This window comes from Pseudomonas sp. VI4.1 (assembly GCF_002029345.1).
Lineage (GTDB): Bacteria > Pseudomonadota > Gammaproteobacteria > Pseudomonadales > Pseudomonadaceae > Aquipseudomonas.
On record NZ_MULM01000134.1, the window covers coordinates 1 to 47,524 of the forward strand.

The following is a 47,524-nucleotide window of genomic DNA, read 5'->3' on the forward strand; positions in this document are numbered from 1 at the left end:
GGAGCATCAGTCACCATTGATGTTGAATGTGATGGCCTCTTCGCTGGCACGCCAGCTCCTACAGGGGGGGGCGTTATTGGCGGACCAGGCGGTGGTTCGGCAGTTGCACTTCTTCGGTACTGCGATACGGATTGATATCCAGCCCGCCACGGCGCACATACCGTGCATACACCGTCAGTTTCTGCGGCTTCAGCAGCCGCTGCAGGTCGAGGAAGATCCGCTCCACACACTGCTCATGGAAGTCCGAATGCTGGCGGAAGCTGACGATGTACTCGAGCAAACTGGCGTGGTCCAGCGCCGCGCCACGGTACTCCACCGCCACGCTGCCCCAGTCCGGCTGGCTGGTGACCGGGCAGTTGGATTTGAGCAAGTGGCTGTGCACGCTCTCCTCGACGATGCGCGACTCGTCGCAACGCAGCAGCTCTGGACGCGGGTGCTCATAGTTGCTGACGCTGATGTCCAGATCATCGATGCACACGCCCGGCAATGCCACGACGCCTTCGGCTTCAACTTCTTGCAGGCGGCGAATGCGCACGCCGACCGGTTTGCCGGCCGCGGCCGACAGGTCCTTCACCAGCGTGGCTTGCAGGCTGGCGTTATCGGCAAACGGCGTCTGGTTCAGGGAGTTCAGGTACAGCTTGAACGACTTGGATTCGATGATGTTCGGTGAATCCGCCGGAATGCTGAACTCGCCGATCGCCACCACCGGTTTGCCCGACGGCAACAGCCACGACAGCTCGAAGCAGTTCCAGAAGTCCACGCCCTTGTAGGGCAAGGTCTCCGCCGTCAGGCCCAGCTCGGCCCATTTCGCGGTGCGCGGGATCGGGAACAGCAAGGACGGCGTGTAGGTGGCGATGTATTCACTGGATTTGCCCAGCGGCGAGTGTTCGGCTGCGGGATGCATGGCGGAAACCTGACTGAAGAATCAGTGGATTCTACCAGTGTTTGCGCTTGCTGTAGGAGCAAGCTTGCTCGCGATGGTCGTTAACGATAACGCGTGTTGACTGGTTGAACGCGGCGCCCTTGGGTCCATCGCGAGCAAGCTCGCTCCTACAAATTCAAAGTGCCGGGGGTGCCCTTGAAAGATCGCAGCCTCGTTTCACTCGACAGGTCCTACAGGTCCCACGAGGCCTACGGATCTACGGATCTACCGTCAACTGGCCGACCATGCCCGCCTGATAATGCCCGGGGATGTTGCAGGCGAATTCCAGGCGGGTGGCCTTGGTGAAGATCCAGGTCAGTTCGGCGGTTTTGCCCGGCTCAACCAGCACGCTGTTGGGGTCGTCGTGCTTCATAGCATGATCCATACCGGGCATTGAGCCGTGGTCCATTTCCTTCATGCCTGTAGGCGTAAGCATGCCGCTTTGCTGCATCTTCAGCATTTCCTGCTGGTGCCTGGCGTGCATCGCCGCGTCGCCAAGGTTGAATTCGTGCAGCAACTTGCCTTTATTTACCAGCACGAAGCGCACCGTCTCACCGGCCTTGATCTCGATCGCTTTGGGCGTGAACGACATGTCGCCCATCACCACTTCAACGCTGCGGGTCGCCTTGGCGGCCGGCGCCGGTTGGCCGAAGTCGAAGGTAAGCGCCGGCGATGCCCACACCGGTGAGCCCAGCGTCAGCAAACACGCGGCCAGCATCAGAGATTTGCGCAAAAACATGGTCGTACTCCAACAAGATAAGGTTCAGCCTGTGGAAAACTCTAAACTGCTACCGCTGCCGACAACCTGACACCCAGATTACAACTTTGTCAGGTTGGCCTGTACCGATGCTGCCCACGGTATAAAGCGTTCGTTCCATCTGCCCCGAGTCGCCCATGAAACTGCTGATCGTCGACGACCAACCGAAAACCGGCCACTACTTGCGCCAGGGCCTGACCGAGGCCGGGTTCAACACCGAACTGGTGGCCGACGGCAGCACCGGCCAGCAACTGGCACTGAGCGGCGATTACGCGCTGTTGATTCTCGATGTGATGCTGCCCGGCCGCGATGGCTGGCAGATTCTGCAGGCGGTGCGCGGCGCCGGCCTCGACACCCCGGTACTTTTTCTGACCGCCCGTGACGCGGTGGAGGACAGGGTCCACGGCCTGGAGCTGGGGGCCGACGATTACCTGGTCAAACCCTTCGCCTTCTCCGAACTGCTGGCCCGGGTCCGCAGCCTGTTGCGTCGCGGCAGCGCCACCCCCCAGGAAACCAGCCTGCACCTGGCCGACTTGCGCCTGGACCTGATCCGCCGCCGGGTCGAACGCAGCGGTCAGCGCATCGACCTGACCGCCAAGGAATTTGCCCTGCTGGAAATGCTCCTGCGGCGCCAGGGCGAAGTCCTGCCCAAGTCACTGATCGCCTCCCAGGTCTGGGACATGAATTTCGACAGCGACACCAACGTCATCGAGGTGGCGATCCGCCGTCTGCGCCTGAAAATCGACGATGAATTCCCGAACAAGCTGATCCACACCGTGCGCGGCATGGGTTACGTGCTTGAAGAGCGCCAGGCCTGATGCGTCGACTGTCCCTGAGCAGTCGCCTGGCGCTGTTGTTTGCCGCCTGCACCGCCGTGGTTTCACTGTTCGCCGGGGTGCTGTTCAGTCGCGCCAGCGAGGCGCACTTCGTCGAGCTGGATCAGCAATTGCTCGACGGCAAGCTGATCGGCCTGCGCCGTGCGCTTCAGGATCTGCAATCGAGCGAGAGCGACGTCAGACTGGCGGATGAGTTGAGCCGGCAAGCGGATTTGTCACTGCGGATTACCGGCAGCGATGGCCGGCGCTGGTATGACAGTTCGCCGCGCCTGCCGGACAAGCTGCCCCAGCAACCGGGCCTGTCGACCCTCAACGACGCCGGCACCGACTATCGCGTGTTGAAGGCGCCGTTGTTCCCCGACCGACCCGACTCGCCGCAGCTGACCTTGTTGTTGGACATCACCCATCACCAACACTTTCTGCAACGCATGCAAGAACCTGATCTGGCTGACCGTGGGCCTGTCGGCCCTGGCCACCGCCCTGCTCGGTGCCTGGGCGGCGCGCAGCGGGTTGCGCCCGTTGCGGCGCATGAGCGCGGTGGCCCACGGCGTGTCGGCGCAATCGCTCAATGCGCGCCTGCCCGAGACTGACATGCCGCCGGAACTCGCGGAAATGGCCCACCACTTCAACGCCATGCTCGGGCGCCTCGACGACTCTTTCCAGCGGCTCTCGGCGTTCTCCGCCGACATCGCCCACGAACTGCGCACGCCGCTGTCGAACCTGCTGACCCACACCCAGGTCACCCTCACCCGCCCGCGGCCGATCGAGGATTATCGCGAAGCGCTGCACAGCAACCTCGAAGAACTGCAATGGATGGCGCAACTGGTCAACGACATGCTGTACCTGGCCAAGGCGGACCATGGCTTGTTGATGCCCAGGCGCGAGCCGCTGGAACTGGCGGAGGAAGTGGATCTGTTGCTGGAGTTTTTTGCGCCGTTGGCGGAGGACGCGCAGGTCAGGTTGAGCCGTGAAGGCAGCGCGCGGATGGAGGGCGATCGCAGCATGTTGCGGCGGGCGCTGTCCAATCTGCTGGATAATGCGTTGCGGTTTACCCCGGCTGAGGGTGAGGTCCGGGTGCGGCTTGTTGAACAGCCTGAGGGGTTGCGCCTGACTGTCGAGAACAGCGGCGCAGGCATTGACGGGGCGTTGCTGCCGCGCTTGTTTGACCGGTTTTATCGGGCTGATCCGGCACGGCATGAAGGCAGCAGTGAGCATGCGGGGTTGGGGTTGGCGATTACCCGGTCGATCATTCGGGCCCATGGGGGGCAGATTCGGTGTGAGTCAGAAAAGGAGTGGACCAGGTTTGTGATCGAATTACCGAGGGGGAATTGATCTGATCCCTTGTAGGAGCTGGCTTGCCAGCGAAGAGGCCCTCGAAATCGATACAAGATTCAAGGCCGCCTTCGCTGCGGTGCGGCGATCCGACAAGCCAGCTCCTACAGGGTCCCGCGGTGTAACGGCTTACGAATAACGCAGCGCGGTAGCCGGCTCAGTCTTCGCCGCACGCCAGGCCGGATAAACCGTGGCCAGGAAACTCAGGATGAACCCTGCCGAGCAGATCAACAACACATCCGCCCCCTGCAATTCCGAAGGCAGGTTACTGACAAAATACACATCGGAACTGAAGATGTGCTGCCCGCTCACCCGCTCCACCCAGCCCACCAGCTCACTGACATTCAGCGCCGCAATCACCCCCAGCACACCGCCGATCAAGGTACCGACGACCCCGATCACCGTGCCCTGGACCATGAAGATCGCCATGATCTGCCGAGGAGTGGCACCGATGGTGCGCAGGATCGCAATGTCCGCGCCCTTGTCGTTCACCACCATGATCAGGGTCGCGATGATGTTGAACGCGGCCACGGCGACGATCATCAGCAACAGCAGGCCGATCATGGTTTTTTCCATCTTCATCGCGCTGAACAGGCTGCCCTGGGTGTGGGTCCAGTCGTCAGCCCGGTAGGCACTGCCGAGACCCGCCGCCACCTCGCTGGAGACCTGGGGCGCCGCATACAGATCCTTCACCGCCAGGCGCACGCTTTGCACCTGATTCGGCTCCCAGCGCTGCATCTGCGCGGCATCGGCCAGGTGGATCAGCGCCATCGAGCCATCCAGCTCGGCACCGACCTTGAACACGCCGACCACGTTCAGCCGCTGCATGCGCGGGGTGATCCCGCCCGGTGCGGTGCTGACTTCCGGCACGATCAAGGTGATCTTGTCGCCGACGTTCAAGCGGAAACGCCGCGCCGTGATCTCGCCGATCACCACGCCGAACTCGCCCGGTTTCAAGGCATCGAGACGCCCCTGGACGATATGCTGGGCGACGATCGAGACCTTGCCTTCCAGCGCCGGATCGACCCCGCTGACCTGGATCGGCTGCATCGTGCCCTTGTAGGACAGCATGCCTTCCATCTCGGTGAACGGCACGGCCGCGGTCACTTCGGGATTTTTCATCGCGGCGGCGGCCACCGGCTGCCAATCATCGATCGGATTGACGCCGACGATGGTCGCATGGGGCACCATGCCGAGGATGCGCGAGCTCATTTCGCGCTGGAAGCCGTTCATCACCGACAGCACCACGATCATCGCCAGCACGCCCAGGGCGAGGCCGATCATCGAGGTCATCGAGATGAAGGAAACAAAGCGATTGCGGCGCTTGGCGCGGGTATAGCGCGCGCCGATGAAGATCGATAACGGTCTGAACATTCGCAGGGGCACCGTATAAATATAAAAGACCCGACGCACCCTTCAGTGACGTCGGGTTGCGGCCAGTCAGATGGGCGTCAGGCAACCTTCCTGCAAGTGCAGGACGCGATCCATCTGGCGAGCCAGGTTCATGTCGTGGGTCACCACCAGGAACGCGGTGCGCATCGACACGCTGAGTTCCAGCATCAAATCCTGAATGCCCTGGGCGGTGTGGGAGTCGAGGTTGCCGGTCGGCTCGTCGAGCATCACCAGGCCTGGCTGGTTCACCAGGGCACGGGCGATGGCCACGCGCTGGCGTTCGCCACCGGACAGTTCAGACGGCTTGTGTTCCAGGCGATGGCCCAGCCCTACCCGCTCCAGCAGCGCCGTCGCCCGTTTACGCGCCTCTGGAATAGCCGTCTTGCCGATCAGCAGCGGCATGCAGACGTTTTCCAGCGCGGTGAACTCCGGCAGCAAATGGTGGAACTGGTAGACGAACCCCAGCGACCGGTTGCGTAGCAGGCCGCGATTCTTCTCGCTCAAGGCCGACAGCTCTTCGCCATCCAGCCAGACGCTGCCCTTGGTCGGCGTGTCGAGGCCGCCCAACAGGTTGAGCAAAGTACTTTTGCCCGAACCCGAGGTGCCGACAATCGCCACCCGCTCACCCGGATGCAACTCCAGTTGCAGGTTGGCCAGGACCTCGACCGACTCCGGGCCTTCCTCGTAGGATTTGCCCAGGTTGCGGCAGCTCAAGATTGCTTTATCACTCATGCTCGACTCACTCATAACGTAACGCCTCCGCAGGCTGGGTGCGCGCGGCACGCCAGGCTGGATACAGGGTGGCGAGAAAACTCAGGACCAGCGCGGCGGCGCAGACCATCAACACATCGTCGCTCTGCACTTGCGACGGCAGGTAATCGATGAAGTACACGTCGGCGTTGAGAAATTTATGCCCGATCAGGCCTTCGAGGGCCGAGATCGCGGCGCTGACGTTCAGCGCGGCGAAGATCCCGACCACGGCGCCGATCAGCGTCCCGACCACACCGATCACCGTGCCCTGCACCATGAAGATCGCCATGATCGAACCCGGCGTGGCGCCCAGGGTCCGCAGGATCGCGATGTCGCCCTTCTTGTCGTTCACCACCATCACCAGCGTGGAAATGATGTTGAACGCCGCCACCGCGACGATCAGCAGCAACAGCAGGCCGATCATGGCTTTTTCCATGCGGATCGCCTGATACAGATTGCCGTGGGTGCGGGTCCAGTCCCGGGCGTAGTAATGATCTTCGCCGAGTTGCTGGGCGATGTTCCACGCGGTGCGCGGCGCCTGGAACAGGTCGTCGAACTTCAGGCGGATGCCCTGCACCTGCTCCGGCTTCCAGCGATGCAGCCGGGCCAGGTCCTGCAGGTTGGTCACGCCCAGGTAGCCGTCGATCTCACCGGCGCCGACATGGAAGATGCCGACCACGGTAAAGCGTTTCATGCGCGGGAACATCCCGGCCGGGGTCACGGTGACTTCCGGCGCGACGAACGTCAGCTTGTCGCCGATGGCCGCACCGAGCTTGGCCGCCGCCTTGTCGCCGATGACGATGCCAAAGCTGCCCGGCGCCAGGGCGTCGAGCTGGCCCTGCAGCATGAACTTGTCGATGATCGACACCTGCCGCTCCAGCGCCGGATCGATGCCATTGAGCAACACCTTGGAGACCTTGCCCTTGTTGGTCAGCAACCCCTGCATCTGGGTGAACGGCGCCACGGCCGTCACCTGCGGGTTCTGCTTGACCTGGGCGGCCAGGCTCGGCCAGTCGTTGATCGGTTCACCGGACTCGATGGTCGCGTGGGGCACCATGCCCAGCACGCGGGTGCGCATCTCATGATCGAAGCCGTTCATGACCGACAGCACCACGATCATCACGACCACGCCGAGGGCGAGTCCAATGATCGAGGTCAGGGAAATGAAGGAGACAAAATGGTTGCGACGCTTTGCACGGGTATAACGCGTGCCAATAAATACGAAGAGAGGTCTGAACATGTCGGGGCTTGTTCGGAGGGAAAAGGAACGTCCTTGTGGCGGGGGTCGATAACCAGCTTTACACTCAGACCACCGCCGCTACCATGGGTTCGCCATGTCGACATTAGATGATGAAGATCACCGCGAATACTACCGTATCGAGGACATGATCGCACTGGAAATTCGGCCTCTGTCCGCGCCCGAAGCCTTGGGCCAGGAAGTGTTGCAGGATGCTTCTCAGCTGTTCAACCTGCTCAGCGAACTGCACCTCAGCGAATACGAGTCGCAACACCTGCTGCGCCAGATCAGCGAGCGCGACCGGCCCCTTGCGGCGTTCCTCAAATCCCAGAACAAACGCATCGATCTGCTCAGCCAGGTGATCGCCATCACCGTGCTCGGGCAGATCGGCGAACCGCAGCCGGTGACCATTTCCGAAGGCGGCATCGACTTCCAGTACCCGACACCGCTTGCCGCGGGCGCACGGCTGTCGGTGAAACTGGTGTTGATGCCCCAAGCCCTCGGCCTGCTGCTGCGCGCGCGCGTGATCCATTGCGACCGCCAGGGCGACGGCTACGTCATCGGCACCGCGTTCGAACACGCAACCGATGCCCAGCGGCAATTGCTGGCCCGCTACATCTTGCACAAGCAGGCCCAGGAACGACGCCTGGCCCGCGAACAAACCGAATCAGGCATTTAACTTAAGGAAGAACCGTGACCCTCATCTACGGCCATCGCGGCGCCAAGGGCGAAGCACCGGAAAACACCCTGACCAGTTTTCAGGAATGTCTCAAGCACGGCGTGCGCCGCTGCGAACTGGACCTGCACCTGTCCATGGATGGCGAGTTGATGGTCATCCACGACCCGACCCTCAAGCGCACCACCGACCGGCGCGGCAAGGTGGTCGAGCACACCGCGGCGGAACTGGTGACCTACGACGCGCGCAAGGGCGGCCCGGGCTGGATCAAGCCGTGCCCGATCCCGACCCTGGAAACGCTGTTCGAGCAATGCGATTTCGAGCATTGGCAACTGGAGGTCAAAAGCGCTTCACGCACCCGCGCCGCCTCCACCGTGCTGGCGATTCGGGAAATGGCCCAGCGCCATGGCCTGCTGGACAAGGTGACGATCACCTCGAGCTCGCGGGAAGTGCTCAAAGCCGCGCTGGACCTGGTGCCGGACGTGTCCCGCGGGCTGGTGGCCGAATACGCCTGGCTCGACCCGCTGAAGGTCGCGCAAAGCTATGGCTGTGAGATCCTGGCGCTGAACTGGACCCTGTGTACGCCGGAACGCCTGCAGAGGGCGCAGCGTCAGGGGCTGCATGTGTCGGTGTGGACAGTCAACGAGCCCGCGCTGATGCGCAGGCTCGCCGACTTCGGCGTTGACAGCCTGATTACAGACTTTCCCGGTTTGGCCAGCGCCACGCTCGAGAATTGCTGAAATCGGTCTCCCCGGCCGGCTCAGGCCACCGGCCGGAGCCGCTCAAAAAAGCCGGTTGAGGCCATCGTAGGCGGCGACCCGATAGGCTTCGGCCATGGTCGGGTAGTTGAACGTGGTGTTGACGAAATACTTCAGGGTATTGAGGTCGCCCGGCTGGTTCATGATCGCCTGGCCGATGTGCACGATCTCCGACGCCTGGTAACCGAAGCAATGCACGCCCAGCACTTCCAGGGTCTCGCGGTGGAACAGGATCTTCAGCATGCCCTGGGGCTCGCCGGCGATCTGTGCCCGCGCCATGCCCTTGAAGAACGCCTTGCCCACTTCGTACGGCACCTTGGCCTGGGTCAGCTCCTGCTCGTTCTTGCCGATCGAGCTGATCTCCGGAATCGTATAGATGCCGGTCGGCACGTCGTTGACGAAGCGCCAGCTGTGGTTGTCGACGATGCTGCCGGCGGCCGAACGACCCTGGTCGTGCGCGGCACTGGCCAGGCTCGGCCAAACGATCACGTCACCGGCGCCGTAGATGTTCGGCTTGCAGGTGCGGTAGGCCTCGTCGACTTCGATCTGGCCGCGGCCGTTGACCTTCACGCCAACGTTTTCCAGACCCAGCTGATCGGTGTTGCCGGTACGGCCGTTGCACCAGAGCAAGGCGTCGGCCTTGATCTTCTTGCCGGACTTGAGGTGCAGGATCACGCCGCTGTCCACGCCTTCGACGCGGTCGTATTCTTCGTTGTGGCGAACCGTGATGTTGTTGTTGCTGAAGTGGTAGCTCAGGGCCTGGGAAATTTCCGAGTCGAGGAAGCTCAGCAACTGGCCGCGGTTATCCACCAGCTCGACCAGCACCCCCAGAGCCGCTGAAGATCGAGGCGTATTCGCAACCGATCACGCCGGCGCCGTAAACAATGAGTTTGCGCGGGGTGTGGCCGAGGCTGAGGATGGTGTCGCTATCGTAGATGCGCGGGTGGTGGAAATCGATGTCCGCCGGACGATACGGACGCGAGCCGGTGGCGATGATGATGTGCTTGGCCACCAGTTTCTCGACCACGCCGTTGCCGCAGACCACTTCGATGGTTTGCTCGTCGGCGAAGCTGCCGGTGCCGAAGAACACGTCGACGCGGTTGCGGGCGTAGTAGCCGGTGCGCGAAGAGACTTGTTTGGAAATGACTTTCTCGGCGCTTTTCAGCACGTCCGGGAACGAGAACCAGCGCGGCTCACCAATGGCCCGGAACATCGGGTTGGTGTTGAACTGCATGATCTGCCGGACCGAGTGACGCAGTGCCTTGGACGGGATGGTACCCAGGTGGGTGCAGTTGCCGCCGACCTGGCGACGGCTATCGACCATCGCCACCTTGCGCCCTGCCTTGGCGGCGTTCATTGCCGCGCCTTCTCCCGCCGGGCCGGAACCCAGTACCACCACGTCGTAGTTGTAGACAGCCATGCGTACTCCTCAGAACAGGCCGCGGCGCCCTCGGCACCTGCGGCTAAATCACGCCGATCTGCGGCGTGAAGGAACAATTTTGGGGCCAGTGCAGAACCCGGGACACAGTCTATAGAAGCGTCAACGCCGGGCACATTAACCCTTGGTCGTGTCGTAGGCTACTTTTGCCTGCACTACAACGCCAGTTTTCAATGCGGGGATCGCCGTGATCACTCGGTCTCGGCCCCGCTCAGGCGCTCAAACGCCTGATTGGTGCGTATGACGAAACCGCGATCGGCACGAATCACAAAGAAGGCGCCGATGTCGTGTTTTTCGGCGTAGTCCCAACCGCGCACCGGGCCGAGAATCAGCAACAGGGTGGACAAGCCATCGGCCATCAACGCTGAAGGATGAATCACCGTGACTGACGCCAGGGCGTGTGACACCGGTGCACCGGTGCGGGCGTCGAAGGTGTGGGAATAGCGCTTGCCGCCCTGCTCGAAATAATTTCGGTAATCACCGGAGGTGGAAACGCTGTAGCCGTCGACCGCCAGGATGCGTTGCGCGACCTGGCGATCATCCCGCGGCTCCTCGAGGGCGATGCGCCAGGGTGAGCCATCGAGTTTCTTGCCGGCCGCCTTGAGTTCGCCGGTGGCTTCGGCGAGGTAATTGTGGATGCCCAACGCCTCGAGCCTGGCGGCAATAGTGTCGACGGCGTAGCCGGCGGCGATGCTGTTGAAGTCGACTTCGACCGCGGCGTCCTTGCACAGCTGATCGCCTTCGATGCGTAAATGCTGGTAGCCGACTCGTTGTTGCACCTCGGCCAGCGCCTGGGCGGAAGGGACTGTTTCCGCACGGCCTTGCGGGCCGAACCCCCAGAGATTGAGCAAGGGTTCCACCGTCAAGTCGTAGGAGCCTGCGCTTTGTTCCGACAGCTGCTCGGCGACACGGACCAGCTTGAGGATCGGCGCGGGCATTGGCTGGCAGCGGTTGGCGGGCAGCGCGTTGAAGCGCTCGATATCGGAGTCGCTGCGGTAGGTCGACATCTGCCGATCGACTTGCGCGAGGATCTTCTCGACCTCGCCCCGGACTTGCGCCGGCGCCGGAAGACCGGCCTGGCGCAGGTAGGTGACCGAGTAAGTGCTGCCCATGGTCGGGCCGCCGAAGCTTTCCATGGAGTCGCCGTTGCCGCAGCCGGACAATACGCCGGCCAGCACCACCATTCCAATCAGCCGCCCCTTCAACAACACCTGCATCTCCTGAAGCCCCCCCGACACACCGCCAAGGCCAGCCATTATGCGATAGAACTGTAGGAGCTGGCTTGCCAGCGAAAGCGGTGTGCCAGGCAACATTGATAGCAACTGACAGACCTTCGCTGGCAAGCCAGCTCCTACAGGATATTTGGCGTGACCACTATCGTGTAAACACCACAAAACCTTGTAGGAGCTGGCTTGCCAGCGAAAGCGGTGTGCCAGGCAACATTGATAGCAACTGACAAACCCCACAAACAAAAACGCCCCGACCAAAGCCGGGGCGTTTTCATTTGCAGCTAATGCTTAGCGCGGAAACGCTGGCGGGTTTACCCCGGCCATGTCTTCCATCACACGCACTACCTGGCAGCTGTAACCGAACTCGTTGTCGTACCACACGTACAGCACAACGCGGTTGTCCTGGACGATGGTCGCTTCAGCGTCCACCACGCCTGCGTGGCGCGAGCCGACGAAGTCGGTGGACACCACTTCCTGCGAATTGACGTAGTCGATTTGCTTATGCAGATCGGAGTGCAGCGCCATGTAGCGCAGGTACTCGTTCATCTCTTCACGGGTAGCGCCTTTCTCAAGGTTCAGGTTGAGAATGGCCATCGACACGTTCGGCGTCGGAACACGGATCGCGTTACCGGTCAGCTTGCCGGCCAGCTCAGGCAGGGCCTTGGCAGCAGCGGTGGCGGCACCGGTCTCGGTGATCACCATGTTCAGCGCGGCGCTACGGCCACGGCGATCGCCTTTGTGGAAGTTGTCGATCAGGTTCTGGTCGTTGGTGTACGAGTGAACCGTTTCGACGTGACCGTTGATGATGCCGAACTTGTCATTCACAGCCTTCAGCACCGGCACGATGGCGTTGGTGGTGCAGGAAGCGGCGGACACGATCTTGTCGTCAGCGGTGATTTCACCGTGGTTGATGCCGTGAACGATGTTCTTCAGCTTGCCTTTGCCAGGCGCGGTCAACACTACGCGGTCGATACCCGGGCAAGTCAGGTGCTGGCCCAGGCCCTCGGCGTCACGCCATACACCGGTGTTGTCCACCAGCAGCGCGTCTTTGATGCCGTACTGGGTGTAATCCACCTCAGTCGGGTTTTTCGCGTAGATAACCTGGATCAGGTTGCCGTTGGCGGTGATGGTGTTGTTGGCTTCATCAATGGTGATGGTGCCATCGAACGGACCATGCACCGAGTCGCGGCGCAGCAGGCTGGCACGCTTGACCAGATCGTTCTCGGCGCCCTTGCGGACCACGATGGCGCGCAGACGCAGGCCGTCGCCACCACCGGTTTTCTCGATCAGGATACGCGCCAGCAGACGGCCGATACGACCGAAGCCGTACAGGACAACGTCGGTACCGGTACGGCCGGAACCGTTTTGCTTGCCAACCACATCGGCCAGCTCGTCACGGACGAAGTCTTCGGCGCTGCGGCCATTGCCTTCGGCCTTGAACTTGACTGCAAGCTTGCCCAGGTCGACCGAAGCGGCGCCCAGCTTGAGCTCGCTCATCGCCTTGAGCAGCGGGAATGTTTCGTGGACGGACAATTCGCTGTCATCGGACTGGCGATGACGGGCAAAGCGGTGAGCTTTGAGAATCGCGATGACTGAACGATTGATCAGGCTGCGGCCATAGATCGAGCTCACCACGTTGTTATTGCGGTAGAGCTGACCGATAAGCGGAATCATCGCTTCTGCGAGTGCTTCACGGTCGATCCATTCACCAAGACACTGGTCGGGCTTCTGAGTCACGGGAACCTTCCACATGTAGGGGCAGAAAAAAGGGGCTACATTATGCCGCCGAGTGGCTCCCGTAGCAATGCGCGCCTGTCGCGCAACCAGTAACAACTTTTCCTGAAAAAAAATCACGCACCGCTCCAGCCCAGTAATAACGTGGCCTGCAGCCGAGTCAAATTTTTGGAGACAGCGCTGCCTTGTCCGTAACCATCCGTAACACAGGTTGCGTTTGCCACTACATAATCCGTGATTTTTCCTGAAAAACCGGCCGATTTTGTCATTACCACTACATTTGTCCCATTGCGTAATAGACACAGTCTGCAACTGACAGGCGGCACCCGGGACCGTTACAATTACCGACTTTGTCGCAACGCTTGGAGCTCAACCTTCCGTGCCCGTTCTGCGTCTACCGCTTCTCCCTGCCGCGGCAGGTAAACAGCACTGGGGCAACCTGCCCGGTGCCGCCCTGAGCCTGGCCATCGCCGAGGCTGCCAGCGCAGCCAAGCGCTTTACCCTGCTCGTGACCGCCGACAGCCAAAGTGCCGAACGGCTGGAACAGGAGCTGAGTTTCTTCGCCCCGGATTTGCCCGTGCTGCATTTCCCGGACTGGGAAACCCTGCCCTACGACCTGTTCTCGCCGCACCAGGACATCATTTCCCAGCGCATCGCCGCCCTGTACCGGCTGCCGGAGCTGAGTCATGGCGTGCTGGTGGTGCCGATCACCACGGCCCTGCATCGCCTGGCGCCGACCCGATTCCTGCTCGGCAGCAGCCTGGTGCTGGACGTCGGCCAGAAACTCGACGTCGAGCAGATGCGCACCCGGCTCGAGGCCACAGGCTATCGCTACGTCGACACGGTGTACGAGCACGGCGAATTCACCGTGCGCGGCTCGCTGATCGACCTGTTCCCGATGGGCAGCAAACTGCCCTACCGCATCGACCTGTTCGATGACGAAATCGAGAGCCTGCGTACCTTCGATCCGGAAAACCAGCGGTCCATCGACAAGGTGGACACCGTTCGCCTGCTGCCGGCGCGAGAGTTTCCGCTGCAAAAGGATGCGGTCACGCGCTTCAAGGCGCGGTTTCGCGAGCGCTTCGACGTCGACTTCCGGCGCTGCCCGATCTTCCAGGACCTGAGCAGCCGCATCACTCCGGCCGGTATCGAGTACTACCTGCCGCTGTTCTTCGACGAAACCTCGACCCTGTTCGATTACCTGCCCCAGGACACCCAGGTGTTTTCCCTGCCGGGCATCGAACAGGCCGCGGAAAACTTCTGGAACGACGTGCGCAACCGTTATGAAGAGCGCCGCGTCGATCCGGCGCGGCCTTTATTGCCGCCCGCCGAGCTGTTCCTGCCGGTGGAAGACTGCTTCGCCCGCCTGAAGAACTGGCCGCGGGTGGTCGCCAGTCAACAGGATGTGGAAACCGGCGTCGGCCGCGAGCGCTTCCCCGCTCGCGAACTGCCGAACCTGGCCATCGAAGCCAAGGCCAGCCAACCGCTGGCGGCGCTGGCCAGCTTCCTCGACGAGTTCCCCGGGCGCGTGCTGTTCACCGCCGAGTCCGCCGGCCGTCGCGAAGTCCTGCTGGAATTGCTCGAGCGCCTGAAGCTGCGCCCGAAAACCGTCGACAGCTGGCCGGACTTTGTCGCCAGCAAAGAGCGCCTGGCGATCACCATTGCGCCGCTCGACGAAGGCCTGGTGCTCGACGACCCGGCCCTGGCCCTGGTCGCCGAAAGCCCGCTGTTCGGCCAGCGCGCGATGCAGCGCCGGCGCCGCGAAAAGCGCGCCGACGCCAACAACGATGCGGTGATCAAGAACCTCACCGAGCTGCGCGAAGGCGCGCCGGTGGTGCACATCGACCACGGTGTCGGGCGTTATCTGGGCCTGACCATTCTTGAGATCGACAGCCAGGCCGCCGAATTCCTGACCCTCGAATACGCCGAAAACGCCAAGCTGTACGTGCCGGTGGCCAACCTGCACCTGATCGCACGCTACACCGGCAGCGACGATGCCCTGGCCCCGCTGCACCGCCTCGGCTCCGAGACCTGGCAGAAAGCCAAGCGCAAAGCCGCCGAACAGGTGCGCGACGTCGCCGCCGAACTGCTCGACATCTATGCCCGCCGCGCCGCTCGCGAAGGGTATGCCTTCGAAGACCCGAAAGCCGATTACGCGACCTTCAGCGCCGGCTTCCCCTTCGAAGAAACCCCGGACCAGCAAACCACCATCGACGCGGTGCGCAGCGACATGCTCGCGCCCAAGCCGATGGATCGCCTGGTCTGCGGCGACGTCGGATTCGGCAAGACCGAAGTGGCGATGCGCGCGGCGTTCATCGCGGTGCACGGCGGCCGGCAGGTGGCGATCCTGGTGCCGACCACCCTGCTCGCCCAGCAACACTACAACAGCTTCCGCGACCGCTTTGCCGACTGGCCGGTGACCGTGGAAGTGATGAGCCGCTTCAAGTCGACCAAGGAAGTCAACGCCGCGGTCGCGGACCTGGCCGAAGGCAAGATCGACATCGTCATCGGCACGCACAAGCTGCTGCAGGACGACGTCAAGATCAAAAACCTCGGGTTGGTGATCATCGACGAAGAACACCGCTTCGGTGTCCGGCAAAAGGAACAGCTCAAGGCCCTGCGCAGTGAAGTCGACATCCTGACCCTGACCGCGACGCCGATCCCGCGCACGCTGAACATGGCGGTGTCGGGCATGCGCGACCTGTCGATCATCGCCACGCCGCCGGCCCGTCGCCTGTCGGTGCGCACCTTCGTCATGGAGCAGAACAAGAGCACGGTCAAGGAGGCCCTGTTGCGTGAGCTGTTGCGTGGCGGCCAGGTCTATTACCTGCACAACGACGTGAAGACCATCGAGAAATGCGCCGCCGACCTCGCCGAACTGGTCCCGGAAGCGCGGATCGGCATCGGCCACGGGCAGATGCGCGAACGCGATCTCGAACAAGTGATGAGCGACTTCTATCACAAGCGCTTCAACGTGCTGATCGCCTCGACCATCATCGAGACCGGCATCGACGTGCCGAGCGCCAACACCATCATCATCGAGCGGGCCGACAAGTTCGGCCTGGCACAGTTGCACCAGCTGCGCGGCCGGGTCGGTCGCAGCCACCACCAGGCGTATGCTTACCTGCTGACGCCGCCGCGCCAGCAGATCACCCCGGACGCGGAAAAGCGCCTGGAAGCGATCGCCAATACCCAGGACCTCGGCGCGGGCTTCGTGCTCGCCACCAACGACCTGGAAATCCGTGGCGCCGGCGAACTGCTCGGCGACGGGCAGAGCGGGCAGATCCAGGCCGTCGGTTTCACCCTGTACATGGAAATGCTCGAGCGCGCGGTGAAATCGATCCGCAAGGGCGAACAACCGAACCTCGATCAGCCGTTGGGCGGCGGTCCGGAAGTCAACCTGCGGGTACCGGCGTTGATTCCCGAAGACTACCTGCCGGACGTGCATGCGCGCCTGATCCTGTACAAGCGCATTGCCTCGGCCGCCGATGAGGAAGGCCTCAAGGACCTGCAAGTGGAGATGATCGACCGTTTCGGCCTGTTGCCGGAGCCGACCAAGAACCTGATGCGCATCACCGCGCTGAAGTTGCAGGCCGAGTTGCTGGGCATCAAGAAAGTCGACGGCGGCCCGCAAGGCGGCCGGATCGAGTTCGCCACGCAAACGCCGGTCGACCCGCTGACGCTGATCAAACTGATCCAGAGTCAGCCCAAACGCTACAAATTCGAAGGCGCGACGATGTTTAAATTCCAGGTGCCAATGGAACGCCCGGAAGAGCGCTTTAATACTGTAGAGGCGCTGTTCGAGCGCCTCATTCCGAAAACTGCTTGAAGGACGCCGCATGCGCCTGTTCCGCACACTGACCTTGTTGATGGCTTTGGTCGTCCCTACGTTGATGACTCTGGTCATCCCGACGGCATTTGCCGATGATCTGTATCAGGTCGAAATGATCCTGGTGCGGCAAAACGCCGTGCCTGCCATTGTCAGCAAAGCCGCGCCGGAAGACTGGGCGGCCGGCGCCCAGCGCATCGACCCCGACAGCTTCCGCACGCCGAGCCTCAATCCCGAAGTGGAGAAGCTCACCGCCAGCAACGACTACACGGTATTGCTGCACAAGGCGTGGCAGCAGAACCTCGGTGAAGAGGCCAGCAAAGTCGCGATCAGCGACGGCGCGGAACAATTCGGCCAGTTCCCGATCGAGGGCACGCTGAGCCTGAAACTGGGGCGCTTTACCGACGTCGACGCGGATTTCTGGGTCAACCAGATCGACGCCAACGGCATGGTCACTGCCAGCGAACGCATGAAACAGGAAAGCCACACCAAGAACGGCCAGCTGAACTTCCTCGACAACGGCCACCTCGGCCTGCTGATCAAGATCACTTCGCTGACCGCCCCTGCGCCTCGGCCAGTCCCCGATGAAATTCCGGACTGATTGAAGTCCTTATGTCCCCGACCCTGAGCAAACCCCTGGCACCTTCCTGGGTCAGCCGATTCAAGGAACAGAGCCTGGAGCGTGGCCGCCGCTACGCCCTGGAAAATCGCGTCAGGATCGTCGAGGCCGGCGACGCCACCATCATCGCCGCCTGCGAAGGCTCTGGCGCTAACGTTTACCGTCAGACGATTCGCCTGCGCGAGTCGGCCAAAGGCACGTTGCTGATGATCGACGCCCACTGCACGTGCCCGGTCCACAGCAACTGCAAACATTGCGCGGCGGTGTTGCTGCAAGTGCAGGAAACCCTCAACTACCCCGCCGCGGCCAAAGACGCCGAGCTGCTGGAAAAACTCCAGGCGGTGCTGGACAACCGCAACCCGAAAGCGCCCCAAGTGCTGGTGGACAACGTGCAACCGGTGCCGCGCCTGTGGCTGGCGAGCGTCGAGTTCAGCGCCTTCGAACCGCGCAACGGCAAGATGCAGCGCTACATCCAGCATCGCGCCGCCCTGTCGTTCAGCTACCTGGATGAATACGTCAGCGGGCAGAAGAACGCCGACGTGCTGATTCGCCAGGAAACCCAGACACTGCGGATAAAACGTCATCCGGAAATCGAACAATCCTACAGGGAACAGTTGCGAATCCTCGGCTTCAAGGTCGCCACCCGGCAAAGCAAAGCCCTGCCGGAAAGCGCCGGCGAGCTGTTCGAGATGGTCAACGACAGCGCCTGGCTGACCTTCACCCTCAATGAACTGCCGAAGCTGCGCACCCAGGGCTGGGAGTTGCAGATCGACGAGGACTTCGGTTTCGACCTGACGGCGGTGGACGACTGGTACGCCACGGTCGAACAGGCCCCTGAACGTGACTGGTTCGACCTGGAACTGGGGATCATCGTCAACGGTGAGCGCCTGAGCCTGCTGCCGATCCTGTTGAACCTGATGCGCTCCCACACCGAGATCCTCAACCCGGAGCGCCTGGCCCGGCGGCGCGACGACGAGCTGATCCTGGTGAACATCCCCCACCGTCCCAATTCCGAACACGGGCCCTTGCAAGTCGCCCTGCCCTTCGGCCGCTTGAAACCGGTACTGGCGACCCTCGGCGAGTTCTATCTGCAAGAGCCCGGCGAGACCACCCTGCGCCTGAGCAAGGCCGACGCCACGCGCCTGAATCCGCTGGAAGACCTGCCGCTGCTGTGGGAAGGCGGCGAACAGATCCGCACCTTTGCCCAGCGCCTGCGGGACATCAAGGATCACACCGCCACCGCCCCCGAAGGCCTGAACGCCACCTTGCGTCCGTATCAGCTGGAAGGCCTGAGCTGGATGCAGTCGTTGCGCCAACTGGAAGTCGGCGGGATTCTCGCGGACGACATGGGGCTGGGTAAAACCCTGCAGACCCTGGCGCACATTCTCAGCGAGAAAAACGCCGGGCGCCTCGATCGGCCGTGCATGGTGGTGATGCCCACCAGCCTGATCCCCAACTGGCTCGATGAAGCGGCGCACTTCACCCCGCAACTCAAGGTGCTGGCGCTGTACGGCGCCAGTCGCAAAAAGCATTTCGACCAGTTGGCCGATTACGACCTGATCCTCACCACCTATGCGCTGCTGCCCAAGGACGTCGAACGGCTGGCGGCGCAGCCGTTGCACGTACTGGTGCTGGATGAGGCGCAGTACATCAAGAACCCCAACAGCAAGGCGGCCCAGGCCGCGCGCGAGCTGAATGCGCGCCAGCGCCTGTGCCTGAGTGGCACGCCACTGGAGAATCACCTGGGCGAGCTGTGGTCACTGTTTCACTTCCTGTTGCCCGGCTGGCTTGGCGATATAAAAAGCTTCAACCGCGATTACCGCGTGCCGATTGAAAAGCGCGGCAGTGAAGTACGCCTGCAACACCTCAACGGTCGGATCAAACCCTTCCTGTTGCGCAGGACCAAGGAGCAGGTGGCCACCGAGTTGCCGCCGAAAACCGAGATCATCCACTGGGTCGAACTCAACGAAGCCCAGCGCGACGTGTACGAAACCATGCGCCTGGCGATGGACAAGAAAGTCCGCGACGAAATCACCCGCAAGGGCGTGGCGCGCAGCCAGATCATCATTCTCGAGGCGCTGCTCAAGCTGCGCCAGGTGTGCTGCGATTTGCGCCTGGTCAACGAAGCCACCCTGCCCGCGCGCGGCAGCACCTCGGGCAAGCTCGACAGCCTGATGGAAATGCTCGAGGAGTTGTTCGAGGAAGGACGGAGGGTGTTGCTGTTTTCGCAGTTCACCTCAATGCTGGCGCTGATCGAGGCCGAGCTGACCAAACGCGGTGTCGCCTATGCCCTGCTGACCGGCCAGACCCGCGACCGGCGTACGCCGGTGAAGGACTTCCAGAGCGGCAAGCGGCAGATCTTTCTGATCAGCCTGAAGGCCGGCGGCGTTGGCTTGAACCTGACCGAAGCGGACACCGTGATCCACTACGACCCATGGTGGAACCCGGCGACCGAAAACCAGGCGACCGACCGCGCGTATCGCATTGGCCAGGAGAAACCGGTATTCGTCTACAAGCTGATTGCCCGGGGCACGGTGGAAGAGAAGATCCAGCACCTGCAGAAAGAAAAATCCGACCTCGCCGCCGGCGTGCTGGACGGGCGCAAGGCCGGGGACTGGAAGTTGCAGAGTGATGATATCGAAGCGTTGTTTGCGCCGTTGCCGGAGAAGCTGGAGAAGCGCTGAGATCGGCGGCGCCTGGTAGGCCGCCATCGCGAGCAAGCTCGCGATGGGGCCATTACTGAAGAAAAACGCTATCAGGACTTGAGATTGGGCAGCGGTGCAAACAATGCCTCGATATCACTCTGCTCAAGCTTCAACCCACCCGTCGCCCCACCTTCAAGCACCGCTTCGGCCAGAACGGCTTTCTCCTGCTGCAACGCCTGTATCTTTTCTTCCACCGTACCCCTGGCAATCAGCTTGTAGACGAACACGGGGTTGTTTTGCCCGATCCTGTAGGCGCGGTCGGTCGCCTGGTTCTCGACCGCCGGGTTCCACCACGGATCGAAATGGATCACCGTGTCCGCCGCCGTGAGGTTCAGCCCGGTGCCACCGGCCTTCAGACTGATGAGAAACAACGGCACTTTACCGCTCTGGAAATCCTTGACCGGTGTACGTCGATCCGTCGTTTCACCGGTCAGCAACGAGTAACCCAGGCCACGCTGCTGCAACTCTTCCTCAATCAAAGCCAGCATCGACGTGAACTGCGAAAACAGCAAAATCTTGCGGCCTTCGCTGAGCAGCTCTTCCAGCATCTCCATCAGGCTGACCAGTTTGCCGCTGCCCGAACGCAGGGATTTGGCGGTGACCGGCGTCTTGATCAACCGTAGATCGCAGCACACCTGGCGCAGCTTGAGCAGCGCATCGAGGATGATGATCTGACTGCGCCCAACGCCACTGCGGGCAATTTCGTCGCGGACCTTCTTGTCCATCGCAACCCGCACGGTTTCATACACATCCCGCTGCCCGTCGCTGAGATCAACCCAATGCACAATCTCGGTTTTCGGCGGCAGTTCGGTCGCCACCTGGTCTTTCTTGCGACGTAGCAAGAAGGGTTTTATCCGAGCGCTCAGGTGGCGCATCCGCTCGGTGTCGCCATGCTTTTCGATCGGCGTGCGGTAGTCGCGGTTGAAGGTTTTGCTGTCGCCCAGCCACCCGGGCAACAGAAAGTGGAATTGCGACCACAACTCGCCGAGGTGGTTTTCCAGCGGGGTGCCGGACAGACACAATCGCTGGCGAGCCTGTAGATCACGGGCGGCCTGAGCTGCTTTGCTGAGCGGATTCTTGATGTTCTGCGCTTCGTCGAGAATCAGCACGCTCCAGACTTGCGGCTGCAAAATCTCCAGGTCCCGAGGCAGCAACGCGTAGGTGGTCAGCACCAGGTCGTATTCAGCAAGGCTGGCAAAGTCTTTTTGCCGTGCAGCGCCATGCAGCGCCAGCACCTTGAGCTGCGGAGTAAAGCGCAGGGATTCGTCGAGCCAGTTGGGGATCAGGCTGGTAGGCATCACGGCCAGTGCCGGATGATCGAGCCGGCCGGCCTGTTTTTCCGTCAGCAGGTGAGCCAGGGTTTGCAGGGTTTTACCCAGGCCCATGTCGTCGCCGAGGATGCCGCCCACTTCCAGTTCGCGAAGGGTTTGCATCCAGTTCAGCCCTTCCAGCTGATACGGTCGCAGGGTCGCTTTCAACCCTTCGGGCGCCGGGACGTGAGCATGGTTCGACTCACGCAGGCGCTTGGCAAAACCGCGCAGGCGCTCACCGCCCTGCCACACCAGTGGTACGCCTTCCAGCGCGCTCAGGCGCGCGGCATCCGGCAAACTCAGACGCAAGGAGTCACCCACATGGTCACCCAGGTACAACGCGCCCAAGGTGGCCATCAGCGGTTTGATCCGACCATAGGGCAGCGCGACTTTGCCCTGGGGCTTGGCACCGAAACGCCCGTCGCCAAGTCCGATCAGCAACAGTTCATCATCGTTGCGTTGGGCCAAGCTTGCGGGGTCCATCAACTGTGGCTGGCTGCGCAACAAATGCAGGAGGATGGGTAACAGACTGTGACGCTCGCCGTTGACGACGATACCCAGTTGCAGATCGAACCACTGGTGCCCCGACTCTTCCTCCACCTCTGCATACCACTCCTCTACAGGCTGCACGCTGAAGTGAAAGTTTTCGCTGATATCGATCAGCCAGTTTTGCTGCCGCAGCGCCGGGACCCCGTCCTGCGCAAAGGCCAGCCAGGTCGCATCATCCGCCAGGGTGAACATTTCGCCGGGGCGGTCCAGACTGCTTTTGCGCGTAGCCTTTTTGAAACCGTGTTTTTGCAGGGCCTGGCGCAGGGCTTTTTCGGCGACCGGGTTGCGCTGGATACGCTGGGTTTCAGTCCCTGAAAGGATCAACACCTCCGGGCTCCTGTCCGACACTGGATGGCCGTTGTAGGTGAACGCCAACGCGGCGCGGTGCTCGGGTTCATGCTGCCAGCGGACGTAACGCGTGCCGCTGGCGAGCACCAGATGAGCCTGAGGGAAAACGCCCTCGATGACCCGTTCCGTCAACGTATGCGGCGGCGGCGCAACTTGAGTCGCCGCTCTCATCCGATGGCTGAACTGCATGGCCTGGCGAGCCGGGATCTCCGGGGCCAACGACAGGTGACACGCCAGTTTTTCATCCATCTCGCTGAACAGTGGCCCGATTTGCAGCCGCTCGCGATCCAGATAGTACAAGGGCTCCAAGGCCAGGATCGTTTCCACTGGCGCTTCGTCGCTGCCCCATTGCGGGCGGAAACTGCCGTTGGCTTGTTCGGCCCAGACAAATTGACCTGCTCTGCGCATACCAGGCGTCAAGGGTTGCGACTGTTGGAGATCGAGGAAAAGACGCGAGGTCCGCAACAGCATCTCAATAAGCTCGGCGCCGCTGCTGCCTTCCAATGGATAGCCGGCGTAATACGCGTGATGGGAGTGAACGGCGACTAACAGCCTGGCGATTCGAAGGTCGAGTTCCGTCAGGTAACCGGGTTGACGTATCAGCGTGTCCGACAGCGAGTACATCGACTTGATGTCTTGCAACACGCCACTCTTGAGTTGGCGGGCCTTGAAGATTTCAAGCGTCCATCTACCGGCAGTGGGTGTAGCCCTGAGTGTGTAAAACAGGCGCGTACTTGTCCCCTGTGCCGGCTCATCGGCGGGATTGCTTGTAGAAGGAATACCGTCGATCCAGCGCTCCAGCTCACGATTCAAGTGAACAGAAGCAGGACTGTCAGTCGCCGCGACAGGAAGGTCCTGCAAGTGATAGATAACGGTTGCGCAGTGTTTGCAATCGACCACTACAGGGCATGAGCAGAAGCAATCCAGCTCAAAATCGCCATTGGCGTCTTCGACCAGTTCGATCTGCTGTTCGTAGACGTTACCTTGGGAACCCCTGCAGGTTGCACGAACCAACACATCATCAAGTTCGAGAATTTTTACCCGACGTTCATGGGCATATCTGCGCGCCTTATCCAGAGCGCGATGACTGAATGCTTCCGCCCATGGCAGCTGTTGAATTTGCTCAATAATTGCAGACATACACTCGATGCTTTTGAAGATGAATTAGCGACGGTGGCGCACAACTTAGCCTTTCAGCACCCGCGCCAGCGTCGAATTGACCTTCCCCATCCCATCCCGCAACGCCTGTTCGATCCCGGCCGCGGTAATCACCGCCGTCGACTTGCCCGCCGCCAGGTTCACCACCAGCGCCAGGCAGGCGTAATCCATCTCCAGCTCACGGGCCAAGGCCGCTTCCGGCATGCCGGTCATGCCGACGATGTCGCAGCCGTCGCGCTCCAGTCTCTCGATCTCCGCGGCGGTTTCCAGCCGTGGCCCCTGGGTGCAGGCGTACACGCCCTGACTGGCAAACCCGACGTTCTCCGCCACCAGTGCCGCGATCAGCTGCTGGCGCAGGTCTTCGCTATAGGGAGCGCTGAAATCGATATGGGTGACCTGTTCAAGATTATCGGCGAAATAGGTGTGTTCGCGACCGCTGGTGTAGTCGATCAACTGATGCGGTACGCACAAAAACCCGGGGGTCATCATGGGGTGAATCCCGCCCACGGCATTGACCGCGAGAATCGCCTCGGCGCCGGCCTGCTTCAGCGCCCAGAGGTTGGCGCGGTAGTTCACCCGATGCGGCGGCAAACGGTGCGGATGACCGTGGCGCGCGAGGAACAGCACGTCCTTGCCGGCGTACTCACCGATCTGCACCTCGGCCGACGGCGCGCCGTAAGGCGTGTCCACTGCCAGTGACTGGCGAATGTCCAAGCCATCGAGCCGGGTCAGGCCACTGCCACCGATAATCGCGTAAACCGTCATGGGGAACGTCCTCAATCAATCAGTTGAGCTTCTTTGAGCGCGCCGACAGCGGCCAGCCAGCGCGGGTCCTGACGATATTCAGTGTTGGCCCAGGCCTGGCCGCGCATCCGCGCAATGCGTGGCGACGGTTTGACTTTCAAGCGCTGGGCGGCGCTCAGCGCGAGTTCGGCGGCGGCGCGGTCGTTGCACACCAGGCCCATGTCGCAACCGGCCGTCAGCGCCGCTTCGATACGACTGGCGGCATCGCCGACCACATGGGCACCCGCCATCGACAGGTCGTCGCTGAAGATCACCCCGTCGAATTGCAACTCGCCACGCAGGATGTCCTGCAACCAGCGGCGGGAGAAACCGGCGGGCTGGGCATCGACCTGTGGATAAATGACGTGGGCCGGCATGACGGCGGCCAGTTGCTTGCTCAAGCGGGCGAACGGCACCAGGTCATTGGCGCGGATCTCATCGAGGCTGCGCTGATCGGTGGGGATGGCCACATGGGAATCGGCCTCGGCCCAGCCGTGACCGGGGAAGTGCTTGCCGGTGGCCGCCATGCCGGCGCTGTTCATGCCGCGGATGAAGGCACCGGCCAGCAAGGCCGCGCGCTCCGGGTCGCCTTCGAACGAACGCGTGCCGACCACGGCGCTGCGCTGGTGATCCAGATCCAGCACCGGGGCGAAGCTCAGGTCGAGGCCGACCGCCAGCACTTCGGTGGCCATGATCCAGCCGCACTGCTCGGCCAGGAACTCGGCATTCGGGTTGTCGGCAACGGCCCGCATGGCCGGCAGCCGGATGAAGCCCTGGCGCAGGCGTTGCACCCGCCCACCCTCCTGGTCCACCGGCCAGCAGCAGTCGGGACGAACGGCGCGGATCGCCGCACTCAATTCACGCACCTGGCGCGGGTGTTCGATGTTGCGCGCAAAAATGATCAGGCCACCCACTTCGGGTTGACGCAACAATTGGCGATCTTCGGCCGTCAGCCAGGTACCGGCGACGTCCACCATCAACGAGCCTTGCAGGCCAGCAGTCATAGAGATTCCTTGATAACGATAAACCCGGCTCGCACGCATTGGTCACCCCGGGTGATAGCCCGGTTGGCGCAAACAATGGGGTGCAGGTTCGAAACGAGAGTCGGCATGGGCGCCCAGCTTAGCGGATGTCCGCTGCCGCGCCCACCCGTGCGGGGTCAAACCTTGGCGGCAAAGGGTGTCGATTTGCTACGCGGACGCAGCTGCGCGGTGGCCATGGCCGTGTCGGTCACGCCGGTTTCGGCACGCATGCCGGCCGCCAGGAACGGCACCATCAGCCGCATGACCTGCTCGATGGAGGTGTTGACGCCGAAGTCGGTCTCGGCAATGGCGCGCAAGGCCTTGATCCCCGACATGCTGAACGCCGCGGCACCGAGCATGAAGTGCACGCGCCAGAACAGTTCGATCGGTGGAATCCGCGGGGCGGCCTCGTTGACCAGCGTCATGTAGCGGCGGAACACCTTGCCGTACATGTCTTCCAGGTAACGCCGCAAATGGCCCTGGCTCTGACTGAAGGCCAGGCCCAGCAAGCGCATGAAGATCGACAGGTCGTTGCCGCTGCGTGGCTGCACCACCAGGGCTTGTTCGACGAGGATTTCCAGCAGTTCTTCGAGGGTCGGCTTGTTTTCAGGCTTGGCCTGGCGCCGCTCCAGCTCTTTGTCGAGGCTGATGCAGAACGGGCCGAGAAAGCGCGAGAAGACCGCCTGGATCAGCGCCTTCTTCGAGCCGAAGTGATAATTCACCGCCGCCAGATTGACCCCGGCCTTGCTGGTGATCAGACGCAACGAGGTTTCGGCGAAACCTTTTTCCGCGAACAATTGCTCGGCAGCATCGAGAATGCGTTCAACGGTTTCCGACTGGGCCATGGCTACTCCGCCTGACAAACACTTGTTTGAAACATACGTTTCAGTCCCAGCCTTGTCAAGTCTGGCGGTTCGTTTCGGGAACGGTCGGTCAGCTATTTAACCATACATCGGCAACGCTTTAATCAGCGGCTTGATCGACCGTCTGGCGGCGGGCAAAAAAACGGGCATTGCCAAGACCGTTCCACTGTATATAATCCCAGTCACTGTATAAAAAGACAGAGCGATCAATATGCTAAAGCTGACGCCACGCCAAGCAGAGATTCTGGCCTTCATCAAACGCTGCCTAGATGACAACGGCTACCCGCCGACCCGCGCGGAAATCGCTCAGGAACTGGGTTTCAAGTCGCCCAACGCGGCGGAAGAACACCTCAAGGCACTGGCCCGCAAGGGCGCCATCGAGATGACCCCGGGGGCCTCCCGCGGCATTCGCATCCCCGGTTTCGAAGCCAAGGCCGACGAATCCACCCTGCCGATCATCGGCCGCGTGGCGGCCGGTGCGCCGATCCTCGCCCAGCAGCACATCGAAGAATCCTGCAACATCAACCCGACCTTCTTCCATCCTCGCGCCGACTATCTGCTGCGGGTCCATGGCATGAGCATGAAGGACGTGGGCATTTTCGACGGCGACCTGCTGGCCGTCCATACCACCCGTGAAGCCCGCAACGGCCAGATCGTGGTCGCGCGGATCGGCGACGAGGTGACCGTCAAGCGCTTCAAGCGCGATGGCAGCAAAGTCTGGCTGCTGGCCGAAAACCCTGAATTCGCCCCAATCGAAGTGAACCTGAAAGATCAGGAACTGGTGATCGAAGGCTTGAGTGTCGGCGTCATTCGCCGCTAAAAGGAGGCTTTATGCAGTTCCCACATACACCACAGCAAGCCCAGTTGCCGTTGTTCGAGGCGTTCATGGTGCAGCCGTTGGCGCCGACCCTGAAAGAGGTGGTCGAGTCGCCCTGGAGTGCCGAACCGGACGTGTTCAGCGAGCTGTCGCTACGTGGTGCGGCCGGGAACTGCCTGAACCTTCTGGCACCGATCCTCCGGGAATTGAGCGAGGACCAGGACGCCCGCTGGCTGACCCTGATCGCCCCGCCCGCCAGCCTCACCCAGACCTGGCTGCGCGATGCCGGCCTGAATCGCGAACGCATCCTGCTGCTGCAGCCGCGCGGCACCCAGAGCGCCCAGCAACTGACCTGCGAAGCCCTGCGCCTGGGTCGCAGCCATACGGTGGTCAGCTGGCTCAACCCGCTGAGCTCAGCCTCACGGCAACAGTTGATCAGCGCCGCCCGGACCGGGGACGCGCAGAGCCTGAATATTCGACTGGGTTAACGGGGAAACACTGGGGTTGACGGGCAAAGGGAATGCGCTGAGCAGCGCGGGGCTTCTCCGAGGTTGAGAAGCCGATCTGTAACGATGTCCGCAATAAAACGACAGACGGGGATCAATGAAGAATCCGCGACCCCTGATCCGGTTCAAATTCACCTTCAACCAGGCGTCCGGCCATCTGAACGCCGACGCTCAACATCGCCTTGGCGACTTCCACGTGCTGGCCTTGCAGGAACGCCTTGGCATCCTCGGAGAAATCCAAAGTAACCAGAGAACCCTCGTCCTCGGCCCTGCGCAGCTCGATTCGGCCGTCTGGTAACTCGACAATTTCTAGAAAGGACGTTGGCATAAGGATGAGTTCTCCAAGAAAGGCGGGGATTATATAGGCATCTTCCCGGCTTCGCTCGGGATCTTGACCAGATGTCATCACTCAGGGAAATTTCCTACAACACACTTCCCTGAGCGAAACAGCGGCCAGACACTCAGTTTTTCAGCACTCGTTCAACCCTTCGCGAAACCGGATCGCCAGGCCCTTGAGGTTCTGACGCCAGCTTTCCAGCTCTTCCCGACTCAATTCCTGAGGCGCCTCTTCTTCATCCAGGTTAACAGCCAGGATCAGTGGCTGGGTTACATCGCCTTTCGGCTTGTGCGGGGCCCGAGGCGGCTGAAACAGCGCCGCATGGGCGGCCAGCAGCCTGGCCAGCCAGGTTTGCGGGTTCTGCGCCAGTTCGACCATCTCGGCCATTTCAGGAATGGCGATGGCTTCCAGCACTTCCCGGGTCAGCAGCATCTCCGCCCGCGGCGCATTGGCCTGGGGCAAGCGATAGAAGCCGGCGATTTCATGACACAACCCCAGCAACGCGCCGTACAGGTGAAACAACGCCGATTCGCGACCGGCCTGAATCAGCGCCAGCGAGTTCATCGCCCGCCCCTCTTCGGCCTTGGCGAGCGCTTCCAGCGACAGGCCGGCGAAATAAATCTTCTGGTTGGTACGGGTATAGAGTTCGTGGGCCATGACGGCAGCCTCCACAACGAAATAATTGCTTCACGCAGGTCAGACAGTGTCGTGGATCACCTGCGCCTCCCGCAAGCACAAAACAAAAAGGCCGCATGAACACCCGAAGGTGGTCATGCGGCCTTTTGTGGCAACGGCGCGCGCTCTGTAGGAGCGAGCTTGCTCGCGAAGAACCCGAGGGCGGCGCGCTCATCCAGACAGCGCGCGTTATCGTTGACGTCCTTCGCCGGCAAGCCGGCGCCTACAGGGACCGCGTGTTCAATCAGACAGCATATTTCACGCCTTGGCGACTTTTGCCGGGCGCTTGTCTTCTACTGTCCACTTGCCGCCGTCGTAGAATGCCTTCCAGCCAGTCGGCTTGCCGTCGACTTCAGTCTGCACGTACTGCTCCTTGGTCTTGCGGCTGTAACGGATCACAGTGGGCAGGCCGTCCGGGTCTTTCTTCGGTGCTTCGCACAGGAAGTGGTACTTCGGATCGATCTCGTCCTTGTGCGGCACGATCTCCATCACCAGCGGCGCACGGGTCTCGCGGTTTTTCGGGAACTGGCTGGCGGCCAGGAACAACCCGGAAGCACCGTCGCGCAGGATGTAGGTGTCGTTGACCTTTTCGCATTTCAGCTCAGGCATCTTCACCGGGTCCATCTTCGGCGGCGCCGCGTCACCGCTTTTCAGCAGTTTGCGGGTGTTCTTGCAGGTCGCGTTGGTGCAACCGAAGAACTTGCCGAAACGGCCGGTCTTTAGCTGCATCTCGCTGCCGCACTTGTCGCATTCCAGGCTCGGACCTTCGTAGCCCTTGATGCGATAACTGCCCTCTTCGATTTCGTAGCCGTCGCAATCCGGATTGTTGCCGCAGATGTGCAACTTGCGCTTCTCGTCCAGCAGGTAAGCGTCCATCGCCGTGCTGCAGATCGGGCAACGGTGCTTGCCACGCAACACCAGCGACTCCGACTCACCCTCGTCGTCCGCGGCGATTTCATCGCCCGGCACCAGGTTGACGGTGGCCTTGCAGCGTTCTTTCGGCGGCAGGCTGTAGCCCGAGCAACCGAGGAACACACCGGTCGACGCCGTACGAATCTGCATCGGACGACCGCACACCACGCACGGAATGTCCGTCATCACCGGCTGGTTGGCGCGCATCCCGCCTTCGGCGCTTTCGGCTACTTCGAGCTTCTTCTTGAAGTCGCCGTAGAACTCGTCGAGCACGTTTTTCCAGTCGCGTTCGCCCTGGGCCACGTCATCGAGGTTCTCTTCCATGCCGGCGGTGAAGCCGTAGTCCATGAGATTGGAGAAGCTCTCGGCCAGGCGCTCGGTGACGATGTCGCCCATCTTTTCCGAATAGAAACGACGGTTGTGCAGCGCCACGTAACCGCGGTCCTGGATGGTCGAAATGATCGCCGCGTAGGTCGAAGGACGACCGATGCCGCGTTTTTCCATTTCTTTGACCAGGCTCGCTTCCGAGTAACGCGCCGGCGGCTTGGTGAAGTGCTGGGTCGGATCAAGCTTGATCAGCTTCATCGCGTCGCCCTGGGCCATGTCCGGCAGCACGTCGTCATCGCCTGGCTTGGCGATCTGCGGCATCACGCGGGTGTAACCGTCGAACTTGAGGATGCGGCCCTTGGCGCGCAGCTCGAAATCGCCGGCACCGACGGTGACCGTGGTCGACAGGTATTGCGCCGGCAGCATCTGGCAGGCGAGGAACTGGCGCCAGATCAGCTCGTAGAGCCGCTCAGCGTCACGCTCCATGCCTGTCAGCTTGCTTGGCTCGGTATTGGCGTCGGAGGGACGAATCGCTTCGTGAGCCTCTTGTGCGCCTTCCTTGCTGCTGTAGACGTTGGGGTTTTCCGGCAGGTACTTCTTGCCGAACTCGTCTTCAATATAAGTGCGCGCCATCGTCACGGCATCGGCCGAGAGGTTGGTGGAGTCGGTACGCATGTACGTGATGTAGCCCGCTTCGTACAAACGCTGGGCCATCATCATGGTTTTCTTCACCCCGAAGCCCAGGCGGTTGCTCGCGGCCTGCTGCAGGGTGGAGGTGATGAACGGCGCCGACGGCTTGCTGCTGGTCGGCTTGTCTTCGCGCTTGACGATGCTGTAGCTGGAAGACTTGAGCTTCTCCAGCGCGGCCATGGCCTGGGCTTCGTTGAGCGGCTTGAAGGCCTCGCCTTTCTCGCGAGCCACGTCGAAGCGCACGGTGGCGCCCTTGGCGGTGCCGAGGTCAGCGTGCACTTCCCAGTACTCTTCCGGGTTGAACGCACGGATTTCACGCTCACGCTCGACCACCAGCTTCACGGCAACCGATTGCACGCGACCGGCGGACAGGCCGCGGGCGACCTTGGCCCACAGCAGCGGCGAGACCATGTAACCGACCACGCGGTCGAGGAAACGACGCGCCTGCTGGGCGTTGACCCGGTCGATGTCCAGCTCGCCCGGCTTGGAGAAGGCTTCCTGAATCGCTTTCTTGGTGATTTCGTTGAACACCACGCGCTTGTAGCGGGTGTCGTCGCCACCGATGGCTTCGCGCAGGTGCCAGGCAATGGCTTCCCCCTCGCGATCCAAGTCGGTTGCGAGATAGATGGTGTCAGCATCCTTTGCGAGCCGGCGCAGCTCTTCGATGACTTTCTCTTTGCCCGGGAGGATCTCGTACTTGGCTTTCCAGCCATGATCGGGATCGACGCCCATGCGCGAGACCAGCTGCTTGCGCGCTTTCTCTTTCGGCGTAAGTACCGGACCTTCACCCGCGGCGGCCTTGCCGCGCTTGGCGGCAGGCTCTTTGCTGGCGCTAGCCGAACCGCTGGTGGGCAGGTCTCGGATATGGCCGATACTCGACTTCACCACGTATTGGTTACCCAGATACTTGTTGATGGTCTTGGCCTTAGCCGGGGATTCCACAATGACCAGCGATTTGCCCATGGATCAGAAAATTCCTGAATTCTAGAAGTGAAAGGCGGTTGGCGCCTGACGCGGCACCGCTATATATAGTGGCTACAAGGTGAGGTCAAGCGCAGGGTTCCGCGCGCACTCAGCTTATGGCTTGGAAAAAAGGCTCGGTTCGGCTTGCACCAAAGCAAAGCGCGGCACCTGTTCGCCGTCAACCTCGACCGACTCCAGGAACATGCTCAAGGGACGCACCCAAAAGCCGTAATCGCCATACAGGGCTTGGTAGAAGACCACTTCCTCTTCGGTTTCCGAATGCCGCGCGATGCTGAATACGCGGTACTGCGGACCTTTGTAATGCTCGTACAGACCAGGTTGTATCGGCATGGTTTGGCCCTCGCTCAAATCTTTTCAAAATAAAAACAAAAAAAATAATTCAGAAAAACAAAAACCGGGGCACTTGGCCCCGGCTTCCTTCAACGAAAACGCTTAAACGCGTTCGAAGACGGTGGAGATGCCTTGGCCGAGACCAATGCACATGGTAGCTACCCCGAAGGTGCCGCCATTCTGCTTCATCACGTTCAACAGGGTGCCGGAGATACGCGCACCGGAGCAACCGAACGGATGACCCAGGGCGATCGCGCCGCCGTGCAGGTTAACCTTCTCGTTCATCTTGTCGAGCACTTTCAAATCTTTCAGCACCGGCAAGGCCTGTGCGGCGAACGCTTCGTTGAGCTCGAAGAAGTCGATATCGCTGATGCCAAGGCCCGCACGCTTCAGTGCTTTTTGCGTCGCCGGTACTGGACCATAGCCCATGATCGCCGGGTCCACACCTGCCACCGCCATCGAGCGGATAACCGCCAGCGGCTGGATGCCCAGGTCCTGGGCACGCTGCGCCGACATCACGATCATGCACGAAGCACCGTCGGTGATCTGCGACGAAGTACCCGCTGTCACGGTGCCGCCCTTCGGGTTAAACGCTGGCTTCAAAGCCGCCAGGCTTTCCAGGGTGGTTTCCGGACGAATGGTTTCGTCGTAGTCGAACAGTTTCAGGAAACCGTTCTCGTCATAGCCCTGCATCGGGATGATCTCGTCCTTGAACTTGCCTTCCAGGGTCGCCTTGTGGGCGAGCTGGTGGGAGCGCAAGCCAAAAGCGTCCTGTTGTTCGCGAGAGATGCCGTGCATCTTGCCGAGCATTTCCGCGGTCAGGCCCATCATGCCCGAGGCTTTCGCCGCGTACAGCGACATGTGCGGGTTCGGATCGACACCGTGCATCATGCTCACGTGGCCCATGTGCTCGACGCCGCCCACCACGAACACGTCACCGTTGCCGGTCATGATCGCTTGCGCGGCAGTGTGCAAGGCACTCATCGACGAGCCACACAGGCGGCTGACGGTCTGGCCGGCAGCGGTGTGCGGGATCTGCGTCATCAGGGACGCCATGCGGGCGATGTTCCAGCCCTGCTCCAGGGTCTGGTTCACACAGCCCCAGATCACGTCTTCGACTTCGTTCGGGTCGACCTTGACGTTGCGTTCCAGCAGTTTGCTGATCAGGTGCGCCGACATGTCTTCGGCGCGGGTGTTGCGGTGCATGCCGCCCTTGGAGCGGCCCATCGGCGTACGACCGAAGTCGACAATCACGACGTCTCTAGGATTCAAGCTCATAAAATTTCACTCTCGCTCAAGTGTTTGGACGCTTAACCGAAGAACCGTTGGCCGGTTTTGGCCATTTCACGCAGTTTTGCGGTCGGGTGGTACAGCGCGCCCAAATCAGCGTACTGGTCAGCCAGGGCAACGAACTCGGCCACACCGATCGAATCGATATAGCGCAGCGCACCGCCGCGGAATGGAGGGAAACCAATACCGTAGACCAGACCCATGTCGGCTTCGGCGGCGGTTTCGACGATGCCGTCTTCCAGGCAACGCACGGTCTCCAGGCACAGCGGGATCATCATCCAGTTGAGGATGTCGTCGTCGGTGACTTCACGCTGTTCGAACACGATCGGCTTGAGCACTTCCAGCACCGACGGGTCGGCGACTTTCTTCTGCTTGCCGTTCTTGTCGGTCTCGTAGGCGTAGAAGCCCTTGCCATTCTTCTGGCCCAGGCGCTTGGCTTCGTAGAGCACGTCGACGGCCGAGCGGCGGTCGTCTTTCATGCGGTCCGGGAAACCTTCAGCCATCACGTCGCGACCGTGGTGGCCGGTGTCGATGCCGACCACGTCCATCAGGTACGCCGGGCCCATCGGCCAGCCGAATTTTTCCATGACCTTGTCGATGCGCACGAAGTCCACACCGGCGCTGACCAGCTTGGCGAAACCGCCGAAGTACGGGAACAGCACGCGGTTGACCAAAAAGCCCGGGCAGTCGTTGACGACGATCGGGTTCTTGCCCATTTTCTTGGCGTAGGCCACGGTGGTGGCAATCGCCAGCTCGCTGGACTTCTCGCCACGGATCACTTCCACCAGCGGCATCATGTGCACCGGGTTGAAGAAGTGCATGCCGACGAAGTTTTCCGGACGCTTGAGGGCCTTGGCCAGCAAGGTGATGGAAATGGTCGAGGTGTTGGACGCGAGGATGGTGTCCTCCTTGACCTGGCCTTCCACTTCAGCCAGCACGGCTTGCTTGACCTTGGGGTTCTCGACGACCGCTTCAACGACCAGGTCGACGTGACCGAAGTCACCGTAGGAAAGGGTCGGACGAATGCCGTTGAGCACTTCAGCCATTTTCGCCGCGGTCATGCGACCTTTATCAACGCGGCTCACCAGCAGCTTGGCGGCTTCCGCCAGGCCTTGCTCGATGCCGTGCTCGTTGATGTCTTTCATCAGGATCGGCGTGCCTTTGGACGCCGACTGATAAGCGATACCGCCACCCATGATGCCTGCGCCCAATACCGCAGCCTGCTTCACGTCCTTGGCGATTTCGTCGTAGGCCTTGGCCTTTTTCTTCAATTCCTGATCGTTCAGGAACAGACCGATCAAGCACTGCGCAGCAGAGGTCTTGGCCAGTTTGACGAAACCGGCGGCTTCGACTTCCAGCGCCTTGTCACGACCGAAGTTCGCGGCTTTCTGGATGGTCTTGATCGCTTCGACCGGTGCCGGGTAGTTCGGGCCGGCCTGGCCTGCGACGAACCCTTTGGCGGTTTCGAACGACATCATCTGTTCGATGGCGTTGAGCTTGAGCTTTTCCAGCTTCGGCTGACGCTTGGCCTTGTAGTCGAATTCGCCGGAGATGGCGCCCTTGATCAGGTTGAGTGCGGCGTCCAGGAGTTTCTCCGGGGCGACCACAGCGTCGACGGCGCCGACTTTCAGCGCGTCTTCAGCGCGATTTTCCTTGCCGGCGGCAATCCACTCGATGGCGTTGTCGGCACCGATGATGCGCGGCAGGCGCACGGTACCGCCGAAGCCCGGGTAGATGCCCAGCTTGACTTCCGGCAGGCCGATCTTGGCGGTGTTGGCCATGACGCGGTAGTCCGCCGCCAGGCACATTTCCAGACCGCCGCCCAGGGCGATGCCGTTGATCGCGGCGACAGTCGGGACGTTCAGGTCTTCGAAATCGCTGAAGATCCTGTTGGCTTCGAGGTTGCCTGCCACAAGCTCTGCATCGGGCAGCTTGAAGTTCTCGACAAATTCGGTGATGTCGGCGCCAACGATGAACACGTCCTTGCCACTGCTGACGATCACACCCTTGATCGAATTATCTGCCTTGATGGTGTCTACGGCCTGACGCAGTTCGTTCAGGGTTAGACGGTTGAACTTGTTGACGGACTCACCCTTGAGGTCGAATTTCAATTCGACGATGCCACTTTCAAGAGCCTTAACCGTGATGGCTTTACCTTCGTAAATCATCAACTGATCTCCACGATATGGAAGCTGAACAGTACACGTCGGACGCAGGCAAATGGCTCGGCAGGGACGATTATCGTCAATGCTACGCCCATCCACCCGGCACACCCGCCAACGCGATAGTCGGGATTCTGTAGGAGCGATCTGTAATACAAACGCTCAATTCATACGCCCGTTTGATTTGGGTACGCCACCTTCACGGAATTTCCGACAATTGTCAATCGCCCAAAATACTGGTTGAAGCGCGACTTTACGGTCACTTCCGTACCACGAAGACCTGCAACACGCGGATGCATGTGCGGCCATTCATAGGATCAATTGTTAGAAAAGTCGCCCTAAATCGTGGCAGCCTGGGTTTAACAGGCTACGCTGGCGGGGAGATGAGATATTTTTCAACGCGTTGGGTGAATACCCGCCGCAAGATCAATGTGACAAAGAATTTCCGGCCTGCCTGGCCAACTTCCGCCCGATGATGATATCGGGCTTTTTATTGCCTTATAAAACCCGCAGGCCACGCCCTTCCCTGTAGGAGCGAGCTTGCTCGCGAACAACCTGAGAGCACCGCGCGGTGTCAGACTTCCCGCGTTTTCGTTGACGACCATCGCGAGCAAGCTCGCTCCTACAGGGGGCGGGCAGGGGATCGGGGTTCAGGCCAGGGCCTTGAGGGTGGCGTCGATGTGCTGCAACACGTCGGCTTCGCCCTTCTCGCCCCAGTACAAGGTGATCATCTGTTTGCCCGCCTCGACCTTGTACACATTGGCCGGCAATTTTTCGAAATGATTGAGCAACACAGGATCCTCACACACCTCCTGCCACTGATTCACCCACAACCCCGGGGATTTTTGCCAATAGCTCCAGCACGCTGGCCGATTGCCACGCCGTGGCCTATGGTATTGCGCGCACGGGCTCGGCGGCTCCGGGCTGAGCCAGTGCGGCCAGTCCTGCGGCGCCAGTTGCATGGCCAGGCCGATGCGTCGCGCCTCCATGCGCAGGGCCATGCGCCCGCTCTGTCCACGGGACGGCCGCAACCATGCCAGCGGGCTCAGGACCACTAACAGGATTGACACCACTATCCAGACCGTCATATCAGTACTCCCGTTTTTTTAAATGAGCGCGCCGGGTCACTTTGAAACCAATGCGCTTGAAACCAGCCATACTTACCCTTATTGCAATCCTCAGGAGGAGCACCTCATGCCCTACAACCACATCCTGGTCGCTGTAGACCTGACCGAAGAGTGCGACCCTGTCATCCACCGCGCTCGCGAGCTGTCGGTGAGCAACGGCTGCAAGCTCTCCCTGGTGCACATCGTCGAGCCGATGGCCATGGCCTTTGGCGGTGACGTACCGATGGACCTGTCACAACTGCAACAGCAGCAGTTCGATCAGGCCCGGGAGCGTCTGGACCGGCTCATCATCAAGTATCCGGAGCTGTCCAAGGAATACAGCCACCTGACCTACGGCCAGCCCCGCCAGGAGATCCACCACCTGGCCAAGGAGCAAGGGTGCGACCTGATCGTGGTCGGCAGCCATGGCCGCCACGGTCTGGCGCTACTGCTGGGCTCCACCGCCAATGACGTACTGCACGGCGCGCCGTGCGACGTGCTTGCGGTGCGCCTGCAAAACAAAAGCTGACCTACACCCCCCCCCTGTAGAGCCGGCTTGCTGGCGAATGCCACACCGCGGTGTATCAGGTACACCGCCATCCCTGTAGGAGCAAGCTTGCTCGCGAATGCTGCACCGCGTTGTGTCAGGTACGCCGCCTTCGCTGGCAAGCCAGCTCCTACAGGGGCGAATGCTGCACCGCGTTGTGTCAGGTACACCGCCTTCGCTGGCAAGCCAGCTCCTACAGGGGGCATATTTCTACAGGTAGACCGGGTTGCATACGAAAAGCCCGGCGTTCATCACTGAACGCCGGGCTTTTTTATTGCGGGATCAATCAGGCATCCAGCTCGGCCCAGCGCTCGACCATGACGTCGAGTTCAGCATGCAACTGCTCCAGCTGGGCAATCACCGCTGCGGTTTCAGCCGCCGGACGCTGGTAAAAACCGGCATCCGCCATCTGCGCTTCAACGGCAGCGATCTGCTGTTCCATGGCTTCGATCTGGCCCGGCAAGGCTTCCAGCTCGCGCTGGACCTTGTAGCTGAGCTTTTTCTTCGCCACTGGCGCTTCTGCCGCCGCCACAGGCGCCGGCTCAGCCGTGACCACCGCAGAGGTCAGGTCGGCCTTGCCGGATTTGCTCTCGGTCACGCCCAGCAGGCGCGGCGAGCCGCCCTGGCGCAGCCAGTCCTGGTAACCACCGACGTATTCGCGAACCTTGCCTTCACCTTCGAAGACCAGGGTGCTGGTGACCACGTTGTCGAGGAATGCCCGGTCGTGACTGACCATCAGCACGGTGCCGTTGAAGGTCAGCAAGACCTCTTCCAGCAGCTCGAGGGTTTCGACGTCGAGGTCGTTGGTCGGTTCGTCGAGCACCAGCAGGTTCGCCGGCTTGCTGAACAGTTTCGCCAGCAACAGACGGGCACGCTCACCGCCGGACAGCGCCTTGACCGGCGTGCGGGCACGCTGCGGGCTGAACAGGAAGTCGCCGAGGTAGCTCAGCACGTGACGGCTCTGGCCATCGATATCGATGAAGTCGCGACCTTCGGCCACGTTGTCGATCACGGTCTTTTCCAGGTCCAGCTGATGGCGCAACTGGTCGAAGTAGGCCACGTCGATGCGCGTCCCCTCCTCCACGGTGCCGCTGGTTGGCTGCAGGCCGCTGAGCATCAGTTTCAACAGGGTGGTCTTGCCGGTACCGTTGGCGCCGAGCAGACCGATACGGTCGCCGCGCGTCAGGACCATCGAGAAATCCTTGATCAGGAACGGGCCGCCCGGGTGAGCGAAGCTCACGTTATCGAGGACCATCACCTGCTTGCCGGACTTGTCGGCGGTGTCCAGCTGAATGTTGGCCTTGCCGGTGCGCTCACGACGCTCGCTGCGCTCGTTGCGCAGGGCTTTCAGGGCGCGTACGCGGCCTTCGTTGCGGGTACGGCGCGCCTTGATGCCCTGGCGGATCCAGACTTCTTCCTGGGCCAGTTTCTTGTCGAACAGCGCATTGGCGGTGTCTTCAGCGGCCAGCGAGGCTTCCTTGTGCACGAGGAAGCTGGCGTAGTCGCCGTTCCAGTCGATCAGGCCGCCGCGATCCAGTTCGAGGATGCGCGTTGCCAGGTTCTGCAGGAAAGAACGGTCGTGCGTGATGAACAGCACGGCGCCCTGGAAATCCTTCAGCGCCTCTTCGAGCCAGGCGATGGCACCGATGTCCAGGTGGTTGGTCGGTTCGTCGAGCAGCAGCAGGTCCGGCTCGGAGACCAGGGCCTGGGCCAGCAGGACGCGGCGACGCCAGCCGCCGGACAATTCGGCGAGGGTCTTGTCGGCCGGCAACTGCAGGCGGCTCAGGGTGCTGTCGACCAGTTGCTGCAAACGCCAGCCGTCACGGGCTTCGAGGTCGTGCTGGACGTGCATCAGTTTGTCCAGGTCGGCGTCGGTGACGATGTTCTGGCTCAGGTGGTGATACTGCGCGAGCAGCTCGCCGACACCGTCCAGGCCTTCGGCTACCACGTCGAACACGGTCCGCTCGTCGGCTACCGGCAATTCTTGCGGCAATTCGCCAATCTTGAGGCCGGGTGCGCGCCAAACGGAGCCCTCGTCGGGCTTCTGGTCGCCCTTGACGAGCTTCATCATGCTGGACTTGCCAGTGCCGTTACGGCCGATGATGCACACCCGCTCTCCACGGGCGATCTGCCAGGACACCTTGTCCAACAACGGCATAGCGCCGAAAGCAAGGGACACATCGCTGAATTTGAGCAGGGTCATGAGCTTCTCCAAAAACCGGGGGCGCATTCTACCTGACTTGAGGCTGCAGAAGGCCGGCAATTTAACCTGGGCCCCACTCTGCAGGACAAATGTTGCGAGTTGATGCTGCAACGCCGGCAAAGCTTTCGCCCGTTGCTGGCAAAAGGCTAAGCTACAGTTAATTCAGCGCGAGCCTCGCTTGCGCTTGTCATGATTTCTCTGCCCGGACGTCTCATGCGCAGTCGCCTTTTAAGTCTTTTATCCTGTTTCCTTCTTACTGCCACTGCCGTTCAAACCGTCCAGGCCGTGGATTTGTCCACCCAACGCCAGTATTACGACGAAGCCAAGCGCGCCCTGGCCAAGGGTGACACCGGTCCGTATTTTCGCTACAGCCAGGCCCTCGCCGATTATCCGCTGGAACCGTACCTGGCGTATGACGAGCTGACCGCGCGCCTGAAATTCGCAAGCAATGCCGAAATCGAGAAATTCCTCGCCGAACACGGTGACCTGCCCCAGGCCAACTGGATGAAATTGCGCTGGTTGCGCTGGCTGGCCGAACGCGGCGACTGGGCGACCTTCGTCAAGTATTACGACCCGAAGATGAATTTCACTGAACTGGACTGCCTCAACGCGCAGTACCAGATCACCCATAACCAGAAAACCGAAGGCTACGCCAACGCGCAAAAACTCTGGCTGACCGGCAAAACCCAACCGGCCAACTGCGACACGCTGTTCGGTATCTGGGCCGCCGAAGGCCAACTGACCGAGCAGCGACGCTGGGAGCGCACCAAGCTCGCGGCCCAGGCGCGCAACTATCCGCTGGCCAACAGCCTGGTCAACGGCCTGACCACCCTCGCCCCCCGCGGCCGCCTGCTGGTGGAAGTGGCGCAAAAACCTGAACTGCTCAACGACCCGGCGCGCTTCATCCCGGCCGATGAGCCGATGTCCGACGTGGTCAGCCTCGGCCTGCGCCGCCTGGCACGGCAGGATCCGGACCGGCGATGCAGATGCTCGACGGCTACGCCAGCAGCATGCACTTCTCCCGCGACGAAAAAGTGGCGATCGCCCGGGAAATCGGGCTGTCCCTGGCCAAGCGGTTCGACCCTCGGGCGTTGGACATGATGACCAAATATGACCCGGAACTGCGCGACAACACCGTGTCGGAATGGCGCATGCGCCTGCTGTTGCGCCTGGCCCGCTGGGACGAAGCCTACCAGTTGAGCCGCCGCCTGCCGCAGGACCTGGCGACGACCAACCGCTGGCGCTACTGGCAGGCGCGCAGCCTGGAACTGGCGCAGCCGCAGAGCCCGGAAGCACAGACGCTCTACAAGGGCCTGGCCCGCGAGCGTGACTTCTACGGGTTCCTGGCCGCCGATCGCTCGCAGTCGCCCTACTCGCTGAACAACAAACCGCTGGTGCTCAGCCAGGCCCTGATCAACAAGGTGCGCAACACCCCGGGCATCCGCCGGGCACTGGAGTTCCACGCCCGCGGGCAAATCGTCGACGGTCGTCGCGAGTGGTACCACGTCAGCCGCCACTTGAGCCGCGATGAAATGGTCGCCCAGGCCAAACTGGCCTATGACCTGAAATGGTATTTCCCGGCGATCCGCACCATCAGCCAGGCGCAGTACTGGGACGACCTGAACATCCGCTTCCCGATGGCCCACCGCGAAACCCTGGTGCGTGAAGCCAAGGTCCGTGGGCTGCACTCGAGCTGGGTGTTCGCCATCACCCGCCAGGAAAGCGCCTTCATGGAAGACGCCCGTTCCAGCGTCGGCGCCAGCGGCCTGATGCAGTTGATGCCCGGCACCGCCAAGGAAACCGCGCGCAAGTTCAGCATCCCACTGGCCTCGCCACAGCAGGTGCTCGATCCGGACAAGAACATCCAGCTCGGCGCCGCGTACCTGAGCCAGGTCCACGCCCAGTTCAACGGCAACCGCGTCCTCGCCTCCGCCGCCTACAACGCCGGCCCCGGCCGTGTGCGCCAGTGGCTGCGCGGCGCGGACCACCTGAGCTTCGACGTGTGGGTGGAAAGCATCCCGTTCGACGAAACCCGCCAGTACGTGCAGAACGTGTTGTCGTATTCGGTGATCTATGGCCAGAAGCTCAACTCGCCACAGCCGCTGGTGGATTGGCATGAGCGGTATTTTGACGATCAATGATCCTGTAAACGCGCTCATGTAGGAGCTGGCTTGCCAGCGAAAGCGGTCTGCCAGCCAACACCTCTGCTGAATGTGCCGCCTTCGCCGGCAAGCCGGCTCCTACACGGGATCGGCGTCGTCCACGATTTCGTGTTCACAGAAGATCCCCTGTAGGAGCTGGCTTGCCAGCGAAAGCGGTCTGCCAGCCAACACCTCCACCGAATGTGCCACCGTCTTCGCCGGCAAGCCGGCTCCTACACGGGTACTTTGCCGGACTCGGGATTATGTATACCCCGATTGCCTATAGGAGAAGACCGGATTCAGCCTTGCCGTCACTGAACTGCAACGCCGCCAACCGCGCATACAACGCGTTACTCGCAATCAACTCCTGATGCGTCCCCACCGCCACCAGTTTCCCCTGATCCATCACCGCGATCCGGTCGGCGTTTTTCACCGTGGCCAGGCGGTGGGCGATGACCAGGGTGGTGCGGTTTTTCATCAGGCTGGGCAGGGCTTGCTGGATCAGGTGTTCGCTCTGGGCATCGAGAGCGCTGGTGGCTTCGTCGAGCAGCAGGATCGGCGCATCCACCAGCAGCGCCCGGGCGATGGCCAGCAGTTGGCGCTGGCCGCCGGACAGGCCGAGGCCGGCATCGCCGAGGTGGGTCTGGTAACCGTTGGGCATGGCCTCGATAAAGTCATGGGCGTAGGCGATTTTGGCCGCCTCCCTGACCTGGGCCAGGGTCGCCGTCGGGTTGCCGTAGCGGATGTTCTCTTCGATGCTGCCATAGAACAGGGCCGGGCTTTGCGAGACCAGGGCGAAGCAGCGGCGCAGGTCCAGCGGGTCGAGTCGGGTCAGGGGAACGCCGTCGAGCAGGATGCGGCCCTCGGCGGGATCGTAAAAGCGCAGCAGCAGGTCATACACCGTCGACTTGCCGGCGCCGGACGGTCCGACCAGGGCCAGAGTTTCGCCGGCGTTGATGGTCAGGTTCAAGCCATCGACGGCGTAGCTTTCCGGACGCGACGGGTAGGAAAACCGCAGGTCTTGCAGCACCAGGTCGCCCTTGACCCGTTCCGGCAAGGTCACCAGGCCGGTGGTCGGTGGCTGGATGATGTTTTCCGAGCGCAGCAACTCGGCAATCCGCTCGGCGGCGCCGGCGGCGCGCTGCAATTCGCCGATCACTTCGCTCAAGGTGCCAAACGCACTGCCGACGATCAGGCTGTAAAACACAAAGGCCGCCAGTTCACCCGCGGAAATCCGCCCGGCAATCACATCCATCCCGCCGACCCACAGCATCACCCCGACCGCGCCCAGCACCAGCAGGATCACCAGGGTAATCAGCCACGCGCGCTGGAAGATGCGTTTGCGGGCGGTGTCGAAGGCCTCTTCCACGGTCACGGCGAAGCGCTGCTCGTCCTGGGCCTGATGGTTGTAGGCCTGCACGGTCTTGATCTGGCTCAGGGTTTCGGAGACGTAGCTGCCGATGTCGGCAATCCGGTCCTGACTCAGGCGCGACAGGCTGCGCACGCGGCGGCCGAAAATCAGGATCGGCGCGATCACCAGGGGCAAGGCGATCACCACGATGCTGGTGAGCTTGGGGTTGGTGATGAACAGCAGGACGATCCCGCCGATCACCATCAGCAAATTGCGCAGGAACAGCGACAGCGAAGAGCCGATCACCGATTGCAACAAGGTGGTATCGGCCGTCAGGCGCGACTGGATCTCGGAGCTGCGGTTGTCTTCATAGAACCCCGGGTGCAGGTAAATCAGGTGGTTGAACACCTGGCGGCGGATGTCCGCAACCGCGCGCTCGCCGATCCACGACACCAGGTAAAACCGCGCGAACGTGCCGATCGCCAGGCCGAGCACCAGCAGCAGGAACAGGCCAATGGACTGATTGAGCAAGTGCGGCGACTGGGTCATGAACCCCTGGTCCACCAACAGGCGAATGCCCTGGCCCATGGACAGGGTGATGCCGGCCGTGACGATCAAGGCGAGCAAGGCACCGAGGGCCGGCCAACGATATGGCGCGAGAAAACGACTGGCCAGGCGGAACGCGCGGCGTTGACGAGCAGAAAGCATCAGGACCATCCCTGTACAGGATACAGCCATTAATCGGGCCAGCCTGCACCGCTCAATGGGGGCGCAAACGGTGTAAATCACAATGAGTCGGTTTAATTATGACCGCAATGTCTAGCCTCTAGACGCTATTGGTCTAAAGTTCCGGTGGCAAGCGCGCAGTATTTCTGGTGGACTGATATTGCCACCCGGAAAAACCGCAGGGAGTTGTCACAGCCCGGTCACCTGGTGGCTCTACAGTAAGCACACAACCTGATGAGGAGACAGGCCATGTCCTTGCAGAACAGCAGCGATGACAAGATTGAAGTGATCCGCACACAGCCAGACCAGTCTCTGGGTTGCTCGATTATCGATGAAGAAGGGCGCGAAGTACCGATCACTGAAGGCATGATCCAGGACGCTTGCCGCGAACTGGAAAAGCGATTGGTCACGCCTGCCAAACAAGATTGATATAGCCGCCGTCTTCTTGACCCGGCCCGGGAGGCCGGGTTTTTTATGGGTGCTGATCCGGCAAATGGGGTGCGTCATTCGCGGGCAAGCCTCGCTCCTACACGCATGACCCGTAGGAGCGAGGCTTGCCCGCGAAGGGCTGACCCGGTCCCTAAACCGCCACCGCCCCCAACGCCAGCACCATCTTGTGCAGCACAGGGGAATCCCCCTCGATCCGCACCTGCAACCCATCAATCTCCCGCCGCAGCGGATAATGCTTGCGCAACGCATCAAACGCCGCCCGCTGCTCGCTCACACTTCCGACCAGGCTGCGGCGAAAATCCGCATCGTCGCGGCGCGGGTCGTACACACCCCGGCACACCATCGCCAAGGCCCAGGCCGGATCGCTTTGCCCATTCAAGGTCACCTGCGACAACCAAGGCGCCGGCAGCAGATCGCTCAAGCTGACCTGCTCCGGTTGCCCGAGGAACCGGCAATACGCCTGATAGATCTGCGCCGTCCCGCGCTGCTTGCCGTCAAGGCTGTAACCGGCAATGTGCGGCGTCGCCAGCACGCAGAGTTCGGCCAGCGCCACATCGACTTCGGGCTCGCCTTCCCAGACATCCAGCACCGCTTGCAGGTCTTCACGCTGCAACAGCACCTGGCGCAGCGCGGCGTTATCCACCACCGGGCCACGACTGGCGTTGATCAGCCAGGTCCCGTTCTTGAGTTGATTCAGGCGGTTCTTGTCCAACAGATGCCAGGTCGACTGCGCACCGTGCTTCTTCAACGGCGTGTGCAGGCTGATCACGTCGCACTGTTCGATGATCTGCTCGAGGCTGACGTAATCGCCGCCTTCGGCCGCTTGCCGGGGTGGATCGCAGACCAGCACCTTCCAGCCCAGCCCTTGCAGGACCTTGACCAACCGGCCACCCACCTCGCCGGCCCCCACCACCCCGTAGGTGCGCTGCGTCAGGTCGGCGCCTTCGATCTCGGCCAGGGTCAGCAGGCTGCCCAGCACGTAGTCGACCACGCCCCGGGCATTGCAACCGGGAGCGCTGGACCAGGTGATGCCGGCCCGCTGAAAGTAATCCAGGTCCAGGTGATCGGTGCCGATGGTGCAGGTGCCGACAAACCGCACCTTGCTGCCCTCGAGCAACGCGCGATTGACGTTGGTCACCGAACGCACCAGCAGCACATCCGCCTGTTCGACGGTGGCGCGGTCGATGGAACGTCCCGGCACCCGGCGGATTTCACCGAAACCTTCGAAGAAGGCATCGAGCAGCGGGATATTTTCGTCGGCAACAATCAGCATGGCAGGCTCCTTTGGCGGGTTGGCAGTGTAGGCGGAGATGACCGTGGTGGGCCAGCGGGCATCGCTCACCTCATACGAAAAGACCCCGCCCCCTGTAGGACCTGGCTTGCCAGCGAAGACGGCCTGACATCCAACATCAATGTCGACTGACCCACCGCTTTCGCTGGCAAGCCAGCTCCTACAGGGGGGGCCGTGTCGATCGCAGGACCCAGGCACGACGCCAGTTCCCGTGTAGGAGCTGGCTTGCCAGCGAAGACGGCCTGACATCCAACATCAATCTCGCCTGACCCACCGCTTTCGCTGGCAAGCCAGCTCCTACAGGGAATGTGGAGCGCCCCAAGGAACCCATTACAAAATCCCAACACAGGACTTTTCCTGACCAACGCGTCAAGGCGTAGAATGCCCCGCCCCGCGCATCAAACACCTTTGGACGTTCCGCCCTTGAATTCCGTAACCGACCGCCCCGCCGCTCCCGCCCTCACCCGCCCCGCCCGAATTCGCCTGGAGCTGAAAACCCTGCTCGCCCTGGCCCTGCCGATCATGGTCGCGCAGCTGGCGACCACCGCCATGGGCTTCGTCGATGCGGTGATGGCCGGCCGGGTCGGGCCGCGGGACCTGGCGGCGGTGGCGCTGGGCAACTCGATCTGGGTCCCGGTGTTCCTGTTGATGACCGGCACCCTGCTGGCCACCACGCCGAAAGTCGCCCAGCGGTTCGGCGCCGGCACCCACAGCGAAATCGGCCCGATCGTCCGTCAGGCCCTGTGGCTGGCTTTGGTGGTGGGTTTGATGGCGACCGTCATGCTATTCAGCGACGAACCGATCCTGCACCTGATGAAGGTCGATCCCGAGCTGATCGGCCCGTGCATGCAATACCTGCACGGCATCGCCAGCGGCCTGCCCGCCGTCGCTATCTACCATGTGCTGCGCTGCTTCAGTGACGGCCTCGGCCGCACGCGCCCGGCCATGGTCCTCGGCTTGTGCGGGCTGGCGCTGAACATTCCGCTGAACTACGTGTTCATCTATGGCCACTTCGGGGTGCCGGCCATGGGTGGCGTCGGTTGTGGCTGGGCCACGGCGATCGTGATGTGGGTGATGGCGCTGGGCATGGCCGGCTGGGAACGCTGGGCGCCGGCCTACCAATCGAGCAAGCTGTTCAGCCGTTTCGACTGGCCGCAATGGTCGGTGATCAAACGCTTGCTGGGCATCGGCCTGCCGATCGGGATTGCGGTGTTCGCCGAGTCGAGCATCTTCGCGGTGATCGCCCTGCTGATCGGCAGCCTGGGCGCAACCGTGGTCGCCGGGCACCAGATCGCGCTGAACTTCAGCTCGCTGGTGTTCATGATCCCCTACTCCCTCGGCATGGCCGTGACCGTGCGCGTCGGCCAGGCACTCGGGCGCCAGCAGCCGCGCGAAGCACGCTTCGCCGCCGGAGTCGGCATGGGCACGGCGCTGGCGTATGCGTGTATTTCCGCGAGCATGATGCTGCTACTGCGCGAACACATCGCAACCATCTACACCGCCGACCCGATGGTGATCCAGGTGGCGTCGATGCTGATCGTGTATTCGGCGCTGTTCCAGTTCTCCGACGCGATCCAGGTCACCGCGGCCGGCGCGTTGCGGGGTTATCAGGACACGCGGGTGACGATGATCCTGACCCTGTTCGCCTACTGGGGCATCGGTTTGCCGGTGGGTTACGCCCTGGGTCTGACCGACTGGTTCGGCACCCCGAGCGGCCCGAGCGGGTTGTGGCAGGGCTTGATCGTCGGCCTGAGCTGCGCGGCGCTGATGCTGTCGATCCGCCTGACGCGCAGTGCCCGCAAACAGATCCGCATCAGCCGCTCGGCGGGTTAAGGCAGAGCCGCTGACGCACAGCGCACGCAGATCCCCTGTAGGAGCTGGCTTGCCAGCGAAACACCTGAGAGCGCCACGTTTAACCGATAGAAACGCGTAATCGTTGACGACCTTCGCTGGCAAGCCAGCTCCTACAGGGGCCAGCGTTTAACCGGACTTCTTGCGGATCCAGTACAGGTAGGTGCCTGCCTCTTCCTGCTGCGCCACCAGTTCATGGTCGAGAAACACGCAGAACTTGGGAATGTCGCGACGGGTCGACGGGTCGGTGGCGATCACCTTCAGCAGGCCGCCGGGCACCAGGTCACGGATGTGCTGGTGCAACATCATCACCGGCTCCGGACAGTTGAGGCCGCTGGCGTCGAGGGTGCCGTCTACCGGCGTATCGGTCATTTCACTCATGGTTCACTCCTGAAGCTTGCCGGCATTGTCGCGCATTGCCGGGTGTTCGGTCATCTTCGTCATCACACCGCCCCCCTGTGTAGGAGCTGGCTTGCCAGCGAAGGCGGCCTGACATTCAACATCAATCTCGCCTGACCCACCGCTTTCGCTGGCAAGCCAGCTCCTACAGCGGGCCGTGTCGATCGCAGGACCCAGGCACG

The 47,524-nt window shown here is 61.8% G+C and carries 33 protein-coding genes and 5 pseudogenes; 13 read left to right on the forward strand and 25 right to left on the reverse strand.

The genetic code is table 11. The features are described from left to right. Positions 1-73 precede the first annotated feature (73 nt). On the reverse strand, positions 74-904 hold the full coding sequence (queF, locus tag BZ163_RS10465; protein WP_128870845.1) for an NADPH-dependent 7-cyano-7-deazaguanine reductase QueF: 831 nt from the start codon (positions 902-904) through the stop codon (positions 74-76). 235 nt (positions 905-1,139) lie between these two features. Further along, positions 1,140-1,661, reverse strand: coding sequence for a plastocyanin/azurin family copper-binding protein (locus BZ163_RS10475; protein WP_128870846.1), 522 nt, complete (start codon positions 1,659-1,661; stop codon positions 1,140-1,142). 155 nt (positions 1,662-1,816) lie between these two features. Here BZ163_RS10475 and BZ163_RS10480 point away from each other — a divergent pair, with 155 nt between their 5' ends. After that, on the forward strand, positions 1,817-2,497 hold the full coding sequence (locus BZ163_RS10480; RefSeq protein WP_128870847.1) for a heavy metal response regulator transcription factor: 681 nt from the start codon (positions 1,817-1,819) through the stop codon (positions 2,495-2,497). After that, a pseudogene (locus BZ163_RS10485) lies at positions 2,497-3,847 on the forward strand (heavy metal sensor histidine kinase). Before BZ163_RS10480 ends, BZ163_RS10485 begins: the two are co-directional and overlap by 1 nt. Before the next feature lie 129 nt (positions 3,848-3,976). On the opposite strand, the gene BZ163_RS10490 reads toward BZ163_RS10485, so the two are convergent. From BZ163_RS10490 to BZ163_RS10500, 3 genes are all read right to left on the reverse strand, one after another. Next, positions 3,977-5,221, reverse strand: coding sequence for a lipoprotein-releasing ABC transporter permease subunit (locus tag BZ163_RS10490; protein WP_128870848.1), 1,245 nt, complete (start codon positions 5,219-5,221; stop codon positions 3,977-3,979). Positions 5,222-5,287: 66 nt separating this feature from the next. Next, positions 5,288-5,971 (reverse strand): lipoprotein-releasing ABC transporter ATP-binding protein LolD, encoded by a 684-nt coding sequence (gene lolD, locus BZ163_RS10495; protein ID WP_168187341.1) that lies wholly within the window; start codon positions 5,969-5,971, stop codon positions 5,288-5,290. A gap of 7 nt (positions 5,972-5,978) precedes the next feature. Continuing rightward, positions 5,979-7,229 carry a lipoprotein-releasing ABC transporter permease subunit gene (locus BZ163_RS10500; RefSeq protein WP_128870850.1) on the reverse strand — a complete coding sequence of 417 codons (1,251 nt, stop codon included), beginning with the start codon at positions 7,227-7,229 and terminating at the stop codon, positions 5,979-5,981. Between the two features lie 94 nt (positions 7,230-7,323). On the opposite strand from BZ163_RS10500, the gene BZ163_RS10505 reads away from it, so the two are divergent. Beyond that, positions 7,324-7,905: a PilZ domain-containing protein gene (locus BZ163_RS10505; RefSeq protein WP_128870851.1), complete on the forward strand. Its 582-nt coding sequence runs from the start codon at positions 7,324-7,326 to the stop codon at positions 7,903-7,905. 14 nt (positions 7,906-7,919) lie between these two features. Further along, complete coding sequence (locus BZ163_RS10510) at positions 7,920-8,642, forward strand: glycerophosphodiester phosphodiesterase family protein (RefSeq protein ID WP_128870852.1); 723 nt, start codon at positions 7,920-7,922, stop codon at positions 8,640-8,642. Positions 8,643-8,684: 42 nt separating this feature from the next. Here BZ163_RS10510 and sthA read toward each other — a convergent pair. The 3 genes and pseudogenes from sthA to BZ163_RS10525 form a co-directional block, all read right to left on the reverse strand. Next, positions 8,685-10,080, reverse strand: a pseudogene (gene sthA, locus BZ163_RS10515) (Si-specific NAD(P)(+) transhydrogenase). Positions 10,081-10,289: 209 nt separating this feature from the next. After that, the gene (locus BZ163_RS10520) at positions 10,290-11,315 is read right to left on the reverse strand and encodes an FAD:protein FMN transferase (protein ID WP_150788006.1); all 1,026 of its coding nucleotides are present in this window, start codon (positions 11,313-11,315) and stop codon (positions 10,290-10,292) included. A 300-nt stretch (positions 11,316-11,615) separates the two neighbouring features. Then, positions 11,616-13,079 carry a glyceraldehyde-3-phosphate dehydrogenase gene (locus BZ163_RS10525; protein ID WP_128870854.1) on the reverse strand — a complete coding sequence of 488 codons (1,464 nt, stop codon included), beginning with the start codon at positions 13,077-13,079 and terminating at the stop codon, positions 11,616-11,618. Between the two features lie 361 nt (positions 13,080-13,440). Between BZ163_RS10525 and mfd the strand changes: the two genes are divergently transcribed. The 3 genes from mfd to BZ163_RS10540 are packed head-to-tail and all read left to right on the forward strand — an operon-like array spanning position 13,441 to position 20,193. Next, complete coding sequence (gene mfd, locus BZ163_RS10530; protein ID WP_128870855.1) at positions 13,441-16,890, forward strand: transcription-repair coupling factor; 3,450 nt, start codon at positions 13,441-13,443, stop codon at positions 16,888-16,890. A gap of 10 nt (positions 16,891-16,900) precedes the next feature. Continuing rightward, positions 16,901-17,491 carry a CsiV family protein gene (locus BZ163_RS10535; RefSeq protein WP_128870856.1) on the forward strand — a complete coding sequence of 197 codons (591 nt, stop codon included), beginning with the start codon at positions 16,901-16,903 and terminating at the stop codon, positions 17,489-17,491. 11 nt (positions 17,492-17,502) lie between these two features. After that, positions 17,503-20,193 (forward strand): DEAD/DEAH box helicase, encoded by a 2,691-nt coding sequence (locus tag BZ163_RS10540; protein ID WP_128870857.1) that lies wholly within the window; start codon positions 17,503-17,505, stop codon positions 20,191-20,193. Positions 20,194-20,264: 71 nt separating this feature from the next. Here the strand turns inward: BZ163_RS10540 and BZ163_RS10545 are convergent, their stop codons facing one another. From BZ163_RS10545 to BZ163_RS10560, 4 genes are all read right to left on the reverse strand, one after another. After that, entirely contained in the window at positions 20,265-23,561 is a 3,297-nt protein-coding gene (locus BZ163_RS10545; RefSeq protein ID WP_128870858.1) for a DEAD/DEAH box helicase, read from the reverse strand. 45 nt (positions 23,562-23,606) lie between these two features. Then, positions 23,607-24,344, reverse strand: coding sequence for an S-methyl-5'-thioinosine phosphorylase (locus BZ163_RS10550; protein ID WP_128870859.1), 738 nt, complete (start codon positions 24,342-24,344; stop codon positions 23,607-23,609). Between the two features lie 11 nt (positions 24,345-24,355). Then, positions 24,356-25,366, reverse strand: a complete 1,011-nt coding sequence (gene nagZ, locus BZ163_RS10555) for a beta-N-acetylhexosaminidase (RefSeq protein WP_128870860.1) — start codon at positions 25,364-25,366, stop codon at positions 24,356-24,358. 155 nt (positions 25,367-25,521) lie between these two features. Then, positions 25,522-26,229, reverse strand: coding sequence for a TetR/AcrR family transcriptional regulator (locus tag BZ163_RS10560; RefSeq protein WP_128870861.1), 708 nt, complete (start codon positions 26,227-26,229; stop codon positions 25,522-25,524). Positions 26,230-26,458: 229 nt separating this feature from the next. On the opposite strand from BZ163_RS10560, the gene lexA reads away from it, so the two are divergent. Together lexA and sulA are read left to right on the forward strand one after the other, a co-directional pair. After that, a complete protein-coding gene (gene lexA / locus BZ163_RS10565; protein WP_128870862.1) occupies positions 26,459-27,067 on the forward strand; it encodes a transcriptional repressor LexA in 609 nt (202 codons plus the stop codon). A gap of 11 nt (positions 27,068-27,078) precedes the next feature. Beyond that, a complete protein-coding gene (gene sulA / locus BZ163_RS10570; RefSeq protein WP_128870863.1) occupies positions 27,079-27,552 on the forward strand; it encodes an SOS-induced cell division inhibitor SulA in 474 nt (157 codons plus the stop codon). A 112-nt stretch (positions 27,553-27,664) separates the two neighbouring features. Here sulA and BZ163_RS10575 read toward each other — a convergent pair whose 3' ends face one another. The 8 genes and pseudogenes from BZ163_RS10575 to BZ163_RS10610 all read right to left on the reverse strand — a co-directional run bounded on the left by BZ163_RS10575 (position 27,665) and on the right by BZ163_RS10610 (position 36,365). Further along, positions 27,665-27,898: a hypothetical protein gene (locus BZ163_RS10575; RefSeq protein WP_128870876.1), complete on the reverse strand. Its 234-nt coding sequence runs from the start codon at positions 27,896-27,898 to the stop codon at positions 27,665-27,667. Between the two features lie 141 nt (positions 27,899-28,039). Beyond that, on the reverse strand, positions 28,040-28,564 hold the full coding sequence (locus BZ163_RS10580; protein ID WP_128870864.1) for a DUF6586 family protein: 525 nt from the start codon (positions 28,562-28,564) through the stop codon (positions 28,040-28,042). A 276-nt stretch (positions 28,565-28,840) separates the two neighbouring features. After that, positions 28,841-31,474 carry a type I DNA topoisomerase gene (topA, locus tag BZ163_RS10585; RefSeq protein WP_128870865.1) on the reverse strand — a complete coding sequence of 878 codons (2,634 nt, stop codon included), beginning with the start codon at positions 31,472-31,474 and terminating at the stop codon, positions 28,841-28,843. Between the two features lie 114 nt (positions 31,475-31,588). After that, positions 31,589-31,825: a DUF1653 domain-containing protein gene (locus tag BZ163_RS10590; protein WP_128870866.1), complete on the reverse strand. Its 237-nt coding sequence runs from the start codon at positions 31,823-31,825 to the stop codon at positions 31,589-31,591. Positions 31,826-31,927: 102 nt separating this feature from the next. After that, complete coding sequence (gene fadA, locus BZ163_RS10595; protein ID WP_128870867.1) at positions 31,928-33,103, reverse strand: acetyl-CoA C-acyltransferase FadA; 1,176 nt, start codon at positions 33,101-33,103, stop codon at positions 31,928-31,930. A gap of 32 nt (positions 33,104-33,135) precedes the next feature. Beyond that, the gene (gene fadB, locus BZ163_RS10600) at positions 33,136-35,283 is read right to left on the reverse strand and encodes a fatty acid oxidation complex subunit alpha FadB (protein WP_128870868.1); all 2,148 of its coding nucleotides are present in this window, start codon (positions 35,281-35,283) and stop codon (positions 33,136-33,138) included. Between the two features lie 521 nt (positions 35,284-35,804). Next, a pseudogene (locus BZ163_RS35525) lies at positions 35,805-35,882 on the reverse strand (outer membrane lipoprotein carrier protein LolA); the annotation flags it as partial. Positions 35,883-35,927: 45 nt separating this feature from the next. Then, on the reverse strand, positions 35,928-36,365 hold the full coding sequence (locus BZ163_RS10610; protein ID WP_128870869.1) for a hypothetical protein: 438 nt from the start codon (positions 36,363-36,365) through the stop codon (positions 35,928-35,930). 106 nt (positions 36,366-36,471) lie between these two features. On the opposite strand from BZ163_RS10610, the gene BZ163_RS10615 reads away from it, so the two are divergent. Next, positions 36,472-36,912 carry a universal stress protein gene (locus BZ163_RS10615; protein WP_128870870.1) on the forward strand — a complete coding sequence of 147 codons (441 nt, stop codon included), beginning with the start codon at positions 36,472-36,474 and terminating at the stop codon, positions 36,910-36,912. Between the two features lie 304 nt (positions 36,913-37,216). On the opposite strand, the gene BZ163_RS10620 is transcribed toward BZ163_RS10615, so the two are convergent. Next, positions 37,217-39,133, reverse strand: a complete 1,917-nt coding sequence (locus BZ163_RS10620) for an ATP-binding cassette domain-containing protein (protein ID WP_128870871.1) — start codon at positions 39,131-39,133, stop codon at positions 37,217-37,219. A 213-nt stretch (positions 39,134-39,346) separates the two neighbouring features. On the opposite strand from BZ163_RS10620, the pseudogene BZ163_RS10625 reads away from it, so the two are divergent. Continuing rightward, positions 39,347-41,274: pseudogene (locus BZ163_RS10625) on the forward strand (transglycosylase SLT domain-containing protein). A gap of 280 nt (positions 41,275-41,554) precedes the next feature. On the opposite strand, the gene BZ163_RS10635 reads toward BZ163_RS10625, so the two are convergent. Next, positions 41,555-43,342 carry an ABC transporter transmembrane domain-containing protein gene (locus BZ163_RS10635; RefSeq protein WP_168187342.1) on the reverse strand — a complete coding sequence of 596 codons (1,788 nt, stop codon included), beginning with the start codon at positions 43,340-43,342 and terminating at the stop codon, positions 41,555-41,557. Between the two features lie 258 nt (positions 43,343-43,600). On the opposite strand from BZ163_RS10635, the gene BZ163_RS10640 reads away from it, so the two are divergent. Further along, positions 43,601-43,780, forward strand: a complete 180-nt coding sequence (locus tag BZ163_RS10640) for a PA1571 family protein (RefSeq protein WP_128870873.1) — start codon at positions 43,601-43,603, stop codon at positions 43,778-43,780. Between the two features lie 151 nt (positions 43,781-43,931). Here BZ163_RS10640 and pdxB read toward each other — a convergent pair whose 3' ends face one another. Continuing rightward, complete coding sequence (pdxB, locus tag BZ163_RS10645; protein ID WP_128870877.1) at positions 43,932-45,074, reverse strand: 4-phosphoerythronate dehydrogenase PdxB; 1,143 nt, start codon at positions 45,072-45,074, stop codon at positions 43,932-43,934. 441 nt (positions 45,075-45,515) lie between these two features. Between pdxB and BZ163_RS10650 the strand changes: the two genes are divergently transcribed. Then, the gene (locus BZ163_RS10650; RefSeq protein ID WP_128870874.1) at positions 45,516-46,925 is read left to right on the forward strand and encodes an MATE family efflux transporter; all 1,410 of its coding nucleotides are present in this window, start codon (positions 45,516-45,518) and stop codon (positions 46,923-46,925) included. Positions 46,926-47,072: 147 nt separating this feature from the next. Here BZ163_RS10650 and tusA read toward each other — a convergent pair whose 3' ends face one another. Continuing rightward, a complete protein-coding gene (gene tusA, locus BZ163_RS10660) occupies positions 47,073-47,324 on the reverse strand; it encodes a sulfurtransferase TusA (protein WP_128870875.1) in 252 nt (83 codons plus the stop codon). A 3-nt stretch (positions 47,325-47,327) separates the two neighbouring features. Further along, positions 47,328-47,524 (reverse strand): annotated as a pseudogene (locus BZ163_RS35130) (hypothetical protein); the annotation flags it as partial.

Bases quoted from the DNA above. Each gene is read 5' to 3' on its own strand.
- queF (WP_128870845.1), bottom strand. From the start codon at position 904: ATGCATCCCGCAGCCGAACACTCGCCGCTGGGCAAATCCAGTGAATAC.
- BZ163_RS10475 (WP_128870846.1), bottom strand. From the start codon at position 1,661: ATGTTTTTGCGCAAATCTCTGATGCTGGCCGCGTGTTTGCTGACGCTG.
- BZ163_RS10480 (WP_128870847.1), top strand. From the start codon at position 1,817: ATGAAACTGCTGATCGTCGACGACCAACCGAAAACCGGCCACTACTTG.
- BZ163_RS10490 (WP_128870848.1), bottom strand. From the start codon at position 5,221: ATGTTCAGACCGTTATCGATCTTCATCGGCGCGCGCTATACCCGCGCC.
- lolD (WP_168187341.1), bottom strand. From the start codon at position 5,971: ATGAGTGATAAAGCAATCTTGAGCTGCCGCAACCTGGGCAAATCCTAC.
- BZ163_RS10500 (WP_128870850.1), bottom strand. From the start codon at position 7,229: ATGTTCAGACCTCTCTTCGTATTTATTGGCACGCGTTATACCCGTGCA.
- BZ163_RS10505 (WP_128870851.1), top strand. From the start codon at position 7,324: ATGTCGACATTAGATGATGAAGATCACCGCGAATACTACCGTATCGAG.
- BZ163_RS10520 (WP_150788006.1), bottom strand. From the start codon at position 11,315: ATGCAGGTGTTGTTGAAGGGGCGGCTGATTGGAATGGTGGTGCTGGCC.
- BZ163_RS10525 (WP_128870854.1), bottom strand. From the start codon at position 13,079: ATGTGGAAGGTTCCCGTGACTCAGAAGCCCGACCAGTGTCTTGGTGAA.
- BZ163_RS10535 (WP_128870856.1), top strand. From the start codon at position 16,901: ATGCGCCTGTTCCGCACACTGACCTTGTTGATGGCTTTGGTCGTCCCT.
- BZ163_RS10540 (WP_128870857.1), top strand. From the start codon at position 17,503: ATGTCCCCGACCCTGAGCAAACCCCTGGCACCTTCCTGGGTCAGCCGA.
- BZ163_RS10545 (WP_128870858.1), bottom strand. From the start codon at position 23,561: ATGTCTGCAATTATTGAGCAAATTCAACAGCTGCCATGGGCGGAAGCA.
- BZ163_RS10550 (WP_128870859.1), bottom strand. From the start codon at position 24,344: ATGACGGTTTACGCGATTATCGGTGGCAGTGGCCTGACCCGGCTCGAT.
- nagZ (WP_128870860.1), bottom strand. From the start codon at position 25,366: ATGACTGCTGGCCTGCAAGGCTCGTTGATGGTGGACGTCGCCGGTACC.
- BZ163_RS10560 (WP_128870861.1), bottom strand. From the start codon at position 26,229: ATGGCCCAGTCGGAAACCGTTGAACGCATTCTCGATGCTGCCGAGCAA.
- lexA (WP_128870862.1), top strand. From the start codon at position 26,459: ATGCTAAAGCTGACGCCACGCCAAGCAGAGATTCTGGCCTTCATCAAA.
- sulA (WP_128870863.1), top strand. From the start codon at position 27,079: ATGCAGTTCCCACATACACCACAGCAAGCCCAGTTGCCGTTGTTCGAG.
- BZ163_RS10575 (WP_128870876.1), bottom strand. From the start codon at position 27,898: ATGCCAACGTCCTTTCTAGAAATTGTCGAGTTACCAGACGGCCGAATC.
- BZ163_RS10580 (WP_128870864.1), bottom strand. From the start codon at position 28,564: ATGGCCCACGAACTCTATACCCGTACCAACCAGAAGATTTATTTCGCC.
- topA (WP_128870865.1), bottom strand. From the start codon at position 31,474: ATGGGCAAATCGCTGGTCATTGTGGAATCCCCGGCTAAGGCCAAGACC.
- BZ163_RS10590 (WP_128870866.1), bottom strand. From the start codon at position 31,825: ATGCCGATACAACCTGGTCTGTACGAGCATTACAAAGGTCCGCAGTAC.
- fadA (WP_128870867.1), bottom strand. From the start codon at position 33,103: ATGAGCTTGAATCCTAGAGACGTCGTGATTGTCGACTTCGGTCGTACG.
- fadB (WP_128870868.1), bottom strand. From the start codon at position 35,283: ATGATTTACGAAGGTAAAGCCATCACGGTTAAGGCTCTTGAAAGTGGC.
- BZ163_RS10610 (WP_128870869.1), bottom strand. From the start codon at position 36,365: ATGACGGTCTGGATAGTGGTGTCAATCCTGTTAGTGGTCCTGAGCCCG.
- BZ163_RS10615 (WP_128870870.1), top strand. From the start codon at position 36,472: ATGCCCTACAACCACATCCTGGTCGCTGTAGACCTGACCGAAGAGTGC.
- BZ163_RS10620 (WP_128870871.1), bottom strand. From the start codon at position 39,133: ATGACCCTGCTCAAATTCAGCGATGTGTCCCTTGCTTTCGGCGCTATG.
- BZ163_RS10635 (WP_168187342.1), bottom strand. From the start codon at position 43,342: ATGGTCCTGATGCTTTCTGCTCGTCAACGCCGCGCGTTCCGCCTGGCC.
- BZ163_RS10640 (WP_128870873.1), top strand. From the start codon at position 43,601: ATGTCCTTGCAGAACAGCAGCGATGACAAGATTGAAGTGATCCGCACA.
- pdxB (WP_128870877.1), bottom strand. From the start codon at position 45,074: ATGCTGATTGTTGCCGACGAAAATATCCCGCTGCTCGATGCCTTCTTC.
- tusA (WP_128870875.1), bottom strand. From the start codon at position 47,324: ATGAGTGAAATGACCGATACGCCGGTAGACGGCACCCTCGACGCCAGC.